Raw genomic sequence first — 57,671 nt, 5'->3', positions numbered from 1 at the left:
TGTTCACGGGCTTTGATAAATTAGGGGAAAACGGACTTTCCGGACGCCAAAAGGATATCGATTGGTTGCTCTTGGAAAATGGGGTCACCTATAACGTATACAATGACCCGCAGGGAATGCACAGGCCATGGAACCTGAATGTAGTTCCCTTGGTCATGCACCGGAACGAATGGCAAAATGTAGAGGCCGGACTAAAGCAAAGGGCGGAGTTGTTGAACCTTGTACTGAAGGATGCCTATGGGGAACGACGATTGATCAAGGACGGCATCATACCGCACGAAATTATCTACGGTCACAGGGGGTTTTTGCGCCAGTGTGCCGGAATCGAATATACTACGGAAAAGCTCCTTTCAATTTATGCGGCCGATTTGGCCCGTGGAACGGACGGTCGTCTTTGGGTGGTGAACGATAGGACCGAGGCCCCTTCCGGTATGGGCTATGCATTGGAAAACCGGTCCACCACAAGTAGGATTCTTCCCGAGATGTACTCCAAAATGAACGTGACCCGTTTATCCACCTTTTTTAAGGAGTTCCATCAGATGTTGATACATGCCGCACCTGGGAAAAAGGACAATCCCAATATCGTAATCCTTACCCCAGGCTCCCATAACGAAACCTATTTTGAACACGCCTACATGGCATCTTTTTTAGGGTATCCACTCGTGCAGGGTAATGATTTAGTGGTGCGCGACGGATTCCTGTGGATGAAGTCCTTGCAGGGCCTCAAAAAGATTGATGTGGTATTGCGAAGGGTAGATGATGCCTTTTCGGACCCCTTGGAACTGCGGGAGGATTCGCACCTAGGGGTTGCAGGATTGTTGGATGTAGTCCGAAGAAAAAATGTATCCGTCATTAACCCTGTAGGCAGCGGGGTCATTGAAAACCCCGGTTTGATTCCCTTCATGCATGCCATTTCCAAATACTTTTTAAACGAAGATCTAATACTTCCGCAAATTGCTTCCTGGTGGTGCGGGCAGGAAAAGGAGAAGAGCTACGTACTAAATAACCTCTCCAATTTGGTGGTCAAGCGCATAGACCGCACCAACAGGGAGAGCATTTATTTCGGCAAGTTTTTGAGCGATAGCGAATTGGAGTCCTTAAAAGCACAAATATTGGAGCGGCCCTATAGGTTCGTGGCCCAAGAACAAATCAATTTCTCTACGGCGCCCAATCTATCGGGAAACATCCTGGAGCCTAGAAACGTGGTGACGCGGGCTTTTTCCATTGCATCGGGCGACCACTACAGTGTCATGCCCGGCGGATTGGTACGGGTAGCACCGGACAGTAGGACCGTACGGGTTTCCAATCAAAGGGGAGGTACAAGCAAGGATTTTTGGGTGGTTGAGGACCAAGTGGTTAAGGAGGATAAAAATAAAAATTGGGAACAGAAATCGGCTATAGCCATATCCGGTCTGGACGATTTGCCAAGCCTAACGGCCGAAAACCTATATTGGGCCGGCCGTTATGTGGGTAGAACCCTCGTAAATGCCCGATTTATAAGAACGGTAATGCGTCAGTTGGCCATGGTGCAGAACAGGGATGAAAAGCCGGAAGCCCTAAAACTACAAATACTTTTAAAGACCGTTACCCATTTAACGGGCACCTATCCCGGCTTTGCCGAAAAAAACAAGGATGGCAATCCGGCCATGGACAGTCCATATGAGGAAATGCTTTCTGTTATTCGGGACAAAAACAGGGTGGGTAGTTTGGCCCATACTATTGGAATGTTCAGTAATTCCTACTATTCCATTCGCAACCTGTGGTCTTCGGACATGTGGCGGGTCTTTGAGAACATCCAAAAACTATGGCAGGGCTTTTTGGAGGACGAGAATCCGTCCATTCTAAAAATTCTAAAAGTCCTGAACCAACTGATTACCCGCTTGATCGCCTTTATGGGACTTATCGAGGAAAGTATCATGGTACAGCAAGGACTTTTACTTTATTTCATAGGTCTGCAATTGGAACAAAGTATGTTGACCATATCCAAATGCCGTTCCTTGTTGGCCGTAAAATATGAATCACAGGTAGAGTATGATTTATTGGAGTATCTGCTTACGAGTCATGAAAGTTTGAATATTTACAGATACAGTTATCGGTCACACATACAATTGGAACATGTGCTGGATTTGGTGATCTTGGACGTGGAATATGCGAGGTCCCTCACGTTTATGATCAAAAGACTTCAAAAGGATATCGCTCGGTTGCCACATTCCAGAAAGGACCAACAGCTTACCAGCTACCAGAAATATGTTTTCAGCGCATTTTCCAAGTTACGGCTATCGGAATCGAACAAATTATGCATGACAAGATCCAAGAACGATGTGATCAGGGAGGATTTGGACAGTCTTCTCGGGGAGCTTTCCGATCTGTTATATAAAACTTCCCAATCCTTAACGAGCACCTATTTCAACCACACGGATAGACAGACGCAAATGTTCACCCAGTCATTTCCCATTTAAGCATGGTCTTTAACGTTACTCATATCACCACATTTAAATACAATGCCCCGGTCAATTACTGCCATAATATCGCCACGCTGAGGCCACGAAAATCTGACGGACAGGAATTGTTGGACTATAAAATAAACATTAGCCCCAAACCTGCTGAGATCACGGAGCGATTGGATTTTTTCGGAAATTATATAACCCGATTTTCCATACAAGCGGAGCACGATACCCTCAAGGTTATGACCAAGAGCAAGATTATTAGGCACTATGGGACCATACATGATTCGTTCTTTTCCGATGCCTGTAGAAGTATTACCATGACCCAGGCGCTCAATGCCATGAACGAAAATGACCCTGCCACCATGGAGGCGAAACAGTTTGTACTGGAATCCATATTTATTAGGCGTACCGATAAAAATATTAGGGAATATGCGGAGCTTTCATTTCAAGCAAACCGGTCCGTTTTTGATGCCGCCCATGAGCTGATGCAGCGTATTTATACCGATTTCGATTTTGTGTCCGGCTTCACCAGTATCTCTACACCGGTGGAAGAGGTCATGAAAGAAAAAAAGGGGGTCTGTCAGGATTTCGCGCAAATTGCCATCGCCTGCATACGATCAGTGGGGCTGCCTGCACGCTATGTGAGCGGGTATATTGAAACATTACCACCACCTGGTAAGGAGAAGTTAGTGGGTGCCGATGCTTCGCATGCTTGGTTCTCCATCTTCATTCCCGGTTTTGGATGGGTTGATTTTGACCCAACGAACAACCAAATCCCCAAGGACCAGCATATTGTGGTGGGTTGGGGCAGGGATTACTATGACGTACCTCCCTTAAAAGGAGTGGTCTATGGAAGCGGAAAAAGCAAGCTTAAAGTGTCCGTAGATATTGCGAGGGTATCTTAGGACAATTTCTTTTTAAAGAACTCTATCGTTCTTTTCCAGGCCAACTCAGCGGCTTCCCGGTAATACCTTGGGGTAGTGTCATTATGAAAGCCGTGATTGGCGTTTTCGTACATATAGGCTTCGTACTGCTTTCCATGTTCCTTAAGTGCTGCTTCATATACAGGCCAACCTTCATTGACCCGTTTGTCCAATTCGCCAAAATGCAGTAGCAAGGGAGCATTTATTTTATCGATATCCTCCGTAGGCTGACCTCCGTAAAAGGGTACAGCGGCACCAAGGTCCGGAACCTTAACGGCCATCATATTTGAAATCCATCCGCCAAAACAAAATCCTACCACACCCACGTTACCATTACATTCCGGATGGTTTTTGAGGTATTCGAAGGCCGCGATGAAGTCCTCCAGCATTTCGTCCCTATCCCGCTTCCGCTGCAGCTCCCTGCCATCGTCGTCATTGCCGGGATAGCCCCCTAGGGGGGTAAGGGCATCGGGGGCAACGGAAATGAATCCGGCCAGTCCGGCGCGTCTGCCCACATCTTCAATATGCGGATTCAGCCCCCTGTTTTCGTGAACGACTACGATACCGGGGAGTTGTTCTTTTGCATCAGCCGGTCTTGAAAGCAAGGCCTTGATGGAACCACCTCCTTTGGGCGAGTCGTAATGGATGTATTCCGATTTTAAATTGGGGTCATCGGCCTGTATCTGAATTTTCTTAACGTAATCCGGAGATATAAAACTCAACAAGGAGGATACCGTAATACCACCCACGGCATAGGTGGAAAGTTTGTCTATGAACAACCTTCTACTTACCCGGTTGTGGGCGTAATCGTCATATAGGTCAAATACCTCCTGTTTGATGTCTTCTTTTCGTAGCTCTTTCATATTACTAAGTTTTTAATCGGCAGATTTATAAATGAATTCAACAATCCGGTCCGCATTGATAAAGCCTTGTCCGTGGGATTCGTCCCATTCTTTGGAAATTCCCATTTTTTGGACCTCCTCCAAAGATTTCCCAGCACTTCTGGCCGCTATGATACGTTCCCTTAAGATACTCAAAATTTCCGTATATTCCTTTAATTCGGCCTTAGAGGAAACGGAACCATGGCCGGGTATGATTTTGGTTTCTTCATCAATAAGTTCCAAGGCCATAGTGGTGTTGGATATCAACCCATCGATATCGCCCCCAGAACTTAAGTCAATGTAGGGGTAGCGTCCGCTAAAAAAATTGTCGCCCATATGGATGACATTGTCCTGTGGAAAGTAATAATAGGTGTCACCGTCCGTGTGGGCAGGATTCACATGCATGGCGTGGACGCTTCTGTCGTTTTTAAGGTATAAGGTCATTTTATCGTTAAAAGTAACTACGGGCCACGCCTCTTGGGGTCTGGGTTCATCGGCTTCAATCATCCGCTTGCGCACGTTCTCGTGGGCAATGATCATGGCTCCGGCATTGGCCAAGTTTTCATTACCGCCCGTGTGGTCACCGTGCACATGGGTATTCAGTACGAAATTAATGGGTTTGTCCGTAATCGTTTGAACATGCGCCACAATCTTTTCGGTCAGGGGACCAAATTGGTCGTCGATGAGATAAGCGGCATCTTCACCAATGGCCAGTCCTATATTGCCTCCGGCACCAAAAAGTACGTAAACGTTTTCGGTGAGTTTTTCCGAGGTTATGGCTACATCACTAAAATCACGTTGTGCAAAGGTCAATGACATACAGGTAAAAAATACGAAAAGGAAGGGTCTAATTTTTCTCATGGCTTACTTTGGATACAAATTTCAATTGGTCGATAATAATTTCTTTGAGGTTTTATAAAAAACTAACCCATTTACAAATACCTCAAAAGAAAAGTCTATTGGACCGTAATGTCATTCATTCCTGGAATTATTCTTTACGATCGCTTCTAAAGTTATGATTTTAAAACGGTAATTCCTGTTGTGGGAGTCATTTTGTTCGGATGGATGAGGCAAGGGTCTAAAAAACTGAATACTAGTCGAATAGCATACTATTTAATTATGAAACATTTAACATATTCATATTAAACCATTCGATTTCTTTACGGTCTTACGTACTTAACAAACAACTAAATTTTAGAACATTATGAAAAACAAACTATTCCTATTAATACTTCTTTCTAGCTGGGCTGTTGGTGCCCAATCAACTTGGACCGCGGACAAGGCACACTCAAAAATTGGTTTTGCGGTTACCCACTTACTAATATCCGAGGTGGATGGCAATTTTGACGAATTCGAAATTTCCGCCACTGCAGGAGATTCGTTCATGGACCCATCCTTTGAAGTTTCTATCAATACCGCTAGTGTTGATACCGACAATGAAAGAAGGGACGGACATTTAAAAAGTGCCGACTTTTTTGACGTAGAAGCCCATCCCACAATGACTTTTAAGACAACATCCGTTGAAAAAACAGGTGATAATACCTTTATAATGATGGGAGACCTTACCATGCACGGAGTTACAAAACCAGTTACACTAGCGGGAAAGGTCAACGGTGTCATCACCGATCAACGAAGCCAAAAGCTTAAGGCCGGACTCAAATTGACCGGTACGCTAGATAGAACCGAATTTGGAGTTGGTGAAGCCAGTGCCGCAATTGGTAGTGAAATCGATTTGACCATCAACTTGGAGATGGCACAACAATAGCACCACATTTTGGAACAGAATACTAAACCCACTTTCGTGGGTTTTTTTATGTTCAAATAGTTGCACAAAAGCAACCAATGAGAATACTGGTAAAGAACCCTTCTTTTTAAATGTATATAATACACATAATATTTGTTATATCTGCCATATTAATTTTAAATAGCGCTCCAAATGGGGTATATTTGGGGCGAGAAGTTTAAAAGCAACAAGTAAAATTCAAACAACCTTTTAATACATGAACCAGGAAATTGATCAATTGGCAGCGGACAACATTAGGGCGCTGGCCGTAGCCATGGTAGAAAAGGCAAATTCCGGACATCCGGGCGGACCCATGGGCGGGGCCGATTTTATGCATATTCTGTACTCCGAATTCTTTAATTATGACCCTGCCGATATGCATTGGCCGTTCCGTGATCGCTTCTTCATGGATGCGGGTCACTTATCTACCTTGATGTATGCCCAATACTATTTGCTGGGAAACTATAAGAAAGAGGATATTGCCAATTTTAGACAGTGGGGTTCAGTGACTCCCGGCCACCCCGAAGTTGATGTGGCAAGAGGGGTTGAAAATACTTCAGGACCACTAGGTCAGGGACATACCATGGGCGTTGGTGCTGCTATTGCGGCCAAGTTTCTACAAGCCCGTTTTGGGGATTGGATGAACCATAAGGTATATGGATTTATTTCTGACGGTGGTGTTCAAGAGGAAATATCCCAGGGAGCTGGCCGTTTGGCAGGGCATTTGGGCTTGAACAATTTCATTATGTTCTACGATGCAAACGATGTTCAGCTATCTTCGAAGACTGATGAGGTAACCTCGGAAGATACCGCCAAAAAATACGAAGCATGGGGGTGGAAAGTGGTAACTATTGATGGTCATGACCATGACCAAATCAGAAAGGCCCTAGACGATGCCAATGCGGAAACGGAGAAACCTACCTTAATAATTGGTAGGACCATTATGGGCAAAGGCTGTGTTACCGCTGATGGTGCGCCTTACGAAGGTCATACGGAACTGCATGGAAAACCTATTGGTGACACCGGGGCGGATTATGAAATGACCTTGAAAAACTTGGGTGCCGATGTTGAAAATCCGTTTGAGATTTTCAAGAAAGTGGCCGAGTTCTATGAGGATGTCCTTGGAAGAAAAAGAGCCGCTGCACATGCCAAGAAAAAGGAAATCGATGCCTGGAGGTCGGAAAATATGGAGCTTTCCAGTAAATTGGATAGCTTTTTTGACGGTAAGTTACCAGAACTGGATTTTGGTTCCATAGCCCAAAATGAGGGTCAGGCTACCAGGGCTGCATCCTCGAATGTGTTGGCATATTTGGCCGAGAACGTGGAGAACATGATCGTTTCCTCTGCGGATCTGTCCAACAGCGATAAAACGGATGGTTTCCTAAAAAAGACGACCATTCTTAAAAATGGGGATTTCTCCGGGGCCTTTCTACAGGCCGGAGTAGCCGAACTTACCATGGCCGCCGTTGCCAACGGAATTGCATTACATGGAGGCGTTATACCCGTTGTGGCAACATTCTTCGTATTCTCGGATTATATGAAGCCTGCCATACGTTTGAGTGCGATTCAGGAATTACCTGTCAAGTATGTTTGGACCCACGATGCTTTTAGGGTAGGAGAAGATGGTCCAACGCACCAACCCATTGAACAGGAGGCCCAGATACGATTATTGGAAAAATTGAAGAACCACAGTCATGCGCAAAGCTTTATGGCCTTGCGTCCGGCGGATTCGCAAGAGACCAACGTTGCTTGGAAAATGGCCATGGAGAACAAAAAGACTCCCACGGGGCTTATTTTATCCAGACAGAATATCAAGGACGTTGCTGCGCAGTCCGGTAGTCGCTATGAAGCTGCTCTTGGTGCTGAAAAAGGCGGGTATTTGGTCAAAGAATCCCAAAATCCGGATGTAATACTAATAGCCAATGGTTCCGAGGTTTCTACCTTAATGGACGCTTCCAAACTGTTGGAGGAAAAGAAAGGGCTTAGTGTGAATATAGCCTCCATACCATCCGAAGGTATTTTTAGACAACAGTCTAAGGAATACCAGGAAAAAGTGATTCCAAGCAATAAGCCCGTTTTTGGACTTACTGCCGGTTTGCCCGTAAACCTAGAAGGTTTGGCAGGGCCAAACGGCAAGGTTTTCGGACTTGACCACTTTGGATATTCCGCTCCGGCAACAGTTTTGGACGAAAAATTTGGATTTACGGGAGATCAAGTGTATACTGAGGTGATAGATTTTTTAAACAAATAAAATAACGAACGATGAAATTTTTTATAGATACGGCAAACCTTGACGAAATTAAAGAGGCCCAGGATATGGGGGTACTGGACGGTGTTACTACCAATCCCTCCCTAATGGCCAAAGAAGGCATTACAGGAAAAGAGAACATCCTTAACCACTACAAGAAAATCTGTGATTTGGTGGATGGACATGTGAGCGCGGAAGTCATCTCTACGGATTTTGACGGAATGGTCGAAGAAGGGGAGAAGTTGGCGGCCTTGAACTCGCAGATAGTCGTAAAACTGCCCATGATCGCCGATGGTGTAAAGGCTTGTAAGTATTTTTCCGATAAGGGAATCAAAACCAATGTAACGTTGGTTTTTTCTGCCGGACAGGCATTATTGGCCGCCAAAGCAGGAGCCACCTACGTTTCGCCATTCATTGGTAGGCTGGATGATATCTCCACGGACGGACTTGGACTGATTTCGGATATCCGATTGATTTACGACAACTATGGCTTTGAAACGGAAATTTTGGCCGCATCCGTGCGTCACGTAATGCACGTTTTGGATTGTGCAAAAATAGGTGCAGATGTGATGACGGGCCCATTATCCGCTATAAAAGGACTTTTAAAGCACCCTTTAACAGATAGTGGTTTGGCCAAATTCTTGGAAGATTACAAGAAAGGAAACTAATAGTTAACACGTTTAAAATTAGGTTAATATCTTGATATTTAAACATTTTCTTTTGTAGAGGTATTTAACTTACAGCAACAAACCCCTCCATTAGGGTTTCATTGAAAATAGCATAAAAAAACACCTGGCCTGTCCAGGTGTTTTTTGTTAGGTGTAATAAGGTATTGCTATTGTCTTCCTGTGGCATAATATGTAGATTTACGGATGATTAATACATTTAGGATGCAAAAATTCTTCATAGTTTATATCCCGATAGTAATCTCACTAATTCTTTTAGGATGCAAAGAGGAGGCAAAAAAACCTGCAGATGGCCCGAAAACTGAAAATGAACCTAGTCCTATCGCCGCAACAGCGGCTAGTATACTGGTAAAGAAACCAGAAAGTATTTCCACACCGGAAGGTATGGTCTGGATACCTGGCGGGCAATTGAAACAAGGGGCCGTTCAACAGGACAAAATGGCCATGCAGCATGAGAAACCTGCCATTGATGTGTTGGTGGATGGATTTTTTATGGATGTTACAGAGGTCACCAATGCCCAATTCAAAAATTTCGTCTCCGAAACGGGATACATTACGACCGCCGAAAGAGCCATAGATTGGGAGGAGTTAAAAAAACAGGTGCCGGAGGGCACGGAGAAACCCCATGACTCGGTTTTGCAGCCCGGGGCACTTACCTTTAAAAAAACGAAAACATCTGTACCCAATCTGTATGATTTTTCACAATGGTGGAATTGGACCATTGGTGCGGACTGGAAACACCCCAATGGTCCCGGTAGTTCCATTGTAGGTAAGGACGACTATCCCGTGGTTCAGATTTCCTTTGAGGATGCCATGGCCTATTGCGAATGGGCCGGTAGACGCCTACCTACCGAGGCGGAATGGGAACTGGCCGCCAGGGCCGGACAAGTCGGAACCACCTTCTTTTGGGGCGATGATATTACGGTTCTAAAGGACCGAGCCAATACGTGGGAAGGGGAATTTCCCGTTACGAATACAAAAGCCGATGGCTTTGAATTGAGGGCTCCTGTGAAGTCCTATCCCCCCAATGATTATGGGCTATATGACATGGCCGGCAATGTTTGGGAATGGACCAGTGATTGGTATAATACAAATTATTATAAGGAGGCCAAAGCTTCGGGCATGGTTCAAAGAAATCCACAAGGTGCCAAAGCCCCGTTTACTCCAAATAATCCATTGGCAAAAGAAAGGGTTATAAAAGGGGGTTCCTTTTTATGTAGCGCATCTTATTGCGCTAGCTATCGCATTTCCGCCAGGATGGGCTCCAGTATGGATTCCTCATTGGAACATACGGGATTTAGGACGGTCGCCACTGCAGCCATGCTTGAATAATCACGGTCAGTTCCAATAATTGAGCAATTTGTCCAAGGCGAGGTTATTGTTTCTGCTTATGGGTAGTCTTTTGTCCCTTACCTGAACATGGGCATGATTATACATTTCTATTTTTTCTATATTGACGATATAGGATTTATGTATTCGTAAGAATTTGTCATGGGGCAGTTTTTCCATAAAGGCCTTCATGGACGAGAGCACGATCAATTTCCTTTCCTGGGTGACAATCTTTACATAGTCTCCCAAGGCTTCCACCCAAAGTATTTTTTTGGGAAAAAGCTGAACCTCCTTTAGGTTACTGCGCACCAGAATACAGTTTTCTTCGGTCTTATTTTCGTTTAGGAGGTTCCTATTTAGAAGGACCTTATCAATGGCTTTGTTGAATCGGCCTTTGGAAAAAGGTTTTAATAAATAATCGTCTACATCAAAATCAAAGGCCCTAATGGCATGCTTCGGATTTGCAGAGGTTACAATGGTGGATAATTCATAATTAAGATGTCCCAAAACTTCAAATCCGTTGATATCCGGTAGTTCTATGTCAAGAAACAGTAGGTTTATCGGGTTAATTTTCAAAAAATCCCTTGCCTCTTTACCGTTCCTAAAGGATTTTATTAGTTCAAGGTGGGGATTCAAATCAATATTTTTTTCCAATATCTTGAGATGGGTTTTCGAATCCTCCATTACGGCACAATGCAGTGTTTTCATAATAGCTTCAAATAGGTTTCTGCCTTACATACGGGGTTTTTTCAACTAGGTTCATTTTTTTATTTTAAGGTTTCGTTCAATCCGTGTTTTCATCCTTGGGAACAATTGTAGCCTGTGAAAACTTTTGATAACTTACACGTAAGGTTTTTGTCCAAAAACCTACTTTTGTAGAACTAAATGAAAGCGTATTATTATGTCGGATGCAATAGAGCGAGTTAAAACATTGATTATAGGTTCCGGTCCTGCGGGATACACGGCCGCCATCTATGCGGCAAGGGCCGACCTAAAGCCGGTTTTGTATACAGGTATGGAGCCTGGCGGACAACTTACCACGACCACGGAGGTGGACAACTTTCCCGGATATCCAGAAGGAATAGACGGACCTTCCATGATGGTGCAGTTACAGCAACAGGCGGAGCGTTTTGGAACCGATGTACGTATTGGGATGGTTACCAAGGCGGAATTCGGAAAAAAAGAGGGCGATATCCACAAAATTACAGTGGACAATGATAAGATGATCGAGGCGGAGACCGTAATAATCTCCACCGGGGCTTCGGCCAAATATTTAAACATTCCAAGTGAACAGAGATTACGCGGCGGAGGAGTTTCCGCCTGTGCCGTTTGTGACGGATTTTTCTATAAGGGACAGGACGTCGCCATTGTGGGTGCAGGGGATACCGCTGCAGAAGAAGCCTCATATTTGGCAAATATCTGTAACAAAGTGACCATGTTGGTGCGTAAGGACTACATGAGGGCTTCAAAGGCCATGCAGCACAGGGTGCAGAGCCTTAAGAACATCGAAATAAAATACAATACGGAAGTGGACGAGGTACTGGGAGACCAAGTGGTGGAAGGACTTAGAATGGTGAACAACCAAACCGGGGAAAAGGAGGAGATTGCCATCACCGGTCTGTTCATTGCCATTGGGCACAAGCCCAACACGGATATTTTCAAGGGTCAATTGGATATGGACGAAACGGGCTATATCATTACCAAGGGCAAATCAACCAAAACCAATGTTCCCGGGGTTTTTGCCTCCGGAGACGCCCAGGACAAGGAGTATAGACAGGCCGTTACCGCGGCGGGTACGGGATGTATGGCGGCCCTGGATGCGGAACGTTACCTGGCCACTATTGGTTCCGTAGCGGAGTCCATTGCGGACAACTATAATATTTGAGAATCATTTAAACTAAATAGAAAAGCGCCATGAATGGCGCTTTTTTGTTCCATAAAAATGCCGCTTTTCTAATCGATTCGTTTATAATTTTCGGCATAAATTCTATTGCCGTTATCGTCCAAGGTAATCTGGCTGTAATTGTTTTCGTCCAACACCAGTTCAAACTTAAAGACTTTCACGGTGTCCTGAACCTTCATCATTTCTGCGGAGGCAAACTCCAAACGCTCTTCCAACTCGTCTTCAGTATTGGTATAGGACCCATATCCAAACCATTCTACTGGATCGTCAGGTGAGTAGCGAGTCCACATTACTTTGCCTTTACTGTAGATTTTTACTTGCCGATATCCATTTACGTTTTGTAAGGTGTCCGAAACACCTTGTTCATCATAATTATATCGGTTGATTAGCTCCCAAGTCCCTTCCAGGGAATTTGGTGTTTGCAGTTTTGTGGAGGCAATACTGGTAAGGGTAACCAATATAAACATCAAAAAAACCGACCCAATTAATTTTTTCATGGCCAAATTATTTAATGATTATTAATACCATAAAAGATACAAATAATATTAATAATTTAACAAAATTTATATATAATAATTACAAAATATTCATTAATGTTTTATCTGGATTCTACTGTTTAAATGAATTTAAGGTATTTACAAGCAACTCGATATCTGAAGAGCGGTGCGAGGCAGAAAGCACAATACGGCTCATATTGTCTGAAGCATCATCGGGATAATTGAAGTTGGTAACCACCATCTTTTGCATTTCAAGGAATTCCACCAACTTCGGATTTAGAAAGGTAAATGTTGGGTGCCCATCCATGTACCTAAAATGCTTCATCGATTCCAACTTCTCCAAAAATCGGGCTAGATTTTCCTGCAGTATTGTTCGTCTTTCATAATAGATGGGCGTTGCTTCCAAAAAGGTGGCCACTGCGGCAGGACTTGCCGGACTTGCCCCGCCATAAAACGAACTGTTTTCCATTTGTAGCAAGTCTTCCTTGTTTCCAAAAATAGCGCCCGCTTGTATCCCAAACCCCTTTCCCAAGGAGCAACATACAAATAGTTTTTTAGGGTTCAAGGCCTCCAAAGAACGATAGACACCGCTCCCGTTATTTCCAATAATACCAATGCCATGGGAATCGTCCGCCACGATGACTATATCTTTTAAGGGAAGTATTTTCAAACTTTCAAAATTGGGAAAACCACCACCTGAAAAATCAATGGCGTCCATGAAAAGTACCGGTGTTTTGGCGTTGGGTTCATTCAGGTAATTTCGCAGCGCTATGTTCAAGCTGGCATAGGTTACATAGTTCTTGACCTTGTTCCTGAAAAGTGCAGAGTGGGTATTGGGTGCAAAAAAGGGCTTGTAGGATTTATTGTGGATATAATCCGATAAAAACTGTCCCGCCAAATAACCGGATGATTGTGTTATACAAGCTTCACTGCCCACCAAATCTGCAAGATAGTCCTCTGCCAGTGCAAATACCGAGAACCGGACGTTTGATTTTCTGGAAGCACTATAATTGGTGCCGTATTTCCGGATATTTTTGATAAATAGCTCTTGAAAGGGTTCGTAGTCTTGGAGCCCCAAATAGGAAGTCCCGCCAAAGTACAGGTATTTTTCATCCGCTATCGTAATTTGTCTTCCGGGAAATGAATCGATGTACAAGGCCATGAAGCTTATAATAGGGTTATACCGCTACCGGCCAATTCCGGAAAAATGACCTTTCCGTTCTCCTGTATCTCCACGCCCTTGGCAATATCTTCCTTTAAAAGCATTGCTCCGTCCATATCCACGTAATCCAATTGTGGTAATAACTGTGCAATGGCCGAAATACCAACGGAAGATTCCGTCATACATCCTACCATGACTTTTAGTCCCAATTCTTTACCCTTTTTAATCATGCGCAGGGCAGGAGTGAGACCTCCACACTTAGTGAGCTTAATGTTGATTCCATTAAAATGTAAGGCACATTTTTCCACATCGGTTTCCACAATGCAACTTTCATCGGCAATAACGGGTAGGACACTATGATGTGCTACTTTTTCCATACCCTCCCAATCATCGGCCTTTAAGGGCTGTTCCAGAAATTCCACGCCAAGTTCCTTCAGCACCAGGGCATTTGCTATGGTTTCCTTGGCCGTCCAAGCACAATTGGCGTCTATCCTAAAAACGGCATCGGTATGTTTTCGTAGCTCCCGTACGATGGCGACATCGTCCTGTGTTCCCAACTTGATTTTATAGATGGGCCAGGGCATTTCCATCATTTTGGCCACCATCTCCTCCACGGGCGCTATACCAATGGTGTAATTGGTAAGTGGGTAACGGTCGTTTTGTGTCCCCCAAAGTTCGTATAAAGGCTTGCCCCTTAATTTTCCATAAAGGTCATGGGCTGCCAGATCCATGGCACAAAGCGCAAAATTGGAAAGGCCCCTTGCCCTCAGGAATCCATGGAAGGCCTCTGGATTTTGAAAATCATATGCCGCCACCTCTTTTCGAACGGCTTCTATTTCCGCCATCATGCTCTCTATGGTAATTTTATAGTACGGATTGCTCGTGGCCTCCCCAAACCCTGTATGTCCGTTTAAGCTAAGAGACACAATCAAGGTATCCTGAAAATCATGGGATTCCCTAGAAATGCTGAAGGTGTGCCGCAGGGCAAGGATGTGTTTTTGAAGCTGTATCTGCATGGGTCAAATCTTTACACGAAGATGCAAAAGACCAATCAGGTTTCCAAGACCAAATTGGGAGAAATACAAAGAAAAACCCACTGATTTTTCAGTGGGTCCGTTGGTTGATTGATTGATGAAAGACAGTTTCTAATACTTATGTACACTTCCGGAAACCGATTTGTTCTTTTTCACCGTTGGGTCGCCTTTATAGGATATATTGCCACCACTACTGGCATCCGCCGTAAGAAGGTCGGACACGTTCACGCTGATGTTGGAACCGCTGCTGGCTTCGGCACGGCATTCTTCAGAAACGAGGTCCTTCGCCTTAATATTCGCACCGCTGCTGCCGTCTACATACACTTCCTTGGCGTTTCCTGTAATTTCAATATTGGCGCCACTGCTTGCATCTATGTCCATGTGATTGGCGTTCACCTCTATATTCAAAATGGAACCGCTACTGGAATCCACATTGATATGGTCTCCATTAATTAGGTTTTGGGACGTTAGCTGGGCCCCGCTGGAGCTTTCCAAGGAAGTGATCTCCGGTAGGGAAACAAATACTTTTTTGGTAGCCCTTCCAATGTTCTCAATAGCGTGGATTTTTAATTTTCCGTTGCGAATATCCGTTCCGATGAGGTCGATGATATTTTCGTCACCTTCTACTGAAATGCTAAAGTCCGATGCCTGGGTAACATAGACCTGTATACCTTCCGAAGCATGGACCTCATTGAAATCCTCCGTTACTTCCCTGGATTCTTCCACTACTACGCCGTTCCCAGCCTTGCCAGACCCAAAGTCCCCAAAGTTTATGTCGAAGCCACAGGAGCTAAGAAATAATGCAAGTACGAATGCGATGGTTACTCTAACTAGTGTTGTCATGATTGTTGTTTTTTAGGTTGTTGCTTTTTTGATTGATGTAAAATTGATGTTTTGTATTCTTTTTAGTAAATGATTGTTACCGATCTGTCGTTTTCTCTTTCTGAACTGTAATCTTTGAAATTAATTCTTGGAAATGGTCTTTCGCATCGTAGTATCACCGTCCTGCGCCTGTATCTCTATCTTGCTTTCGTTTGCATCGATGTTGATATCCACTTTTTCTTCGTCGTTGTCCTTCGCATTGATACGAACCCCGTTTTCATCGATTTTCATTTTAAACGATTCCCCATCGGTATCATTGATGTTGATATCGATGCCATCTTCATTGATACGCACCCTGTTGTTGGAGTCTTCGTCAAATTCCATATCGGCGGGGCAATCAAGGCAACGTAGTTCGTTATCGTTTTCCATTTGCCATGTATAGCCGTCCAAGTCGTTCGTATCTCGATCGGTATCGGCACGCATGACCCAACTGCGACCTTCCCCGCGATTATAGGTAAGAACGGTTCCCACGGGAACAAAAAGATTTACCCGTACTTCTTGGTCATTGAACTTACTGTCTCCCGGTATTTGCAGGTAGTTGTCCAAAACTAGGCTATTGCCGGACACGCTGTAATCATAATCGATGGCTTCCGCAGTTTCCTTGGCCTTTGCAAATGAGGGGCCGTTGGCTTCCCGCCGCACCTCGATCCTAAAAATGGTATCGGTAGATTTACGAATCCTGAACCGAACGTTTTCGGATACCAAAATCCGCTCTCCATTGTCATCGTGGGTGATAATCATATTTCCCATATGCATTTTACGGTCCCGGTCATAGTCGAACGTGGCCAGGCGTATGTCCAAGGTGTCCAGGGTATTTTCAAAATAGATTTCCCGTTCTGAGGTATCGCTACCGGAATAGGCATGCGATGCCGCTTCCCTAACACCAAAGATTATCAATACGATGATGGAGATCAACCAAAGACCCAAGAGACTGAATTTGGCAATGTTCCCGATGGATTTCAGGTTTTTGACCAAAATCTTCAACCCTAAATACAGCAGGAAAAAGAACGGGATTCCAATGGCGAAAAAGGCCAATAGGGATACCAACCAGATGGGCATATTGCTGGAGTTGACCACATTGTAGAAGTCGATGCCCGGTACGTTCACCATGTCCATTACCCCCACGGAAATCAATCCTACGAACAGCCCTATCAAGGTAGAAGCCCCTATGATGATCAACAAGATTCCTATGAATTTTCCAAAAATCTTGAATAGGAACATAATAATGTCCCCAAGGGTATCAAAGAATGTTTTGCCTCCTTTTTTGACGGTATTGCCCACTTTTTCGTAGTCAACACTTTTTACACGATCCGCAACGTCCTCAAAACCCTCCTTTACTTTACGCTCAATATTGCTTATGTTCACGGCTTCACCACGCATATCCAGTTTTTGGGCCGTGGTGGTCGCTTCTGGTATCAATATCCATAGAAGTCCATAGAGTAGGATAAACCCTCCGCCGGAACCTATGGTCAAAAAGACCCAAAGGATTCGTATCCATAACGGATCTATTCCCAAGTAATGGGCCAGACCCGAGGATACCCCTGCTACATATTTTTGTTCGGTATCACGGTACAGCTTTTTTACACGTGGGGCCGGACCCGTAGTTTTGGACTTTGGTTCGTCCTCAAAAATGTCCTCGTCCACCACATAATCTTCGGGCTGACCCATAATGGCGATTACCTCGTCCACCTGCTTTTGGGTGATTACCTGTCTTTCGTTCTCCAATTTTTCGTAGAAAAGTTCTGCGATCCTGGCCTCTATATCGGCTAAAATTTCATCGCTTCCCGGCGTATTGGCAAAGGAGCGTTTTACACTCTCCAAATACCTACGCATTTTGTTGTACGCATCCTCATCTATATGGAAGAGCGTATTCGCTAGATTTATATTTACTGTCTTGTTCATTGTTAGCTGTTTTTTGTGTTGGTTACCAGATTGGTGGCTTTTCTCAATTCATCCCAGGTGGTGTCCAGTTCCTTTAGGAAAAGTTTACCGGTCTCCGTTAGGGTATAGTATTTTCTTGGTGGTCCGGATGTGGATTCTTCCCAACGATAGTTGAGTAGCCCGGCATTTTTTAACCTTGTCAATAGCGGGTAAATGGTACCTTCCACCACCAGCATTTTGGCATCTTTTAGCGTATCCAGGATTTCCGAGGCGTACTTGTCTTGTCCGTTTAAAATGGACAGGATGCAGTACTCCAAGACTCCCTTACGCATCTGCGCTTTTGTATTTTCTACATTCATATTGTCTTTTTCTTTTTTATGCGGCCACTTTCCAAGTGGAGATTGCTCTGTCCGCGTTGTTGTGGTCTGCATGGGTTAACGGTTCGTTTTTTACCCGATAGCTATCGGGAGATGAATAAACATCCTTGATTGATTTTTGATTCATTTTTGATTGATTCATAAACTCCTATGGGTGTGATGAGTACCCTGATTATTTTAATGTAAACTTATTACTCTGTGCATTAGCCAATGGTCGTCCGTATTTTTCCAAATGGCTATAAACTTCGATGGTTTTGATTCTGCGTCAGGTTCTTCTTTACTAAAAAAAGTGTGCATTCCTATCTGAACTGCCCCAAAATCGTTTATGGCATGGACCTCTACACTATCCTCGACCAGGGTTCTGGTTACCTTCCCACAAATATTGTTTTCAATACTTTTTAAAATTGCTTTTTTGTCCGTTGCCAAACCGCCTTTATCATGATAGAATTCCAAGTCTTCGTCGAAAATGGCCGTCTGTGTTTCCATATCACATGTATTATAAGCGGTGAAGTAGGTGTTGTCCAATTCCAGAATGGTTCTGTACAGTTCAGAATCCTTTGAAACCTGCCCAAATGCCATGCTTGTAAAAAAAGCAACGATGCTATATATGATTATTTTCAAAAGGTTCATTATTTTATGAATTTAATAGTTATGGGATACTGAAAAGTTTGTCCCTCATTGGTTCTGATGGTTGCCAATATGGTATAGACAATATTCACTACGAATAATGCGCCCTGTAATAGTCCTGTAATTCCAACAGGTACCAACCAAGTACCAAACCTAAAATCGTCACTATCCAAGTGAAAGTTAAGATTGTTCCATTTGTTCAAATGCCCGAAACCAAAAAAATCGAAATCGAAGATGTTTGGAAAAAAGCCTATGAAAAAGGGAATACTAATAATTCCCAAAACAATGGAATAGAGTAGGAGGCTAATCTGAAAATTCAAGGCCTGTTTTCCATTATGGTCCACAAAGTCATATTCCTTTTTGTTGGCTGTCCATAATATCAATGGCACAATAAAATTCCCAAAAGGGATAAAGAATTTGGAAAACGTACTCGCATGTATCAATGCGGAGAGGTTTCTTTCGTGTTTTGATAGTGATTCGGTCATGGTTCGTTCTTTAATTTGATGCTATTTTATGTTACTAGGTTTTATAAGAATATATTGATTGCATAATAACTTACAATGCAAATATATATTTAAAAGATGGTACTATGCAACACATAGTACTTAAAATTAACTTTTTATTAACATTTTAGGATATTGATTTTTATCGATATTTTTAGAAAATAAACAGAACAACAATGGCCGTAAACATCCGTAAATTCAATACGTTCACCTTTTTTAAGTTACCTTCTGCTTGGTGGTGTGGCGTACGTTTAAAATATTTGGACCAGCAGAAGGCCGTAGTCACGGTTACGCATAGATGGTTCAATCAAAATCCCTTTAATTCCATGTTTTGGGCAGTGCAGGGTATGGCCGCAGAACTCTCCACAGGGGCCATGATGATTGATCAGATTAATGCCACGGGCAAAAAAATTTCCATGCTAGTGGCCAACAACAACGCCAATTTCTCCAAAAAGGCCACTGGAAAAATCACATTTACATGTGAGGATGGGATACTCATCAAAGAAGCTTTGGAGAAAACGATTGCTACGGGAGAAGGACAAACGGTCTGGATGAAATCGGTTGGTGTGAATACCGATGGGGTAGTGGTGAGTACTTTTAATTTTGAGTGGACGGTAAAGTTGAAGCAATAGAATTAAATCTTCTTGCTTTATAACCCATGTCGTTAGTTGAAAAATTTCCACAAAACTATTTTAATAATGTTCTGATAGAATTCAATATAGAATCTTCTGTAACAAATTTTTCAAATTAACAACCAATAACTATCAACAAAAAGCAAAGATTCCCGACTTCTCGGGAATGAAAAAAATTATAAACTATGAACGCACACGAAATAGATTACGAGATTTTTGGAGAAGAAATGCAATACGTAGAAATAGAGCTGGATCCCCAAGAGGCCGTAGTGGCCGAGGCCGGTAGCTTTATGATGATGGACACCGATATCAAGATGAATACCATTTTTGGGGACGGTAGCAACCAGGATAATAGCGTATTGGGTAAAATATTTTCGGCAGGTAAGCGCATGCTAACGGGTGAAAGCCTTTTTATGACCGCCTTCCTAAATATAGGTCAAGGTAAGAAGAAGGTGAGCTTTGCCTCTCCCTATCCAGGTAAAATTGTGCCCATTGACTTATCTGAACTGGGCGGCAGGTTCATTTGTCAAAAAGATGCCTTTTTATGTGCGGCCAAAGGGGTCTCTGTCGGAATTGAATTCTCAAAACGATTGGGCCGTGGGCTCTTTGGGGGTGAAGGTTTCATTATGCAAAAATTGGAGGGCGACGGTATGACCTTCGTACATGCAGGGGGGACCTTGGCCAAAAAGACCTTGGGTCCCGGTGAGGTTTTAAAAGTCGATACAGGCTGCATAGTTGGCTTTACGAAGGATGTGGACTATGATATTGAATTTATCGGTGGGATACGAAATACCATTTTTGGCGGGGAAGGCCTCTTTTTTGCTACCCTTAGGGGTCCGGGTACCGTATACATCCAATCCTTACCTTTCAGCCGACTGGCAGGTCGGGTATTGGCAGCAATCCCGCGAGGTGGCAAGGACAAGGGCGAAGGTAGTATCCTTGGTTCCTTAGGGGATTTGTTGGATGGGGATAACCGATTCTAAAATCAAATACAAGCTCAAGAGTCAAGTTCAAGTTTTTTTAGTTCAGAGTTCAGAGTGCAGAGTAGTTTGTTTAGGCAGTTGGCAGTTGGCAGTAAACAATTATCAATTATCAATTAGCAATAAATAGATATAAATTCAAGAATAGCGATCAGCGTATAGCGCACAGCGTAAGGCCAAAATACCAACAACCAACAACGAAACAAGTGGATTTCAAAAATTTAATTACTTTTCTCCAAGAACTCAACAAAAATAACAGTAAGGAATGGATGGATGCCAATAGAAAGTGGTATCACCAAGTTCGGAATGAATTCGTTGGATGGCTTGATGAACTGAACGATAATCTTCTACGGCAGTATGATGATTATTATGATACGCCAGGTAAAAAGGGAATCAACCGTATCAATAATAATTTACTATATCATCCAAACCGACCCATTTATAAGGACCATTTTGGTGCCGGTTTGGATAAAAGGCCCAATACGGGCGATTTTTATATTGAAATTGGGATGGAGGTATCCATGTTCGCCGGAGGGTTATGGCGACCGGACCCCAAGAGATTGGCTAGCATTAGGGATGCCATCGACTATAATGGAGAAGAATTGGTCGACATTTTGGAAAAGCCTTCTTTTAAAAATGCCTTTGGAGGTTTGATAGAAGACGTAAAACTCACAAGGCCTCCCAAAGGTTTTTCTGAGGACCATCCCCATATCGATTTAATCAAACACAAGACCTTTGCCGTGATGGCAAAATTTGATAATACCTTGCTGTTTCAAGATAATTTTAACGAAAAGGTTTTCGGTGTCTATAAGGAAATGCTTCCCTTTCGAACATATCTTAACAAGGCCATTACCGTTTAAATGCTATTCGTTGGAGGCCGGAATTAATCTTGCACTTAAATCCGGCGTTTCCATATCCGCATCCAATGGAAACATGGGACGTTTGATATTTTTATACCCCAATCGTTCTAAATCCTGGTCCACGCCACCAGGTGTCAAGGCCATAATCCAATCACCCCGCATATCATATAGTTCAGGAACCAGATAACCTATCTTTACTACGATAATGTCGGTCTCCATAGGGTTTAGGCCCAAATTGGTGAAATCACTTTTATGATGATAGGGTTTTCTTTTTTTAGTAACAATCACATGTACGCTTCCTACCTTGACCACAACTTCCACTTCAGCATCCCGGTCTCCCTCTTTTATTGATTCGATTGTTCCGGTGATTTCAAGGGGTGGGGCAAATCGGTCATCCACTTCTGCTCCGGCGGTTGCACTTATTTTACCGCCAACGCCTACTTCCAGAGCTTTTTCCACCAATTGTGGCCCAGGAATAGAGGCATATATAAGGGAAGGACCATTTTCGGATTTAAATTCGGGCCGATTTAAAATCTGTTGCAAGGTCCATGTTACGTCGCCTGCACCACCGGCCGTGGGATTATCACCCATGTCACTGATCATAAAAGGTTTTTTTTCACTCTTAAGTGCCAATGCCAAACTTTCTTCCAGCGTACCCACAGGGGCTACAAATTCAAACTCGTTCCGAACTTCCCAAAAGGCATTTGCCAGCTTTTCAGCTCCTTGGGTCACCCTTTCTTTATCATCCCCTGTGACCATAACTACCGCATGGTTTCGTGGTTCATCTGCCCAGGCATATCCGATCCAGATAGCCGCATCTATGACGCCCTCTTGGTCCGCGACTTCTGGAACTTTCGCATATAGACTTTTACCAGGTTCGATTCGGGTGCTTGTTTTTTCACCAGGCAGCAAAATAGGAACGGGAATCCAAGCTTTATAGGCGGGTTTTCCTTTACCGTTTTCCAATCGTTCTAACAACAGGCGAACCGAACGTTCCTTGGACTCTAGGGCATCTTCATGAGGTGCCATTCTATAGCAAGTGATAAGGTCACTCTGTTTGGCCAAAGTTTCCGAAACGTTACCGTGTAAATCCATGGAGGTTGAAATTAAAACTTCAGGGCCAACTACCTCTCGGATACGTGTAATTAAGTCACCCTCGGCATCCTCCATGCCAACAACGCTCATGGCGCCATGAATATCGAACCAAACACCGTCATAAGGCATGCCCTCTTTCAACATTCTCACCGTTTTTTCTACCATGGATTCATAGGCTTCACGCGTCACAATGCCTCCTGGGAGGGATTTTCCCAAGAGGGTAGGAACCCATTCCGCCCGCTTTCGAATATCGGTTTCAGCATCAAAAAAATGATATCTGCCAAAAATGGAATCCCCTATTTTGGCATGAAAGGCGGCTTCCCCCGTTTGGGCCGGGGAAAAGGTGCTGGATTCAATGCCAATACCGGCAATAGCGATTTTTGGCAGCTCCTTTTGTACTGTTGTCTTTTCGGATTGGTTTTTGCACCCCATAAAGCTAAAAAGGGAAAGGACAAATAAGAGGACAATTTTTTTCATATGGGAATCTTAAGTTTCATTAAAAATACCACTTATTTTCTTTTTTGCCGTATGCCGTTTTATTGTCATATTCCTGATTAATCCTATCTTTATTGGGTTAACTAATATTTTTTATGGCCAATTTTAATATAGACGCAAAAAAGGACATGACCTATGATGCCATTGTTGTGGGATCAGGAATCAGTGGAGGATGGGCAGCAAAGGAACTTTGTGAAAAGGGACTAAAAACCTTGGTATTGGAAAGAGGACCTATCGTTGAACATGTGGTGGATTACAAAACCATGCATTGGGATCCGTGGGACATGGAACTACGGGGTGGACTTACGCCCGAAGAGAAAAAGAAACATTACAAAAACATCCGCTCCGGATGGGTCGGCAAGGATACGGAACACTTTTGGGCCGATGATGAATCCAATCCTTACACGGAAGAGAAGCCGTTTTTATGGTTGAGGGGTCACCAAATGGGAGGTAAATCCCTTCTTTGGGGTAAACAGACGTATCGTTGGAGCGATTTGGACTTTGAGGCCAATGCAAAAGATGGTCACGGTGTAGACTGGCCTATACGATATAAGGATATTGAACCTTGGTACACGTATGTGGAGAAATTTGCGGGAATTAGTGGGGAAGCCTTAGGATTACCACAATTACCCGATAGTCATTTTCTTCCTCCCATGGAACTGAACTGTGTGGAAAAACATGTTAAGGAACGAATAGAAAAGAATTTTGAAGGTAGAAACATGATTATTGGTAGGGTTGCCCATTTGACCCAGCCCCATAATGGAAGGGGACAGTGCCAAAACCGAAACCGATGTAGTAGGGGATGTCCTTATGGAGCCTACTTCAGTAGTAATGCGGTTACCTTGCCAGCGGCGAATGCCACGGGGAATTTGACCATTAGGCCTTACTCTATTGTACAAGAGGTAATTTATGATGACGCCAAAGGAAAGGCTACAGGCGTTCGGGTCATTGACGCGGAAACGAGTGAAGTCATTGAATTCAACTCCAAGATTATCTTCGTAAACGCCTCGGCCTTGAGTACCGCCCATATTTTGATGAACTCGAAATCCAAGCGTTTTGAGAACGGTTTGGGCAATGATAGCGGAGAATTGGGTCATAACTTAATGGATCATACTTACAGGGTTGGTGCCATAGGTAAGGTTGAAGGTTTTGAGGATAAATACTACAAGGGAAGAAGGCCAAATGGTATCTATATCCCTAGATATGTAAATATTGATGAAAAATCTAAATCGGATAAGTTTGTACGTGGTTTCGGCTTCCAAGGTAGTGGTTACCGTGGAGGCAATCCGGCGAATATAGAATCCTTTGGGGCCGACTTTAAGGACAGTATATTGAAGCCGGGCGGTTGGGAATTCTTCATTACCGGTTTTGCGGAATGTCTACCGTATCATGACAACAAAATCAGTCTTAATAAAGATGTGTTGGATAAATGGGGGCAACCTACCTTGACCATAGATGCCGAATTTAAGGAGAACGAAAAGGCCTTGAACAAGCAGATTCAGGAGGACGCAGTTGAAATGTTGGAAACAGCCGGACTCAAAGATGTAATGGGATTTGATAAGGAACACCCGCCAGGATATGGAGTACATGAAATGGGAACTGCAAGAATGGGTAGGGACCCAAAAACGTCCGTACTTAATGGATTTAATCAGGTACATGCGGCCAAAAACGTCTTTGTAACGGATGGCGCGTGTATGACTTCCTCGTCTTGTGTGAATCCATCATTGACCTACATGGCGTTAACAGCCAGAGCGGCAGACCATGCCGTATCCGAATTGAAAAAATTTAACATCTAAAATCATGGATAGAAGAAAAGCACTTAAGAAAGCGGGCCTACTGGCAGGGGCAACGATTGCAATGCCATCCCTTTTATCCCTTTTACAATCCTGTAAAAATGAAACAAGGCTGGATTGGCAACCTGAGTTCTTTACAGAGGACGAAGCCAAGACCATTTCTGCTTTAATAGATACTATTTTACCAACTACCGATACCCCTGGTGGATTGGATGTAAAGGCCGATATGTTCATAGACAAAGTTGTTGCCCAAACGTATGATGCCGAAGGACAACAAAATATGCGAGATGCGATTGCCGAGTTTAATGCTTCCTGTAAGGAAAATTATGGAGCTATTTTTCCGGAACTAAGTAATGCCGACAAAACGGCCGTACTGAAAGAGGCAGAAGCGAGCTCTCCAAAATTCAATCCCGGTGTTTGGGGAACTACGGTAGGGGACCAGCAACCTGTAGGTTTTTATAGATCAATGAAATCCATGGCTATTTGGGCTTATTTTACATCCGAGGAAATAGGAGAAAATGTATTGAACTATGACCCCATTCCTGGAACTTATGAGCCTTGTAAACCACTTTCCGAAGTAGGTAATCGTTGGAGTTTGTAGGATTAAGTGCTTTCTATTTTTCAGGCATTATTTTTCCCATTTAATTGGGCTCACATCGTCATGATTTAAAACCCTTAGATTATCACGGTCGATTCGCATGATAAGTTTGCATTCTGGGTCGGGGCAGACCACACGAGCGTCGGTTTCCATCCAGTCTGCCGGATGATTTTTTCGTTGTTTTGCGGGTAATAGGGGTAGGGTGGATTGTAGGGCATACAAACAGAAATCGGATTTATCCGGCATGGAGAGTTTTCCACCTTTTAGGTGAAATTTATCGCCGACTTTCATATTACACGTGCAGTTACCGCTAATGCTCTCAACGACCACGGTTAAATCATAGAGTTCAAACTGATCATCCCTAAGTTTTGTATCTTTTTTCATCGTTATCTTTTCTTTCGTTAAACTTTCCCCAACCAAAAATAAAGGTTATTACAGTCATGATCAAAAGACCCCATGACATGAAATTAAACAAACCTACTTCCAAGGGACTCACTTGCGGAATATCATATTCTTGGCCCGTTTTCGTCATGTTCGCCATTAATATTACAGGAATGAAATAAGGGATTATAAAGGGGCATATACAGGCAATCAAACTCAAGAGATTGGCGCGTCGTGTTTTAGATACTCCCAATCGTTCGCCCGTTTTTTTTGTAAAGTCGGCCACCATTAAAATAGCGACAATGCTGTGGGTAGTCAATAACACGGCCATACTCATGACCGTAACGATCCAACCTTCGGCATGCTTTTCGGTTTTTGCTTGGGCAGTGGCATAATCTACCAAACGGTTCATAAGTCCACTGGCCTTTAACGTTGCTACCAGACCCATTAAGAGTATGGTAAAAAAACTGAGTCCAACGGCCCTGTTGATTCCATCGATAATAAAACTTTTGGTGGTGAAATTTTCGATATCCAGGGCAATGACCTTATCGAATGGTAAAAGTCCAAATACTAGACTCAAAACTGTTCCGAAAAGTAACCCAAATAAGAGTCCGTGCAAAAGGTGTTTTCCTTTCAGGAAAAGATAGATGATGAATGCGGGCACCAATAACATAGGGAGTCCTTTTGGATTGCCCAACCCACCTATATCAGCAATACTTGATGTACCTACGTTGTTGTAGGCCATAACGCTAAAGGAGACCAAAGCAAACAATGCTGCAGGAAAAACATATTTGAATCGGCTTTTTATGGTAGGGCCAATTTTAGCATCTTGACTTAGGGCGCTGACAATGGTCGTGTCTGAAATAGGAGCGATAAAATCCCCAAACGTGGCTCCGCCCAAAATCGCTCCGGCCAAGGTGGGCAAATGTGCTCCTAAAACACCGCCAGTTGGGTAGAGCAGGGGGCTGCAAATCAATATGGTTGCAAAACTCGAACCCGTAGATAAAGAAACAATGCAACAAATGAGGAAGGTAGCGATAATAAACCCTGGACCCGAAAGTTTTACCTGATCGGAAAGCCATATAAGCGCCTCTACAAAACCTGTAAGCGTCATAAGGACACCTATGATGGAGGCCAACATCCAAGCGGTGATCATAATCATCACTATTTTTTGGGACATTCCTGAAATGACCACTTGGGAAAACGCGGTTTTGTCCTTACAAAGCAAAAGACCTAAGCCCAAGGCCAGTATTAAAACGGGCCAAAATCCACGTTCGTCCGGAGCTCCCGAAAGTGCAATTGTTATCACACCGGAAACAAAGACGAAAAAGGGCAACAAGACACCTAAGGTGCCACCATAGAATTCAATTTTTGGAAGGGCTTCCTGTGTTTCGTCCAGCTTCAAACCTAGTCCTCGTTTAGGTTGTACTTCATGATGGAACCGTGCTTGCCGGTCTTGTCGCGCTCCAATTCATAAAAGGGTCCGTTGGGGCCTTTGCTTCGGGAAACAATAGCTTCTATTTTTACAAGGTCATGTTGGGTTAAGGTAAAACTGTCCAATTTCTTGAGACTCTCTAGATGATTCCGGTTTCGGGCACCTACGATGATTCCACCTACCATCGGCTTTTGTAGGATATATTTACATGCGACTTCGGCGATTCCAACCGCATATTGGTCGGCAATACTTTTAAGTGTCCGCAAGGCTTCTTGAAAGAGTTCATATCCGCCAAACTCGTCAATGATCAATCGGTATTTGGTCAATGAACGATTTTCATAGGGTGGAACAGGGTCCGGTGCATTCAGATATCGGTCGCTCAGAAATCCACCGGCCACGGTGCCGTAGCAGAGGTAGGGAATATGGTGTTTTTGTGCAAGGGCGGTCATGTTCTTTTCCACCCGATGGTCCAATACGGAATATTGCACCTGATTCGATGCGATGGGTACACCCGCATCCAGCATTTCTTGAATGCGTTGGGTATCAAAATTGGTAACCCCCAGATATCGTATTTTTCCGCTTTTCTGTAATTCCGATAGGTGCACCGCGGTTTCCAGATACTTTGGGAATTGGTAATCCCACCACGCAAATTGTACCAAGTCCAATCGCTCGACACCTAGGCGCTTGAGCGAACGATCGATTATGCGGATTGTATCCTCTTTTTTGAGCGTTGCCAAGGCTTTGTAATCCGGCACATATTTGGTGTGTATCTGAAGGGGCGACAATTCTCCCGAGCGGAATTCAGCTTCGTATTTTTTTCGGAATTTGCCAATAAGCTCTTCTACACCGGTATAAATATCGGCACAATCAAACGTGGTGATGCCCGCTTTCACGAAGTGTCGCATATCGGCTAAGGCCCGCTCCTCGGAGATAGTGCCATGACCACCAGCCAAGTGCCACCCACCTTTGATTACCCTTGAAATCGTATATCCGGGTTGTAATGCTATTCGTTCCATTGCTTAGTTTGGGTTCGTTTTTTCAAATATATCATAGAATTCGTCGATGGGTATGGGACCTGATTTCAAAATGGTATCCATAAAAAATTTCAAATTGAACTTGTCTCCAAGGCGTTCTTTCTCCGTTTTTAGTAGTTGGGTGAATTGGGCCCCTCCCAAATAATAGGAGGTAAGTTGCAAGGGACTGTTGATGATCCGCCCCCAAAGACTTTTGGCGAACTGTGGGGCCAGCAGGGAAGTTTCCGTGGAGAATTTTAAAACCTGCTCCTGGTTCCATCCGTTACAGTGAACCTGCACGGAGGTGTAGGCCCTATTTGCATTTTCCAAACGTTTTCGCAGATGCGCCAAAAAAGTGAGCTTATTTTCAGCCTCCCAGCCGGCGTCCAAGAGGACTTTTTCCGTAAATGTCGCCCAACCCTCTATAAAAATCCCGTAAGGAAAGAGCAATCGAACGGGGTGTGGGGTTTCCCGACTGATTTTTAATTGCATGTAATGCCCTGGAAAAAGCTCATGGATGACGATCATACGGTTAAAGGGCTTGTTGAAGGAAGCCCAAAAATCGACCTGTTCCTGTTGGGGCAGGGTATCCGGAATGGAAGGCAAATTGAGCGTGGTCATGGGGTTGGGGTCGAACGGTGGCGCACTTGCCACCCAACCAATGCGGGCCGCGGGACCTGCACTTTCAGGCGCTGTCTGAATGCGTAGGGTCTGATTTTTAGGTAAGGTGGCAATATCATTTGCTGCGATGAAATCAACGGCCCTATCGCCGAGTTGTTGCCAAAATTGAAGGTAGTCGGCACTGTTCAAGGGGGCGTCCTTCTCCATATCGGCCAAGGCCAAACCAATAATTTCCAAATCGGTTTTAGGAAGGTTTTTTGTGGGATAGGTCTCAATAAGGTACTGTGTGGACACTTGGGCGATGAGTTTACGTACCGATTCAATTTCGTCAAGGGCCATTTGGGCTAATTCGGTCGAAGTCATTTCGCTGTCCGTATATAATTTCAACCTTCGGTCGTATTCCTGTTTTCCCAATATGGAAGTATCGGGCAGCGAAGTATCCTTCAAATTTTCTATGGCAAATGCTTTTAAGGATTCGACACTCTTTATGGCGTTTGTCATTTCCGGACAATGTTGGGAGATTTGATCCCGACCCACATTTTCATACCTGTCTTCCGATAGATAGGTGAGCGCATCGGATAAATTTTCCAGACCGCTCTCCAAATCGATTTTTGAAACGTTTTTCAGGTTTATTTGTGCAGCCGACGCCAATTTTTCAATGGCTATAAGCCGATGGCAAATAATATCTACTTTTTCGTTGTCCAGCAGGAAATCGGCCTTTGCCACCGATGGGATAGCATCCAAAATGAGCTTCGCATACAAGTTGAGGGAATGGGTGTGGCTGGCGAGGTTTTTCCAGGTATCGATTTCCGATTGGGTCTGAACACGTAACAACCTGCCGTCTATTGGGTCTATCTGGGCATTGGGTTCTGCCAGCAGGGAAAGAAAGTTCTCGTTGAAGCCAATCCATTGTTTTATACTTTCTTGGGATAGGTCCTCATATTGGAATACCGACGGCCGAAAACCCGATTCCAGTGCCTGGGAGGGATAAAAGGCCTTCCAAGCAGCTAGGTAGCGCTCCCCCAAATCTTGCGCTGAAACGGAGAAAGTGAATAGGAAACATAAGAGCCAATGGCCGAATTGGGTCCTCATAGCATAAAAAACAGGTTTGGTCTAGTTGAGAAAGATAGCAATTTATGCGGATTATGTTCGTTAAATTTAGCACATGGAAAACAGCATAATAAAAAATATCGAACACGAAATACTTTCCGATAATTGGTACACCCTGAACAAATACACTTTTGAATATCAGAAGTTTGATGGCAGCTGGGAGATTCAAAAACGTGAATCCTATGACTGTGGCGATGGTGCCGCCGTGCTTCTCTACAATACCCAAAAAAGGACCGTGGTGCTTACCCGCCAATTTAGGATGCCCACCTATGTCAATGGGAATACAAACGGAATGATGGTGGAGGTCTGTGCGGGTTTGCTGGATGGACTCACGCCGGAAGAGTGCATTTTAAAGGAAATCCTTGAGGAAACGGGCTATCAGCTGACCGAAGTGACGCAGGTATTGGTCACCTATATGTGTCCGGGTTCCGTGACCCAGAAACTCTATCTGTTCGTTGGTGCCTACGAAGAAGCCATGAAAATTGAAGAGGGTGGCGGTGCCGAACATGAGACCGAAAATATTGAAGTTCTTGAAATTCCTTTCGAAAAGGCCTTGCACTTGATGGCTACAGGTGAAATCCGTGATGCCAAGACCGTGATGCTGTTGCAGTATGCGCAGGTCAATGGATTGTTTTCTTGAGTTAAGTGTTCCTAGTATTAAGTTTCAGGTTGGAAAAATGAAAAATGAAAAGTCGAAAATGAAAAATGAAAAGTGTTTTTTTGCTAATTGCTAATTGCTAATTGCTAATTGCCAAAAGCCACCACCTAAAACCCTTCCCGAAGTGCCTCAAAAATAGTTTGCATTTGCTCTTTCACTTCGGATGGGGAATGCCTAAAGTGATTGTTCATAAAACTGAAGATTAGCAACTTTCCTTTTTTGGTCCTTAAATATCCGCTTAGACAATAATTATTACTTAAACTTCCCGATTTCGCAAAGATATAGGGTTTCTCTGTGCCCGTGTACCAAGATTCAACCGTACCTGAAACACCTCCGGCAGGAAAAATACTAAAAAGACGTTCTTCGGGAACTTCTTTATACAACTCGTTTAACACATACACCATGGATTTTGGCGTAAACAGGTTGTATCTCGATAATCCCGAACCGTCAACCCACCTAGGATGTTGTGGAAGGTCCTTCAATTGGTTTTTTAAGATATGGTTTCGGGCATTTTCCGAGTTCAGGGTATCCGTCAATACGCCAGAGGCCATAATGAGTAGTTGTTCGGCAATGAAGTTATCGCTTTCATGCATCAATCTAACATAAAGGGAATCCATCTCGATGCCGTAGAGGGTTTTCTTTTCGCCCTTGGGCATTTCATTGATCAAGGTTATCGGCATAGCAAACAAACCTTCCAAAACACTTTTTATGGTATTTGCGTCGGTTATAAAAGGGATTTCAAGGGAATCCCTTTCGGCGGAATCAAAATAAAAGAGGTTCCTTTTCTCTTCTCGGTTCCATGAATGTTGGATTTGCAACACACTGTCCTTAAAATAGGCAGGAGTTACTTTATAATCCGGAGTATCATGGATCATCACCGTATTTCCAAAAATGGGTAGAGCACTTCGCTCCGGGGAATAATACCAAGCAAAATCGTCCCAAGACCATCCCGGACCCATCCTCATATCCTGAAAGTTGGAGTAGTGGTATGCCAGATTTATGCTGTTTTTTAAAAACGAATAGGCTGTACTGTCCTTTAGGTAATGGTGCAGCAAGGAGGGATCGCCCGTTCCTTCAAAAAATAGAGTGTCGTTTTTTTGAAGATACCTAAGTGCAGGTGCCTGTTTTGGCAATGTTTTTAGGGCCGTGTACAAGGTGAAGATTTTGGTGTTACTGGCCGGCGTAAAATATTTGTCGCTGTTATAACTATATAGGGTATCCTTTGCAATTGGGTCAAGGACTAATAACCCGGTAAATTGGTTATCAAAAAAAGGGGAATTCAAGGTTGTACCAATCGATTTTTCCGTTCTTTTTTTAACGCTGGCGCAACCAAATACAAGGGCTGAGAGCAACAATAGCAGGGATATTTTTCGCATATAACTATTATGTATTTTATTGTTATCCAATATTTTAGGATATAGTTTTTACTTTTTGTATTTTCCTAAAATAAATTTCCAAAGGCGGTTTAACATTTTTTAATCGATTTTAACTTTTTGAATGCAATTTTATATTCGCTTTGGGGTTTAAATTTACACAACAACTAATTTAAAAACGTGTTTAGATGAAAAGAACAATGTTGGAGTACAGTAAGACGGTACTCCAGAAGGTTAGTTTTGATGCCAAATTGTTTTACAAGGAGCTTAAAAAAGCCCTTGAGAGATTGCTACCCGAGGAGGTGGCCGAATTAAAGGTCTGGTTGGAGTCTTTCGTTGATGACAAACCGGAACTTAGACCAAGTTTAATGTATCTTAATAAATAATCGAAAAGCCACTGAAAAGTGGCTTTTTTTTTGAACCAAGTGGATAAACTAGGTTTACTAACCACCACTTTGAATTTGATTACTTGTTTAGGGGGCTTATGATTTTTACGTCCTGAAAAGCAATGGCCCCGCGAACCACTCCAGAAATAACATCTCGCAGGGCTTCCGTAATTTGTATTTTCAGTTCGCTTTTATGATAAATTAGGCTTACTTCCCGTGCCGGGGATGGTTCCTTAAAGTACTTTAGGTTCTCTTTTTTATCTGTTTCCAATTCCAAGGTATTTAGGAAGGGCAGAAGGGTCATGCCAAGGCCTTCGTTGGAAAGGTTGATCAAGGTCTCAAAACTTCCGCTCTGTAATTGAAAGTGGTCACCGCCCAATTTTTTTGGGGCTTTACAAAGATTTAAAACGCCTTCCCGGAAACAATGGCCGTCCTGCAATAATAATATATCGGATACATCCAGGTCTTCTACTTCCAAGGTCGAATAATTGCCCAACCTGTGATTTTTAGGGACATAGCCCACAAAGGGTTCATAGTATAGCGGTCTCTCTATGATAGTGTCCACCTCCAAGGGCGTGGCGGCAATTGCAGCGTCCAAATGGCCGTCCTGGAGATTTTCGATCAGGGTTTCGGTATTCTGCTCCTTGATGATGAGGTTCACCTTTGGGTATTTGTTGATGAAGGTTTTTAGGAACATGGGCAACAAGGTGGGCATAATGGTAGGGATAATTCCCACGGTGTAATCACCGCCAATATATCCCTTTTCTTGGTCGACAATATCCTTGATCCTGTTTGCTTCGTTGACGATATTCTTTGCCTGGGCCACAATTTTTTGTCCGACTTCTGTCACCGATATCGGTTTTTTTCCGCGGTCAAATATTTGTACATCCAGCTCATCCTCAAGCTTTTGTACCTGCATACTTAAAGTAGGCTGTGTAACGAAGCTTTTCTCCGCGGCCAAGGTGAAGTTTTGATATTCGGCGACTGCCAATACGTATCTTAATTGGGTAATTGTCATGCTAACGATTTTAATGATAAAGGTATTAAAACTATCAATATTATTTATGACTATCGTCATTTTTATTCAATATATTTATACTTAGTATTGCAATCGATAACTTAATATATAAATAAACAGATATGAAATTAAATAGTATAGGCTTAGAAACCGACAAATCCGAAGAGATTAGTAAGGACTTAAATTTGCTTTTGGCCAATTTTCAAAGGTATTATCAAAACTTACGTGGAATACATTGGAATATTAAGGGTAAAAGATTCTTTGACTTGCACTTAAAGTTTGAAGAGTTATACACCGACGCAAACGCTAAAGTAGATATGCTGGCAGAGCGTATATTAACCTTGGGCGGTGTTCCTATGCATACTTTCGAGGACTACATTGATATGGCCTCGGTACCTGTAGGCAAGAATATTACCAAGGATGATGAAGCAATTCGGTTGATTGTCAATTCGTTAAAGGAATTGCTAACCATTGAAAGAGGTATTCTAAAAGTCTCGGGCGAGGCCGATGACGAAGGAACTAATTCCATGATGAGCGACTTCATTACGGAACAGGAAAAAACGGTTTGGATGATGAAGGCTTGGCTGGCAGAAGATATTTAATGGATATAAAGCCTGCGAAATGGTCAGTTACTAAGTTCCCGAACTTTATAACTGACCATTTTTTTTATGAGCCCTAAAGGAAGTTTTTCGTCAAAGGGAAACTGAACGGAACCTTTCCCTTTCTTGTATCCTGCCAATTCCGTCTCAAATACCGCATGTGCGGAAGGGGTGGCATAAAACCCAAAATGCTTCTTCTGGGCCGCGAAGTATACCAAAGGCTTCCCGTTCAGTTTGTACGCCGGCATTCCATAACTTATTCCTTCCACGGCCTGCGGAGCGGTTTCTTTGACCAGTTTCTGCAGTACCCGTAATTGCTTCTGTATTTCCATAGGGAAATGGGTAACATAGCCCTCAAAATCGGAAGCCTTGATCATGGTTGGCATAGGAAGGTACATTTAGGTTATCCATTTAAAATTAGGAAATTCATTCCATAAAAAAGACCTCCAAATGGAAGTCTTTTTGTTTATGATAGCTGTTTTATTTTAGAACCGTATCCTGAATTCCAAATCGGTATCGGCTACTTCAAATTTGGAACCATCAAAACTTGGTGGGCCAAAGGTCATTTCTCCCGTGGTGGCATAGCTTTCCTTGGGCATGCCGGTAGGTTCAAAATCCATTCGTTGATTTCCGTTGGCATCGTGCATCAACATTAAGGCAAAAGTTCCCGGTTCCACATCTGAAAATGTGAGGGTCACTTCCCCGGTTGTGGCATCCACACTTTGGTTCTGGATGCCGGCTCCTTTCATAAAGGTATCGGCGGTATGCAGGGAGCCAATGATTTGACCTTCGTTGGACAATACGTTCTCAATGGTTACGGTTACGTTGACGCCCTTTTTTTCTTGGGAATAGCCAGTCAATACACTTGTTAGTACCAATCCTAAAATAATTCCTAAATTTTTCATGTTTGCGGTTTTAAAAGTTATTCGATGCCCCAAAATTGCGGTATATCACAACCACAAAAAAAACACATCTACCCAATTGTGGAATTTTTGGAGTGAGTTGTAACACTACTTTTCGACTTCAATTCAGGGGACTTATTCCACAATTCGGTCAGCCTAAATTTGACATCCATTTCTCTTGGTGGAGTTTTGCTCCGTAATCAATCGGAATAAAATACCATGAGAATTTTCTATCAGTTTATGTTTATTTGTTTTACCACGGCCACCTATGCACAAACTGTTGTTTCTGGGGTGGTGCTGGATACTAGGAACCATCCTATAGAAGGGGCCAATGTCTATTTGGAAGGCACCTATGATGGTGCCTCTACGGATGCCCATGGAAATTTCAGTTTTGAGACCACGGAAACCGGTACTCAAAACTTGTTGGTTTCCATGCTTTCCTTTGAACCTTTTTCACAAGCAGGGGATGTTTCCTATTTTAAGGACCTTAAGATAACTTTATATGAGGCGTTAAACGAATTAACGGGCGTTACCTTGACCGCTGGAAGTTTTCAAGCGGGTGATAATTCAAAGGTGTCCGTTTTAAAACCACTGGATATAGTCACAACGGCCGGGGCGGCAGGCGATTTTGTGGCCGCATTACAGACCCTTCCAGGTACCAGTATGGTAAATGAGGATGGTAGGTTGTTCGTTAGGGGAGGGGCTGCCGGTGAGACCCAAGTATTTATTGATGGTCTACGGGTTTTTCAACCTTTCAATGCTACTGCGAACAACATTCCCACTCGGGGCAGATTCTCTCCTTTTTTGTTCAAGGGTATAACCTTTAGTACCGGAGGGTATTCCGCTGAATATGGCCAGGCCCTTTCCAGTGTGCTTTTGTTGAATACAACGGATATTCCGGAACAGGAAAAAACGGATATTTCCCTTATGTCCGTGGGTGCGGGATTGGGGCATACGGAAATATGGGGCCAAGAATCCCTAAGTGTGAATGCCAATTATATCAATTTGGCCCCGTATCAGGTCTTGGTACCTTCCGATCAGGATATGCGATGGAACAAACCTTTTGAATCCATTTCTGGGGAAGCGGTGTTTCGTAGTCTGGGGGACAAAAGTATGTTCAAGCTGTATACGGGTTTCAATCATTCCAGTTTGGACATCGCGCAGGCCGATATCAATTTTGAGGAATTTGTGCCTTTTAGTCTGAAAAACAACAATTTGTACTTGAACGCTTCCTACAAACATTTTTTCGATAAGGAATGGACGCTTACCACGGGCGCAAGTATCTCCAATGATACTAACGATATCAATGTGCTGAACAATGCGATTGACTCCAAGGAAACCGCCGTACACCTCAAGGCCAAAATGGGAAAGAGCTTTACAAACCGACTCCAATTGAATTTTGGTACGGAATATTTTGTGCAAGACTTTGATGAAAGTTTCGGCAGTGCTGGAGTAGACCCCTTTCAATATGGTTTTGACGACGGATTATGGGCCGGTTTTGCGGAAACGGATGTCTACTTCAGCAATCGGTTTGCAATGAAATTGGGCGGACGCATGGAGCACAGTGCGCTATTGGACCAGACCACGCTCTCACCCCGATTTTCATTGGCCTATAAAAGTGGCGAAAAGGGACAATTTTCGTTGGCTTATGGGGACTTCTATCAAAACCCATGGTCTGAGTACCTGAAGTTTGACCAGAACCTAGAGGCCGAAAAAACGTCGCACTACATCCTAAATTATCAATACTTGGATAACGGGAAAACCTTCAGGGCGGAGGGGTATTATAAGAATTATGACGGATTGGTGAAGTTCAATACGGATATGCCCGGGTTCAATTCCGTATTCAATAACAACGGAGGCGGCTATGCAACAGGGCTGGACCTTTTCTGGCGGGACAATAAAAGTATCGAAAACTTGGACTACTGGATTTCCTATTCCTTTTTGGACACCGAAAGGGATTTCCGAAATTTCAGGGAAAGGGCCACTCCCAATTTTGCACCTAAACATAGTTTCTCGCTGGTTACCAAATATTGGGTGGAGGATTTGCGTTCCCAGGTAGGGTTTTCGTACAATTATGGTTCCGGAAGACCGTACAACGACCCCAACAAAACCGAATACCTAAGTGAAAAAACCAAACCCTTTAAAAATTTGAGCATCAATTGGGCCTATTTACTGTCCCAACAGAAAATCCTATACTTTTCAATCAGCAATGTGGCAGGATTCAACAATGTAAATGGATATCAATATGCGGATTCACCCAATGATTTGGGGTTTTTTGAAAGACGTACCATCCGTCCAAATGCGGATACCTTCTTTTTTGTCGGTTTCTTTTGGACCATCAGCCAGGATAACAATAGCAATCAGTTGAACAACCTCTAAAGAACATATCTGGAAAAATAGTAATCAAAACTATATTTTCCGGCGCCAAAGCCCAAAAAGAAAAGTCCGAAACAAAAGAAACTGAATACGGGGAGAATATCCCAACTGCCGTCCCATGCCCTAAAAAGGATGGTTATCAGCATCATACAAATGATAAAAAAGGCGGTGATTCTGGTATTTGCACCCATAATCAACAAAATACCTCCCATGGCTGTTGTAAAACCTGCAGACCAAGCAAAGGTTTTTGGCATAAGACTAAAGGGAATACCAAAATTCGATACTTTTTCCACAAACCAGGGCGCCACCTGTAAAAGCTCTAAACCTTCATCTGCCCATGGGGTGCCAAGTAGTTCCTTGGAGAAAATAAAGGTTAATAAACAGCCCATTATGACCCTAGGAAGTAATAACAATATATTGGGAAGTATTCCCTGCACTTCGTAAGGTTTTAAAATTTTCTTGAAAAATTGTCGTACACGGACCATCTGTCAGTGTTTGATTAATAAAAGTTAGCTTAAGTTTAATTTAACAAAATTTTAGGAATTGTAAAACGAAATTTGAACAATATGCATCCACGATTTTAGCATATAGATCAACGAACTCCCTTTATTTTTTTCAACTTTACAAAAATTAAAGCACAAACAATGACGGCACTAAAAGCATACGCAGCTTCTTCAAAGGAGGCGGATTTAAAACCTTTTGAAATAAATAGGCGGAATATCACCCCTGATGATATCAAAATCGATATTCTATATTGTGGGGTTTGCCATAGCGATTTACATCAGGTACGCAACGACTGGAAAAATTCCCAATATCCCGTGGTTCCTGGGCATGAAATCATTGGAAAAGTCGTGGAAGTAGGAGAGAACGTTTCCAATTTTAAGAAAGGCGATTTGGTGGGCGTGGGCTGTATGGTAGACTCCTGCAAAACGTGTAGCTCATGTAAGGATGATTTGGAACAATTTTGTGAGAATGGCGCCACCATGACCTACAATAGTAAGGATAAACATCTTGGTGGACATACTTTTGGGGGGTATTCGGAAAGCATTGTGGTCGATAAGGATTTTGTATTGCGAATTCCTGAAAATTTGGATGCCAAAGCGGCAGCTCCGCTACTTTGCGCGGGAATTACTACCTATTCCCCGTTGGCCCATTGGGGGGTAAAGAAGGGTGATAAGTTGGGCGTGATCGGTTTAGGAGGTTTGGGCCATATGGGTATCAAGTTCGCCCATGCCATGGGTGCCCATACGGTCATGATTACCACCTCTCCAGACAAGAGTAGTGATGCCAAAAAATTGGGGGCGGATGAAGTTCTCATTTCAAAAAACGAAGACGAAATGAAAAAACACGCAGGCAGCTTCGACTTTCTTTTGAACACTATTCCCGTTGGGCATGACATGAATCCTTATTTGAACCTGTTGAAGCGTGATGCCAGTATGGTCATCGTTGGGGCTGTGGAACCCTTGGATCCTTTGCATGGCGGCGGATTGATCATGGGAAGAAAAAGTATTGCAGGTTCATTGATAGGCGGTATAAAGGAAACACAGGAAATGCTCGACTTCTGTGGCGAACATAACGTAGTGAGCGATATTGAAATGATCAATATCCAGGATATCAATGAAGCGTACGACCGTTTGCAAAAATCGGATGTGAAATATCGATTCGTTATCGATATGAAATCGCTTAAGGAAAGCTGATTCAGGAACGAAGCATTCAGAAATAAAAAAGACGGTCCTTGACCGTCTTCTTTATTTTATCCCATGCAAACTGAAGGTGTTTAGTTACCTCCTTCTACTATCGGCTCCGCTTCCAATAGAAAATCCTGAACCGTGCTGTTGGCAGCATTAACTTCTGCGGATAAGGTATCGCTCTGAACATAAGTCTCCAAACCTGCAGTGATTCTGTAACTACCGGCCGGAATTCCCATGATTATATAATTTCCATCTATATCGGAAAAGGTCGTCAAGGTATCGGTTTCATTGAATATCTCAACCAACGCGCCTTCCAGTCCCAAAGGAGTTTCTTCCACAAGTGTTGAAACGTTTCCTTTAAGGGTTCCTGCCGTAGACATATTTGATGCTTTGATAACTGGTTTGAAGTTAAACCCGTTAATACCTCCGGCTATTTTTGTGTTTCCTTTGGCAACAAAGGATTTACTTACATCAAAATCCAATAGTAGATCTGCCGATAGACCACCCACTACGGTTAGTCCCGGATTGATAAAGACTTTAATACCCGTCTGCGCTCCACTTGGCACTTTGAGGTCATATTCGGTTCCATCCGTAAGAACCACGTTTATACCTTTTACATAGACCCTAACCAAATCGTAGGTGCCTGCAGGTACTTCTAAATCGGCTAGGCTGGCCGTAGTTCCGTTCACTAGGTCCAATAGGTTTAGGGGGATTTCCTCCTCCATGAGAACTACGAACGGGGCGTCCATTTCTTCCGCATCTTCATCCGTCGCTTCATCGTCTTCCGTAATGATTTCCCCTTCTTTTAATCTTGCATCGATTTTGAATACGGTTACATTGGCTTCGGTAACTTGATCAAAAGGGAATGGGGCGTCGACCATTTGAACCCGTAACCTCCCGGTTTCATTAAGGTTTGGGGAGTCATCGAAACAACTGGTAGTTAAAAATAGGGTACACGCGAGTAGGGTGAAAATAAGATTTGTTTTCATTTTAAAATGTTTTATGGTTTCCTCAAGAGTTTTTGAAAACCGGTTATTTTAAAAAGTTGGGCAGTACAAAGGTGTAAAAAACTAAACACCTGATGATTAATAGTACCCTAAATTCGATGAACTACATGCGAAGTGAACCAAGAAAATCAAGGTTTTTGGTGGGAGGGATACGTGCCGAACCACTTGGCGATCACATTTTCCGCAGGTTTAAAACGGGGCGAGAAATCAAGGTCGGTTTTTGCACTTTCCGCTGTGGTCCTATTTTGCCATTCCCAGATATAAATGCCCGCAAACCAAGGTTTGTCCCAATTCTTTTTGAACATGGCCTCATAGGCCAGTTGCTGGGTCCGGTCCGATTTCTTCATGGTATACTTATTAAAATAGGAACCCCATTCCCATGGTTTTATGGTAGCATCCGGGGTGCTTTTATAGCCCACTTCCGTAAAAAGGACGGGTTTGCCGTATTTTTTGTGAACGGCCTCCAAAGCGGCCAAATGTTTGTCCCAGCCTTTTTCGATGCTCTCCAAAGTGGGGTGTTCCTCTTTGGTAAGTGGGAAATAGGCCTGTATGCCAATATAGTCCAGTTGGTCCCAAAAATCGATATGCTCATATTCGTCGTGCCAGTTGGCGGCATAGGTGAGTTTGCCATCGTAAAGGGTACGGATTTCCGAAATGAGTGATCTCCATTTTTCGGGTTGTTTTTTGATGGAAGTTTTTAGTTCCGTTCCCACACAAAATAGTTCCGTGTTCGTTTCTTGGGCTATTTTGGCATACTTGAGCATGTTTTTTCGGTAACTTTCAAACCATTGGTCCCAAGCCTCTTCATCCTTCAATTGGATGTTGGCCCGCCAACCTTCGTTCATCCATAAATGGGGTTTTAAGTGCACGTGGAGTCCTTTATTGTGCAGGTCGTTGATGGCCCTCACGATGCTGGAATCCCTTCGGCTGTAGGTTTCCATGGATACCGGAACGTCCATCTGGGAGGTCCTTTCGTTTTCCTGATGCAAAAACGGAACAACGGCCACCCATTCCACATTGGCCCTGATCAAGTTGTTTATCGCTTCGGTATTGTCGTCAGACCAACCAAAGACACTCGCGCCCCTGTGCTTTTGGTCAATTTCATAATAATGATTTGTCTTTCCCGATGTGTTCATGGCGCCATGGTCCCATTGAAAATCATGTCCCTCATTGGCATTGATGAAGACCACTGTTTTAAAACCAACGACCAGAAAAACGATGGGCAGTAAAAATCGGAATGAAAATTGGCGCCAAGCGGTACGACTACCTTTTTTTCTGCCCACATTTACAAAATGGACAAGTACTAAATAAAGCAAGCAACAAAGTAGAAAAAGGATGTGGAAACCTATGAGGATGAACTTGCGGGAGGCCAGTTCAAAGAAAAAGGAGATATATTCAGAAAGGCTTTCATTTCTTCGGGAAAACCGGACCAGGAAATATACAAACGTTGCTACCCATAGGAATAGGTACAGCAAAACCAAATGTATACCGCGCTTTTGCATTGTTACGTCTTTTTTTCCATTTCAACCGCAATTGCCCTAGCACCCGCATCACGATCCTTCAACTCCGATATGATCTTGGAATGGTCGTGTTCCCTACCTTGTGACAATTTATAGGTTGCCTGGATGTCAGTAATCAAAATTTTAAATCCGACTACACCGCGTATCTGTGCCAGGGTCTTTGGAGACATATCGTGCAACGAAATGGGATGCTTGGAATCCTTTTCATATTTGTCCACCAATCGATGCATGGAGGCCAACACTTCATCTTCCGATAACATACGGATTCGACCGTATACATGCACGGCGATATAATTCCAAGTTGGTACTTCTTCATCGGCATACCAAGAGGAGGACACGTAGGAATGGGGACCGTTAAAGATGCAAAGCACTTCATCAGTCTCCGTAAAATGTCTCCACTGAGGGTTGGCCTTAGCTATATGGGTCACCAGTGCCTCGTTTCCATCGGCATCGGTATCCAATTCCATGGGTATATGGGTGGCCCAAGGTTTTCCATCGACCTGATTTACCAAAATTCCAAAGCTGTTCGCTTTTATAAATTCCTTTACGCTAGCAAGGTCCTCGTTTTTATAGTGTTTGGGCGTATACATACCATAAAAGTAGCAAAACATTGATTCAGGTAACAATCTAAGTGAACGCGTTAAGCAAATTTATTTTTAAAGGGTACTTTACTTCAAACTTAAAATAGAACTAAGATGCCATTTATAACGAACAAAAAAGGAAAGGAAATTGTTGACATATTTTATGAGGACTACGGGGAAGGACAACCGGTTATTTTAATTCACGGTTGGCCTTTGAGCCGAAAGTCGTGGGAGCAACAGGTTTGGAAAATCGTTGAAGAAGGATACCGTTGTATATCCTATGACCGCAGGGGTTTTGGAATATCCTCCGCACCTTGGGGCGATTACGACTATTCCGCCCTGGCCAGTGACCTGCATACAATTATTGAGAAACTGGAACTGACGGATGCCATTATTGTAGGTTTTTCCATGGGCGGGGGCGAAGTGGTGCGTTATTTGACGGATTATGGAAGCGATAAGATTGCCAAGGCCGCCCTGATCAGTTCCATAATTCCATTGGTAAAAAAGAAGGACGACAATCCGGCCGGGGTGCCCGAAAATGTCTTGGACAATATCAAGGATGCTTTGCAGAAAGATCGAGTTGGATTCTTGAAGACCTTTCACAAAGGATTTTACAATTATGACGATAATAAGAACAAGGTCAGCGAGGGACAATTGGAATATGACTTTATCGTGGCCTCGCATGCCTCGCCTAGAGGTACCATACAGGCTGCCTTGGCATGGATGCACACCGATTTTAGATCGGAACTTAAGAATGTGGACGTACCTACATTGATCGTACACGGTGATGCCGATAGTACAGTACCTATTGAAACTTCGGCGGAGCAGGCTGCCAAGGGTATAGCTGATAATACGTATGAAATTATCAAAGGTGCGCCCCATGGATTGAACATCACCCATGCGAAGGAGCTGAACGAAATTTTGATTTCTTTCCTTAAAAAATAAGTGGGATACCTAAGAAGCGAAAAGGGCCTTTTTAAGAGGCTCTTTTTTATTAAAATTATAATTAATTCATAAACAATAGTTTAAATATCTTTGATTGGTAAATCAATTCAAATGTCCGAACTTGAAATCCTTAATCAACAAACGGAAACGGCCTATGATTGGACCCATAAATTAATGGATTCCGTTTCTGCCGAGAAATGGGAAATCATCCCCGAAGCTTTAGGCTCAAATCTTAGCTGGCAGATAGGTCATCTGGTCGTGAGTATCTACTACCATTCCATCATGACCACGGTGGGGCATTTACCGGAACTTTTGGAAAAATTGGACCTACGATCGTATACCAAATTATGTGGCTACGATACGTTTGCAAAAGAAATGAAGGGAACCTGGACCCCAACTGCCCTTAGGTCCGATTTACAACGGATGCAAAACACATCCTTGGAGGTCATCAACTCGTTGTCAGAATCCAACCTGTGGCAACCCGTGGAACCTACCAAAGTACCGCATCCCGTGGCTAAAACCAAGTTTGAGGCCATCGATTGGAACATAAAACATACCATGTGGCATTGCGGGCAAATGGCAACTATCAAGCGATTGGTGGACCAACCCTATGATTACGGACTGCAAAAGAGGGATTGAACATTCGCAGTGCCGCCGGATCTTAGCTTTCGTATTTCTAAATTTTTGTATTTATAACAATAATTTTACGTTTTTAGATAGTGTTTTTAAGAACTAAGTTGTATAAGGTTAAACTTGTTGTCCCATGAAGAAAATATACGTGTTGTTCTTGGCATCCCTTTTAATGTCCACCCAATGTGAGTCTGACGATGAACCTGTTTTACGTACTGAGTTTTATATTCAAAACGATTCAAGTACTGAATTGATATGGATATCAGAAACTGCCGGTGAAGTAGTTATTAAAGAGGGTACAAAACAATTTATAGGTTCTGCAGTGGATTGGGTCGTATTTGTGAAACCGTCCAGCGGTATTGCTTTTGATGAGGTAATTCTCTACCGAAAGGCAGAAAATGGCGACCCAATTATCATCTATGAACAACAGCCCATAGTGGATGATGTATGGCGTTTTAATGCACTCTCAGAATTGGAGGGAGCATATGCTCTTATACTTACTGATGCATCCCTAATACAAGAATGACCAAAGGAAAATCTACCTTTCTATCATTCCTAAAATTAGATTTGAAAGAAAGTTTCAAGTTTTGGCCAGAATCAAAAAATTATGGGGTATTTTGAGATTTAATTATAGATAAACTAACATTGTAATCAAGCAATTCAACCCACCTATCTCAAAAGGGCATACTTGTTTTTAACTCATTAAAGATTCTTTATGAAAAAACCTGCTCAAAATCTACTTTTTTCAATTGGAATTTTAAGCATCGCATTGGGTGTTTATCTCCATTTTTCGGAGGTCAACAAATTTAATTCCTATTCGGGAATTGTATTTGGGGTTATATTGATTAGCGGTGTATTCGTTGCTAAAAAGGGATTGGACAAAAATAACAAGGAATAAATTGTTTGCTTTTAGGGAATTGCCATAATCGGGTTAGAATATGGTCAAGCCAACAGGCCATTGGAATTATTTAATCCTATAATATGGATTAGGAAACATACTATATATTCCTGAAATTGTGCTTCACGCTATAAAAGTTGCTTATCACCAGCATCACATAATCAGACCATTAAGAATATTTATTTAGATTTAATATAAATAATTTGTGCATGTCAGAACGCACTTATATTTTTGTCTTGTTCTTATAATTTATATTAAGTCTAAATAAAACCAAATGAAAAAACTTTTTTGTATCCTGACCTTATTGTTCATTTCAAGGATAACCCTTGCCCAAAATGGAGCAATTTCAGGAACGGTAAAAGACAATGACCAATTACCACTTTGGGGTGTAAACGTGTCGCTGGTAAATACTCCAAAAGGTGCACAGACTAATGAAGCCGGTGCTTTTGAAATCTCCAATATTGCCAATGGCGACTATATACTTTCCGTTTCCTACTTGGGTTATAGAACTCGCGAAATTCCCATTTCAATATCAAATAATAAAACTGTCGATCTTGATATTATCTTGTACGAAGGCAATGAAATACTAAGTGAAGTTACCGTACAGGGGCGTACCAATAAGTTTTCTAGAAAGAAAACGGCTTATGTCGCAAAGCTTCCTTTAAAGGACATTGAAAATACTCAAGTATATAGTACGGTTACCAACGAAATTTTAAAATCGCAAATAGTTACAAATTTTGATGATGCATTAAAAAATGCAACGGGCGTTGAGCAACTTTGGACTTCTACCGGTAGGGGCGGGGACGGTGCAGGATATTATTCGCTTCGCGGTTTTTCCATTCAACCGCAATTGGTGAATGGACTGCCCGGACTGACAAATGGTACCATCAATCCTGCAAACATAGAACGGATTGAAGTATTAAAGGGCCCTTCCGCAACGTTGTTTGGCAATGCAGTTAGTTCTTATGGAGGACTTATCAATGTAGTTACCAAAAAACCCTACGTGGGTACAGGAGGGGAGCTGTCGTTTACTTCCGGTACCTATGGCCTAAATCAAATTGTAGGGGATTTCAATACCCCCCTGAGTAAGGCGGACAATTTATATTTTAGGTTGAATACCGCTTACACGACCGAGGAGAGTTTTCAGGATGCAGGTTTTAGAAAGTCCTTTTTTATTGCTCCGTCCTTATCATACAAAGTAAACAATAGACTCTCATTTTCTTTTTATGGTGAAATTACCCAGGCAGAGCAGACAAATCCCACCTTCTTATTTTTAAACAGAAGCGCACCTACAGTGGCATCCAATCTAGAGGAACTGGGATATAATAACAAGTTATCATTTACCAGCAATGATCTATCCTTACAGAACCCAACGCAGAACTACCGTATTGAAATGGATTATAAGCTTTCCGATTCCTGGCAATCGCAAACGCTCCTTTCCAAAAGTTCTACTTCTACAAGAGGTTATTACTCGTATCTCTTTGATTATGGTATCTTGGAGGGAAATACCTATACCCGATTTATCAATAAACAAAACGCAAATACACAAACAACCGATATTCAGCAAAACTTCATTGGAGACTTTAAACTGGCTTCCTTAAGGAATCGAATGGTGATAGGTATTGATTATTTCAACGAAACACAGACCAACAATAGTACAGGTTATGCATTCTATGGTAATATTACCCCAAATGGAGGTTCAAACGGGGACGATCCATTTACACAGGAGGTAGAAGATGACCTTTTTCCTCTTTCTACTTCCGGAGTAGATGCCGCGCTAGCATCGCAGGGGGTCAGCAATGTGAAATCCAAATATCACATTTATAGTTTGTATGCATCGGATGTAATCAATTTTACGGATAACCTTTCGGCGATGATTGGTCTAAGGGTGGATCATTTTGACAATGAAGGTAGTTTACAGAACCAGGGCGATGATTTTGACCAGACCACACTTTCACCAAAATTCGGCTTATTGTACCAGCCCATCAAGGACAGGTTATCCATTTTTGGAAACTACCAAAATGGCTTTACCAACGTAGCTCCCCAGTTGGTAGGAGATCCCAATGAAGGACCTCAAACTTTAAAAACCTTTGACCCCGAACAGGCAAACCAGATTGAATTCGGTTTCAAAACCAATCTTTTCGATAACCGACTGAATGCTACCGTTAGTTACTATGATATTAAGGTTTTTGATCGCGTCATCACAGACCCTTCTTCGCCTTTCAATAGAATTCAGGGTGGTGAAGTAGTAAGTAGTGGATTTGAAATAGAAATAAACGCCAACCCTGTAAATGGTTTGGATATTAGGGCCGGATTTAGCAATAATGACAGTGAAACTACCAAATCTGACAATGCGCAAATTTTGAACAGAAGACCTCTTGAGGCAGGCCCTGAAACGTTATATAACTTTTGGGCAAACTATGAGTTTCAAGAGGGAGCTTTGAACGGTTTTGGAACGGGATTGGGGTTCAATGGGGCAAGCGAACGCTTTGCCATAAATTATGAATCTACCGGAGAATTTATTTTGCCAAGTTATACCATTGCCAATGCATCCCTTTACTACCAATCCGTAAATTATAGAATTGGGCTAAAACTGAACAACGCGTTCAATAAGGAATATTATAAAGGTTGGACAACCATAAACCCACAACAACCAAGGGCATTGTTGGCAAATTTTTCGTACAGATTCTAAACATAATTTTAAGAAAGGGCAAAGGCGATAAAACGCTTTTGTCCTTTTTAAGTTTACTAAGGATGACATTTAAAAAAATCATATTTCAACTTCATAAGATATTGGGGCTTTCGACCGGACTAGTGGTGTTCATCGTTGCCATCACGGGATGTGGTTGGGCCTTTAAAGAAGAAATTGAGAGTCTATATGACGATTACAAAAAGGTTGTTCCGGAAAACCGTCCCATACTAACACCAACCAAGGCAAAGGATCTCGCGAAGCAAATTTTTCCCGATAATACGGTTCATGGAACTTTGTTCAAAAAAAGGGATGATGCCATTGAAGTAATATTTTACGATGCCGAACCTGAATTTTATCAAAGCGTTTTTTTAAATCCATACTCTGGCGAGGTTATCCAGGTGGATGACCATCTATCCGGTTTTTTTGCATTTGTTTTAAAAGGGCACATGCGACTTTGGTTACCAAAAAATATTGGCGAGCAGATAGTTGGCGTTTCAATTTTGATTTTCATTTTCATTATTATTTCAGGTTTCATATTATGGTTGCCCAAAAAACGTAAAAACTTAAGGCAGCGCTTAAAATTTGATTGGAAAAGTACTACACGATGGAAACGTAAAAACTTTGATCTACATACGGTTATTGGCTTTTATATTTGTGCATTTTCATTGGTACTGGCCTTTACGGGCTCATTGATGTCTTATAACTGGCTTAAATATGCAGTATATAAGTCCGTAGGTGGCGAAAAGGAACCTGTTTTCATGATACCGGAAAACATCCGTAAAGCGGACGAAAAGGAAGATGTTTTACCAATGGATTATTTGATAACGAAACTTTCTATCGAAAATCCCGATGCGGAAAGTTTTGAGCTTCATTATCCTCATACATCGGAGGAAAGTATTTATGTGGAGGTATCCCATAGTAAAGGTCTTTATTACGATGCGGATTATAGATTTTTTGACCAGAAGACCTTGGAGGAGATAGAAACCCCTAGTATCTATGGAAAATATGAAAATGCAGGGGTTGCCGAAAAAATCCTACGCATGAATTATGATATCCATATTGGCGCGATTGGTGGGATTGTTGGAAAAATTATTGCCTTTTTAATAAGCCTATTGACCGCTAGTTTACCTGTAACCGGTGCTTTGTTGTGGTATGGGCGAACCTACAAAAGGAAGAAAAAGGTTTTGGACGGTGTTAAAGCCTGACTTATGTGCTACCAAATTAAAACTTTATTGGTCCTTAAACTCCCAATAAACTAGAGGTTTACTGAAACATCATCACCGAAAAAAATAGTTGTGCCGCTCCAATATACTTTTTAACAGGCCTTGTGAGAATCGACTTTGGTAACGAAAATGATGGTCCTTATTTTAGGATAACAAACCCTTTCCATAGAGCGTTGTAACACATTCAAATTATCACTTGCAAAAAATAAAATTTTGGGGATTTTGGAACTTTGTCCCTATATTTTGGCAGGAAATGTTGTGAAAACAAAAATTGGTTTTACAACATGAGATACGGCAAGAAAATGACTCAGGCTGAACTTATAATTTTAAACCTTACGGAAATCCGGAGAAGAAGCATAAAGCTTTGGCAAGCACTTCCTGAACAGTATTACCGTTGGAAACCTGACGAAAGCGCGATGACCGCAATAGAAATGGTCAGACATGTTTTGGAAGCCGATTATGGGTGGAACATAATAATCAACAATGGCTCCATGGCACATTATGAAACACCTTGGAAGCAACGCCCCTTCACTAGCCTTGCGGAAGAGCTAACTTTTGCCCAACCCTACAGAAATCAATTTTTGGAAAGCGTCCGACAGTTTTCGGATACCCAATTAAATGAAGTCCAAATAGTGCATCCAGGAAACGGGGAAAGGAAACCCCTTGGAAAATATATCTTGCGGATTGGTTACCACGAAGCCGTCCATGCCGGTCAATTTTTATCCTATTTAAGGGCCATGAATGTGGATAGGCCCCTAATATGGGACTAGGAGTAGAATAGACAATTGGAATAGAATCGATTTATGTACTATGTGATTTGTCAGCCTTTGGTATTTTTAATCACTTCGTTTCCATATCAATTTACCTCTACCATATTCATATCGAGTGCTGCTTAATACTAAATCCTCATATCCAAAATGGAATGGGGAAATACCTTTTCAACTAGCGGTGTTATTTTCACATTATCGTTTCTAAAATTCCGATCTAACGAATCAAAATCTGAATTATATTTGGCATGAACCTAAAACCATCCAAATGGCAACTACAAAAACCAACAAAATCATCTTCTGGACCACCACCATTATTATTTTTTTAATGGAAGGAGTCATGCCCGCACTGACTTCCCAAACCGAGCTCGCCAAGGAGGGTATACGACATTTGGGCTACCCGGAATATTTTGGGAACGCTTTGGTCGTATTTAAGGTATTGGGCGCCTTGGTATTGATTATTCCACAAATACCTAAGCGCATAAAGGAATGGGCCTATGCTGGATTTGCTTTCGACTTTATATTTGCCAGTATCAGCCATTTTGCCGTGGACGGTATGGATTTCCAATCCTTTTTCCCTCTAATTATTTTGGGAATACTGATCGCCTCTTACGTGTCCTTTCATAAACTTCAAAAAACCAATTAGCCACAGCTTTTATTTTTTTTACTGTGCGGTTCGTCCTAAACAGCCTGCCCCTAAAGAGTATATGAGCCTTTGGTTTTGCTTCGTAAGTTGCGTTCAAAGAAAATATATTTTCTTTTCACCCAATGCTCAAGGTAAACTAAAGTCGAAGGGGACTCAAAGGCACATATTTCCTCATTTCCATGCCAATAACCAAGCCAAGCCTAAAAGAATATCATTACTAATATTTATCATAAAGTGAAAAATATTTATTGTTTATCAATAAATAATTAGTTACTTTTATTCCATCTAATACTATTAATCATGAAAACACGGGTTAAAGCAAAAAATCTCATATTTAAAGGTTTGAAAATCATTTCTTGGATAATCTTTGTGGGGCTCTCAGTGGAAGCAGGTGGCCTAATCGTCAATTTTATTTTTAGTCTTCTCCGTCCAGAATTTATCCAAAACCTTTATCAGAAACTGGATATGAGTCAGTTATTTCAAAGTAGTAAGTTGGCTTTTTTTGGAATGTACGGGTTTGTTCTTACCGTATCCATTTTAAAGGCCGTCCTATTCTACCAGGTTGTTTTATTGGTAACTAAAATTGACCTGCCCAAACCCTTCAATAGGTGGGTTTCCAAGCAAATTATTAAGATAAGCTACTATACCCTCTCCATTGGATTATTAAGTTTTATTGCGAGGAAGTTGGCAATGGATTTGGGACATAATGGTTTTACATTGAATCAGTTGGATCCGTTCTGGGCAGACAGTCAGGCATTCATATTGATGGCGGCTGTTATTTATATTATTGGAACAATATTTTCCAAAGGAGTGGAGTATCAAGAAGAACTGGAAGAAACGGTATAGACTATGGCAATTATTGTAAACTTGGATGTAATGATGGCAAAGCGAAAAATGTCGCTTAATGAATTGTCCGAAACGGTCAATATTACCTTGGCGAATCTATCCAAACTTAAAACAGGGAAAGTCAAGGCCATTCGATTTAGCACATTGGAAGCCGTTTGTGAGGCTTTGGATTGCCAACCTGGGGACCTGTTGGAATACTCAAAGGAATAACCAAGTAAAATTAATTAAAGTGCCTGCAGGGCGTTAATTATTTGATGCCCGAAGTGCCTGCCCTGTACCTTTCGAAAATGCTCAAGGGAAACTAAATTTGAAGACACATACTCCCCTTTTTCTTGCCCAGTTCATTTTTTTAAAGGAATTTTAGAAGGTTTCCCCCTAAAGAAATTGGCCGGCCCCAGGGTCTATGAATTACTTAATTCTAATCCTAATCCTAATTAAAATGAAGCGCCTAGGCTTACTTATTCTTTTTGGTTGTCTTGTAGCTTGTACCACTGAGCATTCCGATCCCTTATCAATGGTTATCTCAAATGTGAGCCTTATTGACGGAACTGGAAGCCCCTTAAAAACAACTGTGAGCGTTGGTATACAAGACGGTAAAATTGTTGTCATTGATTCTACCAATTCTAGTAGTGCAGAAATCCAGATCGACGGTACCGGCAAATTTTTGATACCTGGATTATTCGATTGTCATGTCCACACCACGGATTTTAAAAGTGATTTTGCCAAATACATGCATTATGGTGTGACATCCGTGTTCATAACAGGAGGCAGTGTATGCACCAATGAATATTATGCCAATATGCGCTCTTATGGCAATCAGGACACATTACCCGCACCAATCGTGTTTCATACAAGTCAGCATTTTACCATGGAGGGCCGGCATCCGTTGAAAACATACCAAGGAAACTGGGAAGATGGTAAATCTGTTTTTTTGCTTAAGGACACGCTTCAAATAGAAAATTTGGTAAAAGAGGTAACCCAGTTCCCAATAGCTGGAATTAAGCTCACGATTGAAGATGGACCCCATCCTCCTTGGGTGGAGCGAATGCCGCAAGCTTTTATCAACAAGGTTCAGAAAGAGGCAATGAATTACGATACAGAGGTTTTTGCCCATGTTAGTGACAATGTGGAACTTGAAATGGCGATGGATGCGGGTATTCAAAACATTGTACATTGGACAGGTATAGATATTGACTTTCAAAGAGATACGTTCCTTTTGGAAAAAATATATCAGGTGAGGCCTTCCTTTATCACAACCTTTATGATTGATAAGGGCTTTTTATATCCTTTGTTCCCGGAATGGGTGGCCGACCTTCGCCAAGAAAACGTATTTGATGAAGCGTATTTTGAAAATGCGAACAAACCCGAGTTCTTAGCAAGGGCTGAACAAAATATGGTATTCTGGAGGGATTATTTTCAGAGAGATAGTGTAACGTTAGCTGATATTGCGGCCTTCCAAGTGGAGGATATAAAAGCTTTGTCTGAAAACGGAATACGTTTCGCCTTAGGTACCGATACCGGTTTTTTTGTAATGCCCGGTTATAGTTTACACGAAGAAATGCAACTCTTTGAATTGGGAGGGATGAACCAATTGGAAATTATAAAAATGGCTACAATCAACGCCGCTGAAATGATGCATGCCCAGGATAGTTTAGGATCCATTGAAACTGGTAAAATCGCGAATATGGTGCTGTTGGACAAGAATCCATTGGAAGAGATTCGCAATACAATGGCCATCAATACCGTCATTAAGAGAGGAAGAATTCAAAAACGGATTGAAAAATAAGTTAGACCCACATATTTCCCCTTTTATTTGTCCAAACCATATTTTTATAGGAATTTTAGAGTACTTCCCCTGAAATAGAAATAAACGTACTTAGCTACGTTTATATAATTGTTGTCAGCAATAAAACCCAACCCTATGAAAATTAAAATCTTATCATTATTTGTTTTCTATGTTGCAATTCATAGTTGCAAAAATGACACGCAGAATACTGCGAGTGAAACAGAAACAGTAATTGAACTTTATAAAGGACCTATTATAGATATGCACATTCACGCATATAATAAGGACATAGGTGGAATGATGTTTGGAATGGACCACCCTAATCCATTAAAAAATGAGACTTACAAAGGAGTTCACACACCCGAAGAACAAAAAGCCGAAACCTTTGAGAAATTTGAAATACATAATATAGTTCTTGCTTTAACTTCGGATGGACAATTATGGTTTGAGGATGCACCAGACAAAATTCTTATAAGTGGTAGAAACATGCCATTGGACAGTTTAAGGAAAATGGCTGAAAATGGAAATCTTTCTGCTATAGGAGAAATGAATCCATTCTATGGAGGAATAACAGCTGATGATGACAGTCAAAAACCGTTCTTTGATTTAGCAGAGGAACTGAGTCTTCCAGTGGGATTTCATATTATGCCTGGTGGTCCACCAGGAGGAATATATCGTATGGGTATGGATAGAGTTAGGGTTAAAAATGCAAATCCAAAACAGCTCGAAGAAGTACTTGTTAGTCATCCGAAATTAAAAGTATATGTGATGCATGGAGGATGGCCATATCTGGAGGATATGAAAGCTATGTTATATGCTCATCCACAATTGTATGTGGATATTGCCGCAATAAATTGGATATTACCAAAAGAAGAGTTTCATAACTTTCTCAAAGAATTAGTAGATTCTGGGTTTGGAAATAGAATAATGTTTGGAACGGACCAAATGGTTTGGCCAGAAACAATTGACATTGCAGTGGATGCGGTAAATTCAGCCAAATTTCTGACTTTAGGCCAAAAGGAAGATATTTTCTTCGAAAATGCCGCGGAGTTTTTGAATTTGTCAGAAGATAAATTAAAGGTTTTAAAATCAGAATGATTAATGCTCCCAATAATGGCTATAAGTAATTGCTTATTCTCGCCTACTTTTGAAAATCCTCGGGGATTTACAGTTTGGTGCGTACATGCACAAGTTAGTTCTAAACCACGCAGCTATTGATGGCCTATACAGTTGTAGCACATAAAAATAGAAACATGAAATATTTATTTTACTTCGTCATTATTTGGATTGTTCTAGTATATTCATGCAATGAAACCAAAAAAACATCAGATAACATCAACATTCAAGAGTTAAGTCAAGAACAGGTTGAACAAGAAGTCTGGGATGCCATTAAAGGTAGATTTATATCGTGGAAGGATAACGATTTTGAAACTTATATGGCCTATCATCATCCCGATTGGAAGAAATGGGAGACAAGAAAAAATGAATTGACGACAAAGGAAGGAATGGCTAAATTTTGGGAAATTATGAAGGCGGAAGAAGAGTGTTTGGAAATGGAGGTTACTCCCATAGAAATTGAAATACTGGATAGTGGTAAATCAGCAATTGCTCACTACACACATACTGAAACATTCACTTATTACGGTGAGGATACGCCTGATGGACTAACAAAGGGAAATACTTTTAGAGGAACCTTACGATGGAGTGATTTTATGGTAAAGGAAAATGGTAAGTGGCTTGTAATTGGCGGACATCGGGATATGAGTATGCCAGAAGGAAAGTTGGTTCAAGTAAATGACTGAAAATAATCCGTGTTACAAAAAGATGTATAGTGCTTACCCTTCGGGATATGCATTCAAAAAAATAGAAAATATTTTTTACTCAATACTCAACGTTGCCAACACGGGTAAATGATCCGAGATATGCATGTTGTTTTCCATGCGGTCGTCAATATGGAGATAGGTTCTTACCCTTAAATTTTCCACAAAAATATAGTCGATACGCCGGTCCAAGACCATGCTGTGGTCAAAGCCGTTAAAGGTACCCGTAGGGCCGTAAAAGGGTTGTTGGGTGGCTTGCTGGGCATCCGTCATCCCTGCTTGCATCAATTGGATGGGTTCTGAGTCCGGCTCCAAATTAAAATCCCCCGTCACCACCACGGGCAAGTTTTGGGTGTTGACCGCCTTGATCTGTTGTAAGATGAGGTTTACGCTCTGCTTTCGGGCCTCGGTGCCTACATGGTCAAAATGGGTATTGAATACATAGAGTTCCTTCCTGGTGCTTTTTTCTTTGAACCGACCATAGGTACAGATACGTTCCAAGGCGGCATCCCAACCTTTGGAAACTTTTTCTGGGGTGGGGGAGAGCCAAAACGTATTGGCGCTTATCAGTTCAAAATGTTGACTATTGTACATAATAGGGGAGTACTCGCCCTTTTGTTTGCCATCGTCCCGGCCTACGCCAATATAACTGTAATCCGGTAGGTGCTCGTCCAGATATTCCAACTGGTTAAGCAAAACCTCCTGCATGCCCACAAATTGGGGGCCATAGTGTTGCACAAGCCGCACCATAGCCTCCTTTCTAAAATTCCAGTTGTTTACGGTATCGTTGACGTTGTCATACTTGATGTTGTAGGACATCACTTTGAATTCCTGTGACTGTCCAACTACAGCCATACATACCGTAAAAACCGCAAAAAATATATTTCTCATCATGGTCACCGGACTATTCCGTTTTGTATTTGTTGAACCACGCCAATACCGAGGCTATTTTGGCGACCAAATTGCTGGGTCGGTTCGCAATGCCATGCCCGGAACCGGGAATACGCACCATGGCGGTTTCAACCCCTTCCAACTTCAATGCGGTATAGAATTGTTCCGATTCCGCGATTGGGGTCCGAAAATCTTCCTCGCCTGTTAAAAGCATGGTAGGTGTAGTCACATTCCCGACATAGTTGAGCGGGGAGCGCCTAAAATAGTTTTCCGGGTCTTCCCAGGGTTTCTTCCCGAACCAGTATTTGGAGAAGAAAGCGGCCCCATCGGCATAGAGCACAAAGCTGGTCCAGTTGATGACGGGCTTGGCCACCACGGCGGCCTTAAAACGGTCCGTTTTGCCCACGATCCACGCCGTAAGCACTCCACCACCGCTACCTCCGGTAACAAACAGGTTATTGGTATCCACATAGCCTTTTCCGATCACGGCATCCACGCCGCTCATGAGATCCTCATAATCATGGTTGGGATAATCGTGATGGATGAGGTTCCCAAATTCCGCCCCGTAACTGGTACTCCCACGCGGATTAGAATACAACACCACGTAGCCTGCTGCGGCATAGGCCTGAATCTCGGCACTGTATACGGAACCATAACTTTGAAAAGGTCCGCCGTGGATTTCCAGGATAAAGGGATATTTTTTAGTAGGGTCAAAGTTGGGTGGGGTTACGATCCACCCTTGAATTTTTCGGTCATCGAAGGAGGAGTTCCACCAGATTTCCTCCACTTCGCCCACATTGCGGAAGGAAAATAAATCATCGTTCAAATAGGTAAGCCGTTTTGTTCCTTTTTTATCGGCTACGGCCAAATCGGACGGGTGTTGCGTACCGCCCAAGGTATAGGCAAAGGTACCTTTGTTAGACACGGTAAAGTCGGCCTGATTGTAAGGTCTTCCCAGGGAGAGTCCCCCAAGGCCTTCGGCGATGGTGGTTACTTTTCCATCCAAGGTGATGTGTCCAATTTTGGAATCACCTTCGGAATCGTACTGAAAATACAGCCCTTTGCCGTCCGATGCCCATTGTACGTTGCCAATGTCCCGGTCAAAATCCGCCGAAAGCAATCGGGAATTGCTACCATCGGCATTCATTACATACAATTGGGTGAGCTCATAGCCCTGAAAGGTATCGTCGTTCCCAGTGTAGGCAATCAAAGTACCTTCTGGAGAAAGGGTAGGAGAACCGTCGGGACCAAAGCGGTTGGTCAGCGCGGTTACGCTATTATCGCTAAGGTCTAATTTGTAGACCTCCGAGTTGGCTGGTTCAAAGGCTTCCTCCGGTTGAAAATTCGCGGAAAAATACAAACTTTTACCATCCTTGGACCATACCGGAGCACCATGATCAAATTCGGAGGACGTCAACTGTTTTGGGGTACCGCCGTTGATGGACAGCGTAAACAGTTGGTCGTTCCCTGCTTTTAAATAGCCCTGACCGTCACCGCGATAGTTCATCTTGTCAATATACGTTGGAGGGGTGTTCCATTTGGCACCTTCCGGTTTTGTGGGCATTTTAATAAGGGACTCTTTCTTACCGGGCACGAACATGTTGAACGCCACGTAGCGGTCATCGTGCGACCAGCTTACCGCTCCGGGGGCCTTGGGCGTGTTGGTAAGGGGTGCGGTTTCCTTGGTATCCAGCCACATAAGGTAGAGTTTCATTTTATCATCTGCCATATTCGATTTAAAGATGATTTTTTTGCCATCGTGCGACCAACGGGGATAGTAGTCGTTATGGTTCCCTGTTGTTAAAGGTCTATTTTGTGAACCGTCAAAATTCACAATCCAGAGGTTGGACAGGTTTTTGTCCGTCATAATATCCTTAAAGTTGCGCACATAGATAATTTTAGAGCCATCGGGCGATATTTGTGGGTCCGATACAAACTCATATTCGAAGATGTCCGTGAGTTCGAGGTTGGTTTTGGTCTGCGCCGATACGGTCGTTACACAAAGGAGAAAGGCGATTACGCCGATGCAATTTTTCATAGTGTCGTTCTCATTTAGTTTGAAGCTTCAATGTACGGATTTCATAGTGAAAAGTTTTAAGGGACTGGTTATAAGTTTTAACTGAAAAACTAAAAGTGAAAAATGAAAAGTGTTTTTTTGCTAACTGCTAACTGCTAACTGCTAACTGCTAACTGCTAACTGCTAACTGCTAACTGCTAACTGCTAACTGCTAACTGCTAAC

At 42.5% G+C, this 57,671-nt stretch carries 56 protein-coding genes (1 of these 56 running past the window's edge); 29 read left to right on the top strand and 27 right to left on the bottom strand.

The genetic code is table 11. The features are described 5' to 3' along the window. Positions 1–2,459: the 3' portion of a circularly permuted type 2 ATP-grasp protein gene (locus FEK29_RS11210; RefSeq protein ID WP_138258528.1), read on the top strand. Its footprint begins 106 nt before the window's first position; the window shows 2,459 of its 2,565 coding nt (coding positions 107–2,565); its start codon lies off the left edge, out of view; the stop codon is at positions 2,457–2,459. Between the two features lie 2 nt (positions 2,460–2,461). Further along, positions 2,462–3,352: a transglutaminase family protein gene (locus FEK29_RS11205; RefSeq protein ID WP_138258527.1), complete on the top strand. Its 891-nt coding sequence runs from the start codon at positions 2,462–2,464 to the stop codon at positions 3,350–3,352. Here the strand turns inward: FEK29_RS11205 and FEK29_RS11200 are convergent. Further along, positions 3,349–4,233: a dienelactone hydrolase family protein gene (locus FEK29_RS11200; protein ID WP_138258526.1), complete on the bottom strand. Its 885-nt coding sequence runs from the start codon at positions 4,231–4,233 to the stop codon at positions 3,349–3,351. The genes FEK29_RS11205 and FEK29_RS11200 overlap by 4 nt on opposite strands. Positions 4,234–4,245: 12 nt before the next feature. Next, positions 4,246–5,112, bottom strand: coding sequence for an MBL fold metallo-hydrolase (locus FEK29_RS11195; RefSeq protein WP_162850215.1), 867 nt, complete (start codon positions 5,110–5,112; stop codon positions 4,246–4,248). Between the two features lie 343 nt (positions 5,113–5,455). On the opposite strand from FEK29_RS11195, the gene FEK29_RS11190 reads away from it, so the two are divergent. The 4 genes from FEK29_RS11190 (at position 5,456) to FEK29_RS11175 (ending at position 10,300) form a co-directional block, all read left to right on the top strand. Continuing rightward, positions 5,456–6,016: a YceI family protein gene (locus FEK29_RS11190; RefSeq protein WP_138258525.1), complete on the top strand. Its 561-nt coding sequence runs from the start codon at positions 5,456–5,458 to the stop codon at positions 6,014–6,016. 235 nt (positions 6,017–6,251) lie between these two features. Further along, positions 6,252–8,285: a transketolase family protein gene (locus tag FEK29_RS11185; protein WP_138258524.1), complete on the top strand. Its 2,034-nt coding sequence runs from the start codon at positions 6,252–6,254 to the stop codon at positions 8,283–8,285. A gap of 11 nt (positions 8,286–8,296) precedes the next feature. Then, entirely contained in the window at positions 8,297–8,950 is a 654-nt protein-coding gene (gene fsa / locus FEK29_RS11180; protein ID WP_138258523.1) for a fructose-6-phosphate aldolase, read from the top strand. A 222-nt stretch (positions 8,951–9,172) separates the two neighbouring features. Further along, positions 9,173–10,300: a formylglycine-generating enzyme family protein gene (locus FEK29_RS11175; RefSeq protein WP_138258522.1), complete on the top strand. Its 1,128-nt coding sequence runs from the start codon at positions 9,173–9,175 to the stop codon at positions 10,298–10,300. Between the two features lie 6 nt (positions 10,301–10,306). On the opposite strand, the gene FEK29_RS11170 is transcribed toward FEK29_RS11175, so the two are convergent. Continuing rightward, the gene (locus FEK29_RS11170) at positions 10,307–11,005 is read right to left on the bottom strand and encodes a LytR/AlgR family response regulator transcription factor (protein WP_138258521.1); all 699 of its coding nucleotides are present in this window, start codon (positions 11,003–11,005) and stop codon (positions 10,307–10,309) included. A gap of 193 nt (positions 11,006–11,198) precedes the next feature. On the opposite strand from FEK29_RS11170, the gene trxB reads away from it, so the two are divergent. Beyond that, on the top strand, positions 11,199–12,182 hold the full coding sequence (gene trxB / locus FEK29_RS11165; RefSeq protein ID WP_138258520.1) for a thioredoxin-disulfide reductase: 984 nt from the start codon (positions 11,199–11,201) through the stop codon (positions 12,180–12,182). 68 nt (positions 12,183–12,250) lie between these two features. On the opposite strand, the gene FEK29_RS11160 is transcribed toward trxB, so the two are convergent. The 9 genes from FEK29_RS11160 to FEK29_RS11125 all read right to left on the bottom strand — a co-directional run bounded on the left by FEK29_RS11160 (position 12,251) and on the right by FEK29_RS11125 (position 19,145). Then, positions 12,251–12,697 (bottom strand): hypothetical protein, encoded by a 447-nt coding sequence (locus FEK29_RS11160; protein ID WP_138258519.1) that lies wholly within the window; start codon positions 12,695–12,697, stop codon positions 12,251–12,253. 112 nt (positions 12,698–12,809) lie between these two features. Continuing rightward, a complete protein-coding gene (locus FEK29_RS11155; protein ID WP_138258518.1) occupies positions 12,810–13,859 on the bottom strand; it encodes a pyridoxal phosphate-dependent aminotransferase family protein in 1,050 nt (349 codons plus the stop codon). Positions 13,860–13,864: 5 nt separating this feature from the next. Further along, positions 13,865–14,875, bottom strand: a complete 1,011-nt coding sequence (locus FEK29_RS11150) for a dipeptide epimerase (RefSeq protein ID WP_138258517.1) — start codon at positions 14,873–14,875, stop codon at positions 13,865–13,867. 129 nt (positions 14,876–15,004) lie between these two features. After that, positions 15,005–15,736: a head GIN domain-containing protein gene (locus FEK29_RS11145; RefSeq protein ID WP_138258516.1), complete on the bottom strand. Its 732-nt coding sequence runs from the start codon at positions 15,734–15,736 to the stop codon at positions 15,005–15,007. Positions 15,737–15,856: 120 nt separating this feature from the next. Then, complete coding sequence (locus FEK29_RS11140; RefSeq protein ID WP_138258515.1) at positions 15,857–17,677, bottom strand: PspC domain-containing protein; 1,821 nt, start codon at positions 17,675–17,677, stop codon at positions 15,857–15,859. Positions 17,678–17,679: 2 nt separating this feature from the next. Continuing rightward, the gene (locus FEK29_RS11135; protein WP_099545205.1) at positions 17,680–18,015 is read right to left on the bottom strand and encodes a PadR family transcriptional regulator; all 336 of its coding nucleotides are present in this window, start codon (positions 18,013–18,015) and stop codon (positions 17,680–17,682) included. Between the two features lie 16 nt (positions 18,016–18,031). Beyond that, positions 18,032–18,160, bottom strand: a complete 129-nt coding sequence (locus FEK29_RS18165; RefSeq protein ID WP_262710137.1) for a hypothetical protein — start codon at positions 18,158–18,160, stop codon at positions 18,032–18,034. A gap of 50 nt (positions 18,161–18,210) precedes the next feature. After that, positions 18,211–18,663, bottom strand: a complete 453-nt coding sequence (locus FEK29_RS11130; RefSeq protein ID WP_138258514.1) for a nuclear transport factor 2 family protein — start codon at positions 18,661–18,663, stop codon at positions 18,211–18,213. Then, the gene (locus tag FEK29_RS11125) at positions 18,663–19,145 is read right to left on the bottom strand and encodes a DUF4870 domain-containing protein (protein ID WP_138258513.1); all 483 of its coding nucleotides are present in this window, start codon (positions 19,143–19,145) and stop codon (positions 18,663–18,665) included. The genes FEK29_RS11130 and FEK29_RS11125 overlap by 1 nt, the downstream gene beginning before the upstream one ends. A gap of 194 nt (positions 19,146–19,339) precedes the next feature. On the opposite strand from FEK29_RS11125, the gene FEK29_RS11120 reads away from it, so the two are divergent. From FEK29_RS11120 to FEK29_RS11110, 3 genes are all read left to right on the top strand, one after another. Continuing rightward, complete coding sequence (locus FEK29_RS11120; RefSeq protein WP_138258512.1) at positions 19,340–19,795, top strand: DUF4442 domain-containing protein; 456 nt, start codon at positions 19,340–19,342, stop codon at positions 19,793–19,795. Between the two features lie 185 nt (positions 19,796–19,980). Beyond that, positions 19,981–20,778, top strand: a complete 798-nt coding sequence (locus FEK29_RS11115) for a TIGR00266 family protein (protein ID WP_138258511.1) — start codon at positions 19,981–19,983, stop codon at positions 20,776–20,778. 203 nt (positions 20,779–20,981) lie between these two features. Next, a complete protein-coding gene (locus FEK29_RS11110; RefSeq protein WP_138258510.1) occupies positions 20,982–21,635 on the top strand; it encodes a DUF2461 domain-containing protein in 654 nt (217 codons plus the stop codon). Between the two features lie 3 nt (positions 21,636–21,638). Here the strand turns inward: FEK29_RS11110 and FEK29_RS11105 are convergent, their stop codons facing one another. Continuing rightward, a complete protein-coding gene (locus FEK29_RS11105) occupies positions 21,639–23,207 on the bottom strand; it encodes a M81 family metallopeptidase (RefSeq protein ID WP_138258509.1) in 1,569 nt (522 codons plus the stop codon). 113 nt (positions 23,208–23,320) lie between these two features. Here FEK29_RS11105 and FEK29_RS11100 point away from each other — a divergent pair, with 113 nt between their 5' ends. Both FEK29_RS11100 and FEK29_RS11095 read left to right on the top strand, forming a co-directional pair. Further along, positions 23,321–25,021, top strand: a complete 1,701-nt coding sequence (locus FEK29_RS11100; RefSeq protein ID WP_138258508.1) for a GMC oxidoreductase — start codon at positions 23,321–23,323, stop codon at positions 25,019–25,021. Between the two features lie 4 nt (positions 25,022–25,025). Then, positions 25,026–25,619, top strand: coding sequence for a gluconate 2-dehydrogenase subunit 3 family protein (locus FEK29_RS11095; protein WP_138258507.1), 594 nt, complete (start codon positions 25,026–25,028; stop codon positions 25,617–25,619). 27 nt (positions 25,620–25,646) lie between these two features. Here FEK29_RS11095 and FEK29_RS11090 read toward each other — a convergent pair whose 3' ends face one another. The 4 genes from FEK29_RS11090 to FEK29_RS11075 are packed head-to-tail and all read right to left on the bottom strand — an operon-like array spanning position 25,647 to position 30,158. Then, positions 25,647–26,000, bottom strand: a complete 354-nt coding sequence (locus FEK29_RS11090; protein ID WP_138258506.1) for a TIGR04076 family protein — start codon at positions 25,998–26,000, stop codon at positions 25,647–25,649. After that, a complete protein-coding gene (locus FEK29_RS11085) occupies positions 25,978–27,402 on the bottom strand; it encodes a Na+/H+ antiporter NhaC family protein (RefSeq protein WP_138258505.1) in 1,425 nt (474 codons plus the stop codon). The genes FEK29_RS11090 and FEK29_RS11085 overlap by 23 nt, the downstream gene beginning before the upstream one ends. A 2-nt stretch (positions 27,403–27,404) precedes the next feature. After that, the gene (locus tag FEK29_RS11080) at positions 27,405–28,448 is read right to left on the bottom strand and encodes an aldo/keto reductase (RefSeq protein ID WP_138258504.1); all 1,044 of its coding nucleotides are present in this window, start codon (positions 28,446–28,448) and stop codon (positions 27,405–27,407) included. A gap of 3 nt (positions 28,449–28,451) precedes the next feature. Further along, complete coding sequence (locus FEK29_RS11075; protein WP_138258503.1) at positions 28,452–30,158, bottom strand: DUF885 family protein; 1,707 nt, start codon at positions 30,156–30,158, stop codon at positions 28,452–28,454. A gap of 73 nt (positions 30,159–30,231) precedes the next feature. Here FEK29_RS11075 and FEK29_RS11070 point away from each other — a divergent pair, with 73 nt between their 5' ends. Then, positions 30,232–30,816, top strand: coding sequence for an NUDIX domain-containing protein (locus tag FEK29_RS11070; RefSeq protein WP_138258502.1), 585 nt, complete (start codon positions 30,232–30,234; stop codon positions 30,814–30,816). 125 nt (positions 30,817–30,941) lie between these two features. On the opposite strand, the gene FEK29_RS11065 is transcribed toward FEK29_RS11070, so the two are convergent. Further along, positions 30,942–32,210: a D-alanyl-D-alanine carboxypeptidase/D-alanyl-D-alanine-endopeptidase gene (locus FEK29_RS11065; RefSeq protein ID WP_138258501.1), complete on the bottom strand. Its 1,269-nt coding sequence runs from the start codon at positions 32,208–32,210 to the stop codon at positions 30,942–30,944. A gap of 185 nt (positions 32,211–32,395) precedes the next feature. Between FEK29_RS11065 and FEK29_RS11060 the strand changes: the two genes are divergently transcribed. Further along, positions 32,396–32,593, top strand: coding sequence for a hypothetical protein (locus FEK29_RS11060; RefSeq protein ID WP_138258500.1), 198 nt, complete (start codon positions 32,396–32,398; stop codon positions 32,591–32,593). Between the two features lie 79 nt (positions 32,594–32,672). Here FEK29_RS11060 and FEK29_RS11055 read toward each other — a convergent pair whose 3' ends face one another. Further along, positions 32,673–33,611, bottom strand: coding sequence for a LysR substrate-binding domain-containing protein (locus FEK29_RS11055; RefSeq protein WP_138258499.1), 939 nt, complete (start codon positions 33,609–33,611; stop codon positions 32,673–32,675). A gap of 122 nt (positions 33,612–33,733) precedes the next feature. On the opposite strand from FEK29_RS11055, the gene FEK29_RS11050 reads away from it, so the two are divergent. Continuing rightward, the gene (locus FEK29_RS11050) at positions 33,734–34,213 is read left to right on the top strand and encodes a Dps family protein (RefSeq protein WP_125222824.1); all 480 of its coding nucleotides are present in this window, start codon (positions 33,734–33,736) and stop codon (positions 34,211–34,213) included. Between the two features lie 23 nt (positions 34,214–34,236). Here the strand turns inward: FEK29_RS11050 and FEK29_RS11045 are convergent, their stop codons facing one another. Beyond that, on the bottom strand, positions 34,237–34,596 hold the full coding sequence (locus tag FEK29_RS11045) for an iron chaperone (protein ID WP_240042735.1): 360 nt from the start codon (positions 34,594–34,596) through the stop codon (positions 34,237–34,239). A 99-nt stretch (positions 34,597–34,695) separates the two neighbouring features. After that, a complete protein-coding gene (locus tag FEK29_RS11040; RefSeq protein WP_138258498.1) occupies positions 34,696–35,115 on the bottom strand; it encodes a DUF2141 domain-containing protein in 420 nt (139 codons plus the stop codon). 216 nt (positions 35,116–35,331) lie between these two features. Between FEK29_RS11040 and FEK29_RS11035 the strand changes: the two genes are divergently transcribed. Next, entirely contained in the window at positions 35,332–37,491 is a 2,160-nt protein-coding gene (locus FEK29_RS11035) for a TonB-dependent receptor (RefSeq protein ID WP_138258497.1), read from the top strand. Here the strand turns inward: FEK29_RS11035 and FEK29_RS11030 are convergent. Then, positions 37,488–37,973, bottom strand: coding sequence for a DoxX family protein (locus FEK29_RS11030; protein WP_138258496.1), 486 nt, complete (start codon positions 37,971–37,973; stop codon positions 37,488–37,490). The genes FEK29_RS11035 and FEK29_RS11030 overlap by 4 nt on opposite strands. A 159-nt stretch (positions 37,974–38,132) precedes the next feature. Between FEK29_RS11030 and FEK29_RS11025 the strand changes: the two genes are divergently transcribed. Beyond that, a complete protein-coding gene (locus FEK29_RS11025; RefSeq protein WP_138258495.1) occupies positions 38,133–39,185 on the top strand; it encodes an NAD(P)-dependent alcohol dehydrogenase in 1,053 nt (350 codons plus the stop codon). Positions 39,186–39,265: 80 nt separating this feature from the next. Here FEK29_RS11025 and FEK29_RS11020 read toward each other — a convergent pair whose 3' ends face one another. The 3 genes from FEK29_RS11020 to FEK29_RS11010 form a co-directional block, all read right to left on the bottom strand. Further along, complete coding sequence (locus FEK29_RS11020; RefSeq protein ID WP_138258494.1) at positions 39,266–40,168, bottom strand: DUF4382 domain-containing protein; 903 nt, start codon at positions 40,166–40,168, stop codon at positions 39,266–39,268. A 146-nt stretch (positions 40,169–40,314) separates the two neighbouring features. Continuing rightward, positions 40,315–41,688, bottom strand: coding sequence for a glycoside hydrolase family 113 (locus FEK29_RS11015; protein ID WP_138258493.1), 1,374 nt, complete (start codon positions 41,686–41,688; stop codon positions 40,315–40,317). 2 nt (positions 41,689–41,690) lie between these two features. Beyond that, positions 41,691–42,296 carry an FMN-binding negative transcriptional regulator gene (locus FEK29_RS11010; RefSeq protein WP_138258656.1) on the bottom strand — a complete coding sequence of 202 codons (606 nt, stop codon included), beginning with the start codon at positions 42,294–42,296 and terminating at the stop codon, positions 41,691–41,693. A gap of 105 nt (positions 42,297–42,401) precedes the next feature. Between FEK29_RS11010 and FEK29_RS11005 the strand changes: the two genes are divergently transcribed. From FEK29_RS11005 to FEK29_RS10950, 12 genes are all read left to right on the top strand, one after another. Further along, positions 42,402–43,232 (top strand): alpha/beta fold hydrolase, encoded by an 831-nt coding sequence (locus FEK29_RS11005; RefSeq protein ID WP_138258492.1) that lies wholly within the window; start codon positions 42,402–42,404, stop codon positions 43,230–43,232. A gap of 111 nt (positions 43,233–43,343) precedes the next feature. Continuing rightward, entirely contained in the window at positions 43,344–43,871 is a 528-nt protein-coding gene (locus FEK29_RS11000) for a DinB family protein (RefSeq protein WP_138258491.1), read from the top strand. Positions 43,872–43,995: 124 nt separating this feature from the next. Further along, on the top strand, positions 43,996–44,388 hold the full coding sequence (locus FEK29_RS10995; RefSeq protein WP_138258490.1) for a hypothetical protein: 393 nt from the start codon (positions 43,996–43,998) through the stop codon (positions 44,386–44,388). 646 nt (positions 44,389–45,034) lie between these two features. Beyond that, complete coding sequence (locus tag FEK29_RS10990; protein WP_138258489.1) at positions 45,035–47,452, top strand: TonB-dependent receptor; 2,418 nt, start codon at positions 45,035–45,037, stop codon at positions 47,450–47,452. A 62-nt stretch (positions 47,453–47,514) separates the two neighbouring features. Further along, the gene (locus FEK29_RS10985) at positions 47,515–48,657 is read left to right on the top strand and encodes a PepSY-associated TM helix domain-containing protein (RefSeq protein WP_138258488.1); all 1,143 of its coding nucleotides are present in this window, start codon (positions 47,515–47,517) and stop codon (positions 48,655–48,657) included. Positions 48,658–48,959: 302 nt separating this feature from the next. Then, positions 48,960–49,445, top strand: a complete 486-nt coding sequence (locus FEK29_RS10980; protein ID WP_240042734.1) for a DinB family protein — start codon at positions 48,960–48,962, stop codon at positions 49,443–49,445. A gap of 265 nt (positions 49,446–49,710) precedes the next feature. Beyond that, the gene (locus tag FEK29_RS10975) at positions 49,711–50,088 is read left to right on the top strand and encodes a DoxX family protein (protein ID WP_138258487.1); all 378 of its coding nucleotides are present in this window, start codon (positions 49,711–49,713) and stop codon (positions 50,086–50,088) included. A 300-nt stretch (positions 50,089–50,388) separates the two neighbouring features. Next, on the top strand, positions 50,389–50,934 hold the full coding sequence (locus FEK29_RS10970; RefSeq protein ID WP_138258486.1) for a DUF2975 domain-containing protein: 546 nt from the start codon (positions 50,389–50,391) through the stop codon (positions 50,932–50,934). 3 nt (positions 50,935–50,937) lie between these two features. Further along, on the top strand, positions 50,938–51,144 hold the full coding sequence (locus FEK29_RS10965) for a helix-turn-helix domain-containing protein (RefSeq protein WP_138258485.1): 207 nt from the start codon (positions 50,938–50,940) through the stop codon (positions 51,142–51,144). 229 nt (positions 51,145–51,373) lie between these two features. Beyond that, entirely contained in the window at positions 51,374–52,720 is a 1,347-nt protein-coding gene (locus FEK29_RS10960) for an amidohydrolase family protein (protein WP_161595346.1), read from the top strand. 135 nt (positions 52,721–52,855) lie between these two features. Next, complete coding sequence (locus tag FEK29_RS10955; protein ID WP_138258483.1) at positions 52,856–53,818, top strand: amidohydrolase family protein; 963 nt, start codon at positions 52,856–52,858, stop codon at positions 53,816–53,818. Positions 53,819–53,973: 155 nt separating this feature from the next. Further along, positions 53,974–54,522 carry a nuclear transport factor 2 family protein gene (locus tag FEK29_RS10950; protein ID WP_161595345.1) on the top strand — a complete coding sequence of 183 codons (549 nt, stop codon included), beginning with the start codon at positions 53,974–53,976 and terminating at the stop codon, positions 54,520–54,522. Between the two features lie 75 nt (positions 54,523–54,597). On the opposite strand, the gene FEK29_RS10945 is transcribed toward FEK29_RS10950, so the two are convergent. Both FEK29_RS10945 and FEK29_RS10940 read right to left on the bottom strand, forming a co-directional pair. Continuing rightward, complete coding sequence (locus FEK29_RS10945; RefSeq protein WP_240042733.1) at positions 54,598–55,434, bottom strand: endonuclease/exonuclease/phosphatase family protein; 837 nt, start codon at positions 55,432–55,434, stop codon at positions 54,598–54,600. A 10-nt stretch (positions 55,435–55,444) separates the two neighbouring features. Further along, on the bottom strand, positions 55,445–57,469 hold the full coding sequence (locus FEK29_RS10940; RefSeq protein ID WP_138258481.1) for a S9 family peptidase: 2,025 nt from the start codon (positions 57,467–57,469) through the stop codon (positions 55,445–55,447). Between the last annotated feature and the right edge of the window lie 202 nt (positions 57,470–57,671).

Source organism: Maribacter aurantiacus, assembly GCF_005780245.1.
GTDB classification, from domain to species: domain Bacteria; phylum Bacteroidota; class Bacteroidia; order Flavobacteriales; family Flavobacteriaceae; genus Maribacter; species Maribacter flavus.
This window is presented reverse-complemented; position numbering and strand designations above follow the sequence as displayed.

Excerpts from the sequence above, each read along its gene's own strand:
- FEK29_RS11205 (WP_138258527.1), top strand. The coding sequence starts at position 2,462 with ATGGTCTTTAACGTTACTCATATCACCACATTTAAATACAATGCCCCG.
- FEK29_RS11200 (WP_138258526.1), bottom strand. The coding sequence starts at position 4,233 with ATGAAAGAGCTACGAAAAGAAGACATCAAACAGGAGGTATTTGACCTA.
- FEK29_RS11195 (WP_162850215.1), bottom strand. The coding sequence starts at position 5,112 with ATGAGAAAAATTAGACCCTTCCTTTTCGTATTTTTTACCTGTATGTCA.
- FEK29_RS11190 (WP_138258525.1), top strand. The coding sequence starts at position 5,456 with ATGAAAAACAAACTATTCCTATTAATACTTCTTTCTAGCTGGGCTGTT.
- FEK29_RS11185 (WP_138258524.1), top strand. The coding sequence starts at position 6,252 with ATGAACCAGGAAATTGATCAATTGGCAGCGGACAACATTAGGGCGCTG.
- fsa (WP_138258523.1), top strand. The coding sequence starts at position 8,297 with ATGAAATTTTTTATAGATACGGCAAACCTTGACGAAATTAAAGAGGCC.
- FEK29_RS11175 (WP_138258522.1), top strand. The coding sequence starts at position 9,173 with ATGCAAAAATTCTTCATAGTTTATATCCCGATAGTAATCTCACTAATT.
- FEK29_RS11170 (WP_138258521.1), bottom strand. The coding sequence starts at position 11,005 with ATGAAAACACTGCATTGTGCCGTAATGGAGGATTCGAAAACCCATCTC.
- trxB (WP_138258520.1), top strand. The coding sequence starts at position 11,199 with ATGTCGGATGCAATAGAGCGAGTTAAAACATTGATTATAGGTTCCGGT.
- FEK29_RS11160 (WP_138258519.1), bottom strand. The coding sequence starts at position 12,697 with ATGAAAAAATTAATTGGGTCGGTTTTTTTGATGTTTATATTGGTTACC.
- FEK29_RS11155 (WP_138258518.1), bottom strand. The coding sequence starts at position 13,859 with ATGGCCTTGTACATCGATTCATTTCCCGGAAGACAAATTACGATAGCG.
- FEK29_RS11150 (WP_138258517.1), bottom strand. The coding sequence starts at position 14,875 with ATGCAGATACAGCTTCAAAAACACATCCTTGCCCTGCGGCACACCTTC.
- FEK29_RS11145 (WP_138258516.1), bottom strand. The coding sequence starts at position 15,736 with ATGACAACACTAGTTAGAGTAACCATCGCATTCGTACTTGCATTATTT.
- FEK29_RS11140 (WP_138258515.1), bottom strand. The coding sequence starts at position 17,677 with ATGAACAAGACAGTAAATATAAATCTAGCGAATACGCTCTTCCATATA.
- FEK29_RS11135 (WP_099545205.1), bottom strand. The coding sequence starts at position 18,015 with ATGAATGTAGAAAATACAAAAGCGCAGATGCGTAAGGGAGTCTTGGAG.
- FEK29_RS18165 (WP_262710137.1), bottom strand. The coding sequence starts at position 18,160 with ATGAATCAAAAATCAATCAAGGATGTTTATTCATCTCCCGATAGCTAT.
- FEK29_RS11130 (WP_138258514.1), bottom strand. The coding sequence starts at position 18,663 with ATGAACCTTTTGAAAATAATCATATATAGCATCGTTGCTTTTTTTACA.
- FEK29_RS11125 (WP_138258513.1), bottom strand. The coding sequence starts at position 19,145 with ATGACCGAATCACTATCAAAACACGAAAGAAACCTCTCCGCATTGATA.
- FEK29_RS11120 (WP_138258512.1), top strand. The coding sequence starts at position 19,340 with ATGGCCGTAAACATCCGTAAATTCAATACGTTCACCTTTTTTAAGTTA.
- FEK29_RS11115 (WP_138258511.1), top strand. The coding sequence starts at position 19,981 with ATGAACGCACACGAAATAGATTACGAGATTTTTGGAGAAGAAATGCAA.
- FEK29_RS11105 (WP_138258509.1), bottom strand. The coding sequence starts at position 23,207 with ATGAAAAAAATTGTCCTCTTATTTGTCCTTTCCCTTTTTAGCTTTATG.
- FEK29_RS11100 (WP_138258508.1), top strand. The coding sequence starts at position 23,321 with ATGGCCAATTTTAATATAGACGCAAAAAAGGACATGACCTATGATGCC.
- FEK29_RS11095 (WP_138258507.1), top strand. The coding sequence starts at position 25,026 with ATGGATAGAAGAAAAGCACTTAAGAAAGCGGGCCTACTGGCAGGGGCA.
- FEK29_RS11090 (WP_138258506.1), bottom strand. The coding sequence starts at position 26,000 with ATGAAAAAAGATACAAAACTTAGGGATGATCAGTTTGAACTCTATGAT.
- FEK29_RS11080 (WP_138258504.1), bottom strand. The coding sequence starts at position 28,448 with ATGGAACGAATAGCATTACAACCCGGATATACGATTTCAAGGGTAATC.
- FEK29_RS11075 (WP_138258503.1), bottom strand. The coding sequence starts at position 30,158 with ATGAGGACCCAATTCGGCCATTGGCTCTTATGTTTCCTATTCACTTTC.
- FEK29_RS11070 (WP_138258502.1), top strand. The coding sequence starts at position 30,232 with ATGGAAAACAGCATAATAAAAAATATCGAACACGAAATACTTTCCGAT.
- FEK29_RS11065 (WP_138258501.1), bottom strand. The coding sequence starts at position 32,210 with ATGCGAAAAATATCCCTGCTATTGTTGCTCTCAGCCCTTGTATTTGGT.
- FEK29_RS11060 (WP_138258500.1), top strand. The coding sequence starts at position 32,396 with ATGAAAAGAACAATGTTGGAGTACAGTAAGACGGTACTCCAGAAGGTT.
- FEK29_RS11055 (WP_138258499.1), bottom strand. The coding sequence starts at position 33,611 with ATGACAATTACCCAATTAAGATACGTATTGGCAGTCGCCGAATATCAA.
- FEK29_RS11050 (WP_125222824.1), top strand. The coding sequence starts at position 33,734 with ATGAAATTAAATAGTATAGGCTTAGAAACCGACAAATCCGAAGAGATT.
- FEK29_RS11045 (WP_240042735.1), bottom strand. The coding sequence starts at position 34,596 with ATGCCAACCATGATCAAGGCTTCCGATTTTGAGGGCTATGTTACCCAT.
- FEK29_RS11040 (WP_138258498.1), bottom strand. The coding sequence starts at position 35,115 with ATGAAAAATTTAGGAATTATTTTAGGATTGGTACTAACAAGTGTATTG.
- FEK29_RS11035 (WP_138258497.1), top strand. The coding sequence starts at position 35,332 with ATGAGAATTTTCTATCAGTTTATGTTTATTTGTTTTACCACGGCCACC.
- FEK29_RS11030 (WP_138258496.1), bottom strand. The coding sequence starts at position 37,973 with ATGGTCCGTGTACGACAATTTTTCAAGAAAATTTTAAAACCTTACGAA.
- FEK29_RS11025 (WP_138258495.1), top strand. The coding sequence starts at position 38,133 with ATGACGGCACTAAAAGCATACGCAGCTTCTTCAAAGGAGGCGGATTTA.
- FEK29_RS11020 (WP_138258494.1), bottom strand. The coding sequence starts at position 40,168 with ATGAAAACAAATCTTATTTTCACCCTACTCGCGTGTACCCTATTTTTA.
- FEK29_RS11015 (WP_138258493.1), bottom strand. The coding sequence starts at position 41,688 with ATGCAAAAGCGCGGTATACATTTGGTTTTGCTGTACCTATTCCTATGG.
- FEK29_RS11010 (WP_138258656.1), bottom strand. The coding sequence starts at position 42,296 with ATGTATACGCCCAAACACTATAAAAACGAGGACCTTGCTAGCGTAAAG.
- FEK29_RS11005 (WP_138258492.1), top strand. The coding sequence starts at position 42,402 with ATGCCATTTATAACGAACAAAAAAGGAAAGGAAATTGTTGACATATTT.
- FEK29_RS11000 (WP_138258491.1), top strand. The coding sequence starts at position 43,344 with ATGTCCGAACTTGAAATCCTTAATCAACAAACGGAAACGGCCTATGAT.
- FEK29_RS10995 (WP_138258490.1), top strand. The coding sequence starts at position 43,996 with ATGAAGAAAATATACGTGTTGTTCTTGGCATCCCTTTTAATGTCCACC.
- FEK29_RS10990 (WP_138258489.1), top strand. The coding sequence starts at position 45,035 with ATGAAAAAACTTTTTTGTATCCTGACCTTATTGTTCATTTCAAGGATA.
- FEK29_RS10985 (WP_138258488.1), top strand. The coding sequence starts at position 47,515 with ATGACATTTAAAAAAATCATATTTCAACTTCATAAGATATTGGGGCTT.
- FEK29_RS10980 (WP_240042734.1), top strand. The coding sequence starts at position 48,960 with ATGAGATACGGCAAGAAAATGACTCAGGCTGAACTTATAATTTTAAAC.
- FEK29_RS10975 (WP_138258487.1), top strand. The coding sequence starts at position 49,711 with ATGGCAACTACAAAAACCAACAAAATCATCTTCTGGACCACCACCATT.
- FEK29_RS10970 (WP_138258486.1), top strand. The coding sequence starts at position 50,389 with ATGAAAACACGGGTTAAAGCAAAAAATCTCATATTTAAAGGTTTGAAA.
- FEK29_RS10965 (WP_138258485.1), top strand. The coding sequence starts at position 50,938 with ATGGCAATTATTGTAAACTTGGATGTAATGATGGCAAAGCGAAAAATG.
- FEK29_RS10960 (WP_161595346.1), top strand. The coding sequence starts at position 51,374 with ATGAAGCGCCTAGGCTTACTTATTCTTTTTGGTTGTCTTGTAGCTTGT.
- FEK29_RS10955 (WP_138258483.1), top strand. The coding sequence starts at position 52,856 with ATGAAAATTAAAATCTTATCATTATTTGTTTTCTATGTTGCAATTCAT.
- FEK29_RS10950 (WP_161595345.1), top strand. The coding sequence starts at position 53,974 with ATGAAATATTTATTTTACTTCGTCATTATTTGGATTGTTCTAGTATAT.
- FEK29_RS10945 (WP_240042733.1), bottom strand. The coding sequence starts at position 55,434 with ATGATGAGAAATATATTTTTTGCGGTTTTTACGGTATGTATGGCTGTA.
- FEK29_RS10940 (WP_138258481.1), bottom strand. The coding sequence starts at position 57,469 with ATGAAAAATTGCATCGGCGTAATCGCCTTTCTCCTTTGTGTAACGACC.